This window comes from Streptomyces sp. NPDC096339, from assembly GCF_044762985.1.
Taxonomy (GTDB): domain Bacteria; phylum Actinomycetota; class Actinomycetes; order Streptomycetales; family Streptomycetaceae; genus Streptomyces.
The window spans coordinates 140,794-196,818 of the sequence record NZ_JBIWFI010000012.1; the positions used below are offsets into that span (position 1 = coordinate 140,794).

Genomic DNA, 56,025 nt, shown 5'->3' on the forward strand with positions numbered 1-56,025 from the left:
CCGACGCGGCCGATCTCGCGGTGCTGCACGCGCTCGCCGGGGCGCTGGCGGACGGCAAGGAGGAGCTGGAGTGCGTGGAGTGGTCCGCGCTCTGCGCCGAAGAGGCCGGGCTGCTCGGCGCCGACCCGTTGGGCGACTTGCGCGACGGGATGCGGGAGTCCCTCGCCGCGCTCGACGCGGATGCGGTCGACCGGTGCTGGGCGGAGGCGCGGCGCGCCTTCGGTCAGGGCCGGATCAGCGGCGCCGCCGTCGAGGAGGCGGTGGCGGCGACGTGGCAGTGGCGCGAGGGGGCGTTCCCCCGGCTGGTGCAGCTCTGCGGTCCCTCGGGCAGCGGGAAGAGCACCTTCGGCCGCGGCCTGCCGGGCGTGGACACGTACATCTCACTCGACGACCTGCGGGCCGCCCGGGGCTCCCGCGCGGACCAGCGGGCCAACGCGGAGGTGCTGGGCGAGGGCCTGGACCGGCTGGACGCCGCGCTGGCCCGCGGCGGCACGGTGGTGTGGGACGCCACCTCGCTCACCGAACAGCAGCGGGGCCTGGCCGGCTCCGTCGCGCGCCGCCGGGACGCCCTCGTCACCCATGCCGTGCTGCTGGTCGACGAGGAGGAGCTGGCGCGCCGCAACACCGTGCGCCCGCACCCGGTGCCGGCCCAGGTGCTGGGCTCGCAGCTGCACCGGTTCAGCCCGCCGTATCCCGGTCAGGCACACCGTACGTGGTACATCGGCGCGGACGGGCGCGCCGCGGACGGCGCGGGCGGCCTGTCCGAATGGCGCCGAGAGGGCGGGGACTTCTGATGCGTACCAGCGAACAGCTCTACCACCAGGTCCGCTGGGACCCCCGGTTCGACCCGGCGCGGTTCGTCCTCGGGCTCCTGCAGCGCGGCGCCGCGCCCAAGCGGGTCCCGCTGCCCTCCTTCGTGCCCGGCGGCGACATCCCCTGGCACCGGGTGCTGTTCGTCGAGGCCGACGGCGAGCTGGTGTGGGACCGGGCCTCCGGCGTCGACCGGATCGACCTGACCGAGGCGGGCCGGGTCCGCGCCCCGCGCCTGCTGCGCGCACCGTTCTTCACCGCGCGCACCCCGCACGCCTGGGATCCGGCCGGCGGCGCCTGGCGCCCGGCCGAGGCCCCCACGACCGCGGACAACGCCCCGTCCGACGTGCGGCTGCTCACCTGGAACACCCTCTGGGACCGCTACGACGCCCCGCGCATCGCCACCGCCCGGCGCAGGCCCCTGCTGCTGGCCGAGCTGGCGGCCGCCGATGCGGACCTCATCGCGCTCCAGGAGGTCGAGCCCGAACTGCTCGGCATGCTGCTGGCGGCGGAGTGGGTGCGCGCCGAGTACACCGTCACCACGGATCCCCGGGGCCGGGACGTGGCCGAGTACGGGCTCCTGCTGCTGAGCCGGCTGCCGGTACGGGAGGCGGGGCTGCACGGGCTCGGCCCGCACAAGGCGGTCACGGCCGTGACGGTGGACACGGCGGCCGGCCCGCTGGTCGTCGCCGCGACCCACCTGACCAGCGATCACACCGAGCGGGGGGACGTCCGGCGGGAGGCCGAACTGGCCCGGCTCGCCGAGGGCCTCGGCGGCATCGAGGCCGGAGTGGCGCTGCTCGGCGACTTCAACGACGGCCGCTCCGGCGCCGAGGGGCCCGCGGCGGCGCTCGGCATGCGGGACGCGTGGAACGACGTACACGGGGCGGCCGACGCCACACCGACCTTCGACCCGACGGCCAATCCGCTGGCCGCCGTCGGCTCCCTGACGGGCCGGGCCTCCCGGCTGGACCGCATCCTGCTGCGCGCGGCCGGGGCTCGCGTCACGCGGGCGGCACTGCGCGGCGATTCACCCGACACCGAGGGCCTGTTCCCCTCCGACCACTACGCGGTGGAGGTGACGCTCGGCTTCGGCGCCGCGCCCGCCGGGCCGGCCGTACCGGCGACGGCGCGCACGGCGGTGGCCTGGCTGCCAACGGACCTCCCGGACGCGGTGGCCGATCTGCGCCGCGAGCACGACCCGCAGGCCGACCGCTGGCCCGCACACGTGAACCTGCTGTTCGGCTTCGTCCCGGAGTCCTCCTTCGCCGGGGCCCTGCCCCTGCTGGCCGAAGTCGCCAGGGGCACCGCCCCCTTCGACACCGAGCTGAAGGGCGTGTACGAGTTCGGACACCGCGAGGACAGCACCCTCTGGCTCGACCCGGCCGCGGCCGGTGACGCCCCCTGGCAGGAGCTGCGCCGGGCCCTCGCGGAACGCTTCCCCTCGTGCCGGGGCCGCGCGGAAGGCTACACCCCGCACCTGACGCTCGGCCGCAGCCGCGATCCTCACCGCGCGGCCGCGGAGTTCGCCGCCCGGCTCGGCCCCGCCCGGTCCGCGCGGGTCGGGGAGCTGGCCGTGCTCTCGCGGCGCGGGGACGGCCCGATGCGGGTGCGGGCCACCGTCGCACTGGGCACCGGCGAAGTCCACTGGATCCCGGAGCGCGCGCCCGAACCCGCCCCGGCGACCCCCGCCGACCCGGTGACCGAGCGGCTGCGCGCCGCCCTGCTCGAGGCGGAGCTGTACGTGGCCGGTTCCCGCCGGATGGGCTGCGGGCTGCCCGCGGCGGACCTGGACCTGGTGGCGGCCCTGCCCGACACGGCCGGCCTGCGCGGCCGGGTGGCCGCGGCGCTGCCGGAGGCCCGGCGGCTGCGGGAGGTGACCGGAGCACGGGTGCCGGGGCTGCGGTTCCGCGTCGGCGCCCTCGACGTGGACCTGGTGGCCGTCGCCACCGGGGCCGAGGACCCGGCGCGGGCGGTGTCACGACGCTCCCAACTGGGCGAAGCGGCGGCCCTGGCCCTGAGCGCGGTGAGCGACGCCGACGCGGTACGACAGCACGTGGGCGCGGAACACGAGGCGTTCGCCGCCCTCGCCCGGCGGGTGAAGGCCTGGGCACGGGCCCGGGGCCTGGACTCGGCCCCGTTCGGCGGGCTGCCGGGGCTGGCCTGGTCGGTGCTGGCGGCCCGTACCGTCCGCGAGGCCACGGACCGCTCCCCCTCCGGTCTGCTCCTGGACTTCTTCGGCACCTGGGCCGCCTGGGACTGGCGCACCCCGGTCTCCCTGTCCCCCTCCACCCCCGTGTCGCCCCCGGCCCCGCTCACGGTCCTCACCCCCTCGCATCCCGTACGCAGCTGCACGGCCCAGGTCGGCCGGGACATGCGGGAGTTGCTGGTCCGGGAGCTGTACGAGGCGTGGGAGCTGCTGTCCGCCGACCCCGCGGCCTCCCTCGCCGCCGCGCCCCCGCTGCACCGCAGGCACGCGGCCTGGGCGGTGGTGACCGTACGTCCGGGCGGGGCCCTGCTCGACGAAACCCTGGGCCGGATGCGGGGCAGGCTGCGGGCCCTCCTCGCGGCTCTGGAGGAGGCCGGCGTACGCGAGGCGCACGCCTGGCCCCGCCCCTTCGAATCGACCCCCGCCCTTGTCCGCTACGCGATCGGGCTGGGACCGACGCCGCCGGACGCGGACGTGCTCGCCGCCGTATCCGCGGCGTGGTCCCGAGGCCTGCCCGGGGTCGAGGTCACCCACACCCCAGGCGGCGAGGTCCCGGACCTCCCCTGACCCCACCGGGACACCCCCGCGCCGGCGGGGTCGGGTGTGCGGTGGGGCGCCCCCGCAGGGCGTCGAACACAACAGGGCTGCACATGTCCGCTGCCTCGTCACGTTCGACGCCCGAGGAGGTGCCCCGGCGCGCGCCCGGCCCCGACGGCCGTTAGGCGCGGCCCGGGGCGGGATGCCGCTGCGCGGAGCAGTCCCCTACCCGCCCTTCCACCGTTCCCCGGGCTCCGCCCGAACCCTCCCCCAGCTACCGCTGGGAGGTACCCCCGCCCTCAAACGCCGGACGGGCTGAAAGCCCCAGGGGCTCCGCCCCCAGACCCCCGCGCCTCAAACGCCGGCGAGGCTGAAAGACCCGGGGCGCCGCCCCGAACCAAACGGGGGCTCCCCCGGCTGGGCCTTTGCCACTGTCGCCGCAGGGCGAGTTCAGCCCCGCCGGCGTTTGAGGCGCGGGGGCTCGGGGGGCGGAGCCCCCGCAGCGGCGCCGCCGCCCGGCCGACCGCCGGAGGCCACGGTCAGAGTTCGATGACGATCTTGCCCGCCGTGTGTCCGCCCTGGCTCAGTTCGAAGGCCGCCGCCAGCTCCCCCAACGGAAACTTCCGCGCGATCGGCACCCTCAACTGCCCGCCGTCCGCGAGCCGCCCCAGCTCCGCCAGGTCGGTGCCGACCGGCCGGACCCACATCCACTCGCCCCCGGCGCCCGTCACGGTGGGATCCGCGATGGAGGCGTGCCGGCCGTCGTAGTGCAGGACCTCACGGGTCACCCCGAGGACGCCGCCGACGAAGTCGGCGACGACCGTCGGCCCGTCGGGAACGAGGGCCCGCACCCGCCCGACCAGCCCGTCCCCGTATTCGACGGGCTCCGCGCCCAGATCCCGGACCCGGTCGTGGTTGTGTGCGGAGGCCGTACCGATGACCCGCGCACCCAGCGAGCGCGCGATCTGCACGGCGAAGGAGCCGACCCCGCCGGCCGCGCCGTGGATGAGCACGGTGTCGGCCGCACCCGTCCCGAGCCGCGTGAGCACCTGGTAGGCGGTGAGGCCCGCGAGCGGCACGGCCGCGGCCTCGGCCCAGTCCAGCGCGGCCGGCTTGCGCGCCAGGGTCCGTACCGGCACGGACACGAACTCGGCGAAGGTCCCGCCGTGCACGTAGTCCTTCCGGGCGTAGGCGAACACCTCGTCGCCCTCGGCGTACTCGGGCGCGTCGATGCCGACCCGTTCCACGGTCCCGGACACGTCCCAGCCGGGGACCACGGGGAAGACGACGTCCATGAGGCCGTCGAGCCCGCCCGCCATGATCTTCCAGTCGACGGGGTTGACGCCGGCGCACTTCACCCGGACGAGGACCTCCCCCGGCCCGACCTTCGGCATCGGCAGCCGGGTCTCGGTGAGCACCTCCGTCCCGCCGTACGTCTCGTACGCCATCGCCCGCATGGTGTCCTGGGACATGTATCCGGTACCGACCTCTCCGTACAGTGGGATGGGCCCCGCCCCGGGCCCATCCCACCACGTACGCCGCCCGGCCCCTCGCAGGCTCACTCGTACTCGGTGCCGCCCTTGCGCGTCAGGTAGGCCGGGCTGACCGCCTTGGCGATGGCCCGGCCGCCCACGACCGGGCTGTACCGCTCCGTCGCGGGCCGGATGACGACACCCTCGCGCAGGTGCAGGGCCTTGCCGGACACGGTCTCGCGGCCGCTCGCCCACTCCAGGACGGTGTCGAGGACGTAGGGGCCCTCGTACAGCCTCGGTACCAGGGGGAGTTCGCCGCCCGCGAAGAGCTCCGCCGGGTCCAGCCAGCGGACCTGACCGTCGATCTCGGCCGATACGTCGAACACGGCGAGACCGGGCGGCGCGTCGGCGGTGCGCACGTCGGTTCCGTACGCGAGGTCCTGGACGCCCGCCCCGTACACCTCGCCGAAGATCCCGATCCGGGTCGCGCCGAGCCGGGCGGCGAGTTCCGCGGCGACGGCGGGTACGTCGTGGCCGCGTACGGCCCGCCAGTAGAGGTTGCGCTCCTCCTCCTTGAGGGCCAGCCCCTTCGAACCGAATCCCTTCGAGGTGACCAGGCTCCGTCCGCCCTCCACCACGTACGTGAACAGGCAGGCGGTGCCGTGCAGTTTCTCGGTGAGGACGACCGGCTCACCCTCCTCGAAGATCTGCGGGTAGCGCTGGAGGTTCTCGATGTCCACCCACGGCAGCAGGTCGGGGGCGGCCTCGACTTCCCCGCTCATGGTGGTGGGTATCGGCGGGGCCCATTTGGTGATGCCCAGCAGCTCCGCGAAGTCCGTGCCGTCCTCGGCCGCCTTCACCAGGTCGACGCCGTCGAGGGCGCTCGGCCGGCAGACGAGGCCCTGCGAGAGCTCGCCGCGCAGCCGGACGGCCTTGACCCGGTCGGCGGAGCCGCCGGCGAGCCGGCCGGTCAGACCCAGCTCCTCGATCAGCCCGGCGGGCAGCACGGCCTGCTCGGGGATGTAGACGGCGAACTCGCCCGTGCGGTAGGCGCCCTTGGCGATCACGGCGCGGTAGAGGCCCACTTGGGCGAGTTCCAGCGCGTCGGCGTTCGGGTGCTCGTGGACGGTCAGCTCTTCGGCGGTGACTCTCAAAGTCGACATGGGCAGCTCCTCGTACGGTGTTTCGTGCTCGGCCCCCACTCTCGGCGCCCGGATTTCCGCTGGTCCAGCGGAAATCCGGGTGTTAGCCTGCCGCGCCGCCCCACACGGCTGCATGTACCACGCATGTGCGTTCCACGGCATTCAGGAGGCCCCCATGTCACGTCGTCCGGTCACCGTCGTCACGGGTGGGAGCAGGGGCATCGGCGCGGCGGCCTGCCTGCGGCTGGCCGCCGACGGGCACGACCTCGCGCTGGGGTACGTCCGTGACGCGTCGGCCGCCGAGGCCGTCGCCGAGCGCGTACGGTCCACGGGGGCGCGCTGTGTGACCGTACGGGTCGACACCGCCGAGGAGGCCGGTGTCGAGCGGCTCTTCGACATCGCCCGGGCCGAACTGGGCACGGTGACCGGCCTCGTCAACAACGCCGGGGTGACGGGCCCGCTGGGCCGGCTCGCGGACGCGCGGACCGAGGACCTGCGGCGGGTGGTGGAGGTGAACCTCCTCGGGTACCTGCTGTGCTGCCGCCGGGCCGCCCGGGACATGGCGGAGTCGGGCGGCGGGGCCATCGTGAACGTCTCCTCGGCGGCAGCCACCCTCGGCAGCCCCGGGGACTACGTCCACTACGCGGCGACGAAGGCCGCCACCGACGCGCTGACGGTGGGGCTCTCCAAGGAGCTCGGCCCGGACGGGATCCGGGTCAACGCGGTGGCCCCCGGCATCATCGAGACCGACATGCACGCGGCGATGGGGGACCCGGACCGCCCGGCCCGCGCAGCCGCGGGCATCCCGCTGGGCCGGCCCGGGCAGCCGGAGGAGGTCGCCGGCGCGATCGCGTGGCTGCTGGGCCCGGACGCCTCGTACACGACGGGGACGGTCCTGCGGGTCTCCGGCGGCCGCTGACCGCGTCCGCGGCGGTGCGGGCACGGCGACGGTCGCGCGGGGGATCCGGACCGTCCCCGGACCCCCCGGACGGCCGCGTCGGCGGCCCACACCCCGAGGTCCGGCAGTCGGGAGTGGCGGTGCGGGCCTTCTGCTGAGACCATCCCACGGTGATCTCGAACCTCCCCGCCGGCTGGACGATGGAGCGCGTGCGGACCCTCTCCGGAGACCCTGAGGCCACTCTGCTCTCCCTCGACCGGTGGGTGGCCGTCGAGGACCTGGAGCAGGGTGACTACACCGTGCTCCGGCCCCGGTCGATCCTCGTGTTCCACGAGTTGTGCCTCGTGGAACACGACGGCGAATGGTTCATGGGTCAGCTGGACGATGACGGCTCGGTGATCTGCTGGTCCTCGTACGGATCCGACCTCGCCGAAGCCATCCGGGGCCTCTGACCCGGGTCACCGGTCGAGGGCCGCCTGTGTCGCCGGGCCGTAGATGCCCTGGGGGTCGCCCTTGATGTCCCGGTCGCGCTGGAGTTGGCTGACACCGCGCTTGGTCTGGCCGTCGTAGACGCCCGTGACGGAGACGTACGTGAACCCCTGCCCGAACAGCAGCTCCTGCAGGGCGCGCACCTGCGGCCCCTTGTCCCCCATGCGCAGCGTGGCGGTGGGGACGCCCGCCTCCGCTGCCGGCGCACTCGGGGACGGCGTCGGCTTCGGGGCCTGGCTGGTGGGCGGGGCGGAGGACTTCGACGCCGACGGGGAGGGGCTCGGGCTCCCGGACGACCCGGTCGGCCCGGGCGACTCGGTCGGCTCCGCTCCGGACCCCGGCATGCGGCCCGGTAGGCCGGGCACGGTCAGTCCGGTCGGCGCCTTGGCCCGGGGCGGTACCGGGTCGTCGGGACCGGTCAGGATGAGCACCAGGCCACCGGCCGCGCCGAGCCCGAGCAGGGTGAGGACGGCGATCATGAGCGGGTCCGCGCCGCTGCGCTCCCGGCGGCGCCCGGCGGGCGGGACCGCTGCCGGGGCCCGTCCGGAATCGGTTGCCCGGTCCGGAGCGGAAACCGGCGCCGCGGACGGAACCGGTCCCTGATCCGGGCTCTCGTCCGGTCCCCGGGTCGGGCGGCGGGCCGGGTCCGGGGCCGGGGCCGGGTGGACCACGGGCCCCGTGTGCGGCCACGTCGGCGTCGTCGGGCCGGACGGCCACACCGGGGACGTCACGTGCGGGTACGGGTACACGAACCGGCGCTCGTCGGGGAAGGCGCCGTTCTCATCGGTGTCGTGGGACATGGTTGCTCCCGGCGAGGACGGGGGCCAGCGCGGCGGTGCGGTGCCGGCCCCCATCCGGCCGGTCAGGCCCTGCGCCGCCGGGCGGTCAGGGCCGGGACGGCGGCGCCGGCGGGCGCGTCCGATCCGGGCGTGCCGAGGGAGGCTGGGGCGAGCGATGAGCGGACGGACGCGGGTCTGGACATCTGCGGGTCTCCGAAGTGCGGCTCAACCGGTGCGTCGGCGGTGCGACTGCGGTGGTTCTGTCGTGGTTTCGCGGTGGTGATGCGGTGCTTCCGTGGTGGTTCTTGATCGGCGCACTCTTTCCCTCCGGGACGGGCCCGGTCAAGCCGGGTGTCCGGTACGCCCCGAGGCATCCGCTCTGTCGGGTCGGCGTCGGATCGCCGTGGTCCACACCGTGACGGCGGCGAGCAGCATCAGGGCCGCTCCGCCGAGCGGGGCGGCGGGGACGGAGAGGCCGTCGACCGCGAGGCCGCCGAACAGGGCGCCGGCCGCTATCGCCAGATTGAACATGGCCACCATCAGCGAGGACGCGGCCTCCGCGGCCTTCGGAGCCGCCTTGATCATCCACTTCTGCACGCTCACCGAGACCCCTCCGTACACGAGCCCCCAGGCGACCAGCAGGGTGGTTCCGGCGACCGCCCCCGGCAGGACCGCGATGAGCGCGAGGATCAGGGCGAGGAAGGAACTGATCAGGAGCAGGTTCCGGTACGCGTCGCGCGCCCCGGCGAGGAAGTTGCCGGCGACACCGGCGAGGCCGTAGCCGAGCAGGAGCGTGCTGACCCGGCCGGCGCTGATGCCGGAGACGTCCTGGAGGATCGGCCGTACGAACGTGTAGGCGGCGAACTGCCCGGTCACCACGAGGAAGGTCACGATCACACCCGCGCGGACCGCCCGGTTCCGGCGCAGTAGCGCGGGCAGTTCACGGAAGGCGATGTGCTGGGTCGGCGGCAGCGGGGGCAGGAAGAGGAGCAGGGCGGTGAGCGTGACCAGACCGAGGCCGCCGACCGCCGCGAAGGCGGTGCGCCAGCTGCCGAGTTCACCGAGCAGGGTGCCGGCGGGAACGCCGAGCACGGAGGCCGTGGGGACGCCGCTGAACACGAGCGCGGTCGCCCGGCCGACGTGCCGCTCGGGAACGAGGCGGCCCGCGAGCCCGCCGGCTATCGCCCAGAACCCGCCGACGCTGACGCCGACGAGCAGGCGGGCGGTGAGCAGGACGGTGAAGTTCGGGGCGAGGACGGCGGCGAGGTTGGCGGCGGTCATCAGGGCGATGAGCACGCAGAGCACGTGCCGCCGGTCGAGCCGGCCGGCGCCGACGGTGACGAGCGGGGCGCAGAGCCCCGCGATCAGCCCGGGCACGGTGACCATCAGGCCGGCGGTGCCGTCGGATACCCCGAGGTCGGCGGCGATGGGGGTGAGCAGGCCGACGGGCAGCAGCTCGGAGGTGATCAGGCAGAAGATCCCGAGGGCGACGGCGCCCACGGCCGCCCACCCCTTCCAGGGAGCAGGGGCCGGAGCGGGGGCAGGAGCGGGGGCAGGGGCAGGGGCGGTGACGGGCACGGATCCGGCGACCGGCGAGGAGCCGGGCGGGGTTTCCGGTTCGGGCGAGGGCGTGGGGTCACCGGGCGCGGTAGCTGCAGTCATCGATCGGTACTCCGTACGAGACGTTCTGCGGACAGGACTCGACGGCACCAGGTGCCGGGGGTCGCGCCTCCCCCGTCACCCGCACTGCCGTTCCAAGCGCCCGGTCGCCCCTCTCGTTCGCGCTTTCCGCGCGTCCCGCGTCACTCGGACGCGTGAGGTGGAGGACCGGGTCCGCCGCAGGGTACGGCACAGTGGTCGGATGCAGTTACGCCGGGCCGTCCCCTTGTCCCTCGTCGCGCTCCTCGCGAGCTCCGGCTGTGTCTCCGTGGGCCCGGAGGCTTCGGTTCCGGCACCCGCGCGCGGTTCCGTACCGCCCGTGAACGCGCCTGACGTGCCGCTCTCCCTCCCGCTGGGGAAGCTGCCGGCCTCCCCCGCCCCGGACCCCGCCCCGGACCCGGAGCCCTCTCCCGCCCGTTCGGAGAAGGCGCCGGTCAAGCCCCGGAGGGCGCGTACGCCGGGCCCCGCGACGGCCCGCCCGCGCCGCAAACCCGTGCCGCCCCCGCACCCGCCGCGCATGGACGAGCTGTGCGCCGCCGCGGAGGGCTCAGTACCGGCCTCCATCGTGGACCTGTGCCTGCGGCAGTACGGACGCTGACCGGAGGATGTGAGGCTTGACCCTCCCCCTGTGTCAGGGCCTGCACTGGAGAGCGTCATGTTCAGCATCGGAGATTTCGCCAAGCACGGCCGGGTTTCGGTCCGCATGTTGCGTCATTACGACGCCCTCGGACTGCTCCGCCCGGCCCGTGTCGACCCCTTCACCGGCTACCGCTTCTACGAGGCGGGCCAGCTCGCCCGCCTCAACCGTGTCATCGCGCTCAAGGAACTCGGCTTCAGCCTCGACCAGGTGGGCTCGATCCTCGACGAGCGGGTCGACGCGCAGGAGCTGCGCGGCATGCTGCGGCTGCGGCAGGCGGAGCTGGAGACCGCCATGGCCGCCGCGGCGGCCCGGCTGGTCCAGGTCGAGGCGAGGCTCCGGACCATCGAGAGTGAGGGATCCATGCCCGCCGACGACATCGTCGTGAAGAGCCTTCCGCCCGTCCGGCTCGCCGAGCTGACGGGGATCGCGAGGAGTTACGAGCCGCAGGACATCAGCCCGGTCATCGGGCCGCTGTACGAGGAGCTGTGCCGGTCCATGGAACGGGCGGGGGTGGCTCCGACCGGGCCCGGCATCGCCTACTACGAGGACGCGCCCGACGGGGCGATCCGCGTGCACGCCGCGCTGCCGGTGGCGGCGTCGGTGGGCGCCGGGCAACTGGGCGGTGAGGTGCGGATCGTCACGCTGCCGGGGGTCGAGCGGGCCGCGACGGTGGTGCACCGGGGTTCGATGGACGGGGTGCTGCCCACGGCCCAGGCGCTGGCCCGGTGGATCGACGCGCACGGCCACCGGTCCGCGGGGTACGCGCGGGAGCTGACGCTGGCCTGCCCGGAGGACCGTGAGCAGTGGGTCACCGAGTTGCAGGAGCCGCTCGCCTGAGGCGACGCGGGCGCGCGGCGCGGCGGACGGTGCGCAGTCGGCACATGGTGACGTGGCCGCGCCGCCGCCACTCGGCGCGCGGCAGCCCGGCGCGGTGGCCGCCGCCGGAGATGAGGGCGTTGACCGGGGTCAGCGGGTCGGCTCCCAGCCCCTTGGCGACGAGGACCCCGACCACGAGCGGCGCCAGGGCCAGGGCCAGGGCCGTCCCGGCGGTGGTGACGTGCTGCCGGGTCGGCCGGAGTGCGGTGGTCGTCGTACCGCGGGGGGTCTCGGAGGTCATGGCCCCATTCGACCAGCGGCGGCGCGGCGGGGAATCGGGGCGGATACTCAGGCCGTTGGGCACGACGTACTCAGATGGGAGGGGGCGGCGGATGTCGGAGGGGCAGGGCTTCGAGCCCGCGACGGGCGACGGGCCGGATCCGGAGCCTGCCGAGCCGGGGCGGGCCGCCGAGGTGCGCACGGCCTACGAGGGCCTGCTCCAGATCCGCCGCCTGGTGGGCGGCCCGGCGGGCGCCTCGGTGCCCGCGCCGTGGGAGGTACGGCAGGCCCCGCGCGCGGTGGCCCTGACCCTGGAGGCCGCGGGCATGCCTCCCTCGGCGCTGGACGCGGTGGGCCGGCGCACGCGCACCGGCTACCGGGTGGCCGCCGCGGCGGAGTCCGGGCGCGCGCAGGTGACCTGGCTCGGCGCACCGGGATCCGGCGCGGCCGAGGAGGAACAGGAGCGCCTGGCGGCCTGCGCGGCGGTGCTGGAACGGGCGGGGTGGGTGTGCCTGTTGTACCGGGGCCCGCGCCACCGCCGGTTCCTGGAGGTGGAACCGCCCCGCTGAGGGCCCGGCCGGAAAACCCGCTGGCCGCGGCGCTCCCGTACGGGCAGACTCGCCGGATGGGCATGCTCGAGGCGATGGCGGACCGGCTCGGCCGGGGCGAGACCGTGGAATTCCGGCCGACCGGCGACTCGATGACGCCGCTCGTCCGCAGCCGGCAGAAGGTCCGGGTCGCGCCCGCCGACCCGGCGCTCGTCGAGGTCGGCGACATCGTCCTGGTCCGCGTCTCGGGCACGGTGTACCTGCACCTGGTGTCGGCCGTGGACGGCCCCCGCCGTCGGGTGCGGATCAGCAACAACCGGGGCCGCGTCAACGGCTGGGCCGGCCATGACCGGGTGTTCGGCATCTGCCTGTCCGTGGACGGCGTGCCGCGCCCGGGGGCCGGCGCGAAGGTCCGGGGGGTCGCGGCCCCGGCCGGGGTACGGCCCGTCGTGCTGGCCACCGAGCGGCTGGAGCTCGTACCCCTGCGCCCTTCGCACGCCGAGGAGATGGCCGGCGTGCTGGCCGATCCCGCTCTGCATTCCTTCATCGGCGGTGCGCCGCTCGCTGCCGATGAGCTGCGTGCGCGGTATGAGCGGCTTGCCGCCGGGTCTCCCGATCCCGGGGTGGTCTGGTGCAACTGGGTGCTGCGGCTGCGCGCCGGGTGCCGGCTCGTCGGTACCGTTCAGGCCACCGTCGAACCGGCGCGGGGCCTCGCCGAACTGGCCTGGGTCGTCGGTACGCCCTGGCAGGGCCGCGGGCTGGCGGCGGAGGCGGCCCGGGCGCTCGCCGACTGGCTGCGGGGGCTGCCCGTCGACCTCCTCGTCGCGCACGTGCACCCGGACCACGCCGCCTCCGCCGCGGTGGCCGCCGCCTGCGGGCTCCGGCCCACCCCGCACCGGCAGGACGGCGAGGTCCGCTGGGAGTCCGGAGGCGGCCCCGGCGGCCCTGCCGGTCGAGCGTGAGCAGGAGTACGTCCGCTTCCTCGCCGCGTGAGCGGGCGAACTCCCGGGTGCTGTCGGTGATGGTGGAGCCGCATTTCCGCAGGACCCGGATCGAGGCCGCGCTGTCGGCGACGGCCCCGTCCGCCACCACCGTGCGCAGGGTGACGGCGGGGTCGTCGCGGCCTGGTCACGGTGCGCCGAAGGTCAGTGTCAGCCGGGGCGTGCCCTCACCCCCCTGGGCCTCCGAGGACCACAGCCACAGGGCGTCCGTGCCGGTGCTGCTCAGCGCCAGGTCGTAGCCGCCGCCGAGCGCCGCGGAGACGCTCGCCGTGGTCAGCGCGGCGGTGTGCACCGCCGAGCCGTCCGGGATCCCCGCGAAGCCGCCCAGCGCCGGAGCGCCCAGGCCGGGGCGGTTGTTGTAGGTCGTCCCGGCCTCGGTCCAGGCCCCGGTGACGGGGAGCACGGAGATGGTGTCCGTCGTACCGGCGCCGCTCATGGTGCTGGTCTTGACGCTCAGGACGGCCGACTTGAGCACGGTGCCGGCGGGCGCGGCGGGCAGGTTGAAGCGCAGGTAGCTCGCGTAGAAGGAGCTTCCGCGCACGGCGAGGGAGCTGGAGGTCCCGTAGTTGGCGTCGGGGGCGCCGGCGTTGGCGTAGGTGTCCTCGGCGGCGGTCACCTGGAGCACCTGGTCGGCCGGGGCGGTGGCGAGGGCGTGGTGGTTCTGTACCTGCGCCGCGCTCAGGGCGGTCGGGTAGACGGCGGTCTCGTCGAGCTGCCCCGCCCAGTACTCGCTGGTCGGGCGGTCGGGCCAGCCGCCGAGGCTGTCGCCGCCCGCGTGCCAGTAGCCGGCGAAGTTCTCGTTCGTGGTGACGGCCAGGGTGCCCTTCTGTACGCCGTCCACGTAGAGGGTCATGCCGCCGGGGCCCTGGGTGGCGACGACGTGGTGCCAGGCGTTGTCGTTGTAGGTGCCGGGGGTGGTGATGGTGCGGGTGGCTCCCGTGTAGACGCCGAATACGAGCCGACCGTCGTTGGTCATGTAGATGTGCTTGTCGTACTGATTGCTGCCGCGGGCCTGGTTGCTGCCGAAGCCGAAGAGCTTGCCGCCCCGGGTGGTGTTCGTCTTGAACCAGGTCTCGGTGGTGTAGGTGTTCCCCACGGTCTGCCGTTCGTCCCCGTACACCTGGGTGTCGGTGCCGTTGAAGCCGATCGCCGTGCTCGCGCCGGAGACCGCGCCCGGGGTCTGCCGCAGGGCGGGGGCGTTCAGGTGCACGCCGCTCTTGTTGCCCGAGACGGAGGAGTCGGCGACGAAGGGCAGGACGGACTCGTCGTAGCGCCAGTACTGCCGGGCTCCGTCGGCCCGGACCTGGTTCGGGTAGGCATCGGTCTTCGTCGGCACGGTGACGCTCGCCGTGGGCGACAGGGCGCTGGTGTTGCCGGCCGCGTCGGTGGCCGTCACCCGGTAGGTGTACGACTGGCCGGGCGTGACGGTCGTGTCGGTCCACGAGGCCTGCGGACGCCTGAAGAACAGCGAGTCGGCGGTGACGGTCGCGATCGGCGTGGCCGCGCCGCCCCGGTAGACCTTGTAGGTCAGTGCGCTGTCGTCGAGGTCGAGGCTGGTGCGCCAGCGCACCTGTACCTCGCCGGGCTTGAAGCTGACAGCGCTCGCGACGGGCACGCTGGGCGCCCCGGTGTCCCCGGTGGAGGCGAAGCGGGTCAGGCTCTGCTGCGCCGCGCCGTTGACGGTGGTGAACTCCCCGCCGACCCACAGGTACTGGACGCCGCCCTTGGAGCCGACGGTCATCACGCGCGGGCCAATGCCCTCGCCGATGCCGTCGTTGGTGTCGGGGGCCCAGCCCAGTTTGCCTGTGCCGGTGGTGGGCTGGGCGAGCAGGTGGTGGCGCTGGCCGTCGGGGAACTCGCCGACGCTGGAGCAGTCGTGGGCGTGCGAGGCGCTGTAGAGCACGTTCTGGTACGGCAGTACGGCCTGGGTCGCGCCCAGACAGGTGTCGCGCCAGCGCTGGTTGAAGTCGGCGAGGCCCAGCGCGATGCGGCCGTCGAAGACACCGCCGCCCGTTCCCTCGTTGGCGGTGTAGAAGCCGGTCGCGTCGGTCGCGATGTCCTTGACCACCGAGTTGGTCTCGATGAAGCCGTCATAGGACTTGGTGAGTGCGCCGCTCGTCGCGTCGACGACGGCCAGCGCGTGGGTGTTCGTACCGTTGACCGTGAAGAAGTCCCCGCCGAGGAGGACGCTCTTGCCGTCCGGGGTGACCTCGATCGCACGCCCGGGCTCGTCGGCGTCGGCGGTGAAGGGCTTGAGGGCGCCGTCGGCCGCGCCGACGGCGGCGAAGCGCTGACGGGACTGGCCGGCGACGCCGAGGAAGTCGCCGCCCGCGTAGACGGTGTCGCCGGTGACGGCGAGGGCCCGGACGGTGGCCGCGAAGGCGGGGCGGAAGTCCGTCTTCACCGTGCAGCTCGCCACGTCGACCGCGGCGAGGCTGGAGACGGCGGTGCCGTTGACGGCGCCGAAGTAGCCGCCCGCGTAGAGGGTCTTCTTGTCCGGGGAGAGGGCCAGCGCGCGGACGGTGGCGGTACCGGAGGGAACGGTGAAGGAGAGGGTGCAAGAGGTCGGTGCGCCGGTGGCGGCGTCGAGCACGGCGAAGTTCACGGCCGGCTGTTCGCTTCCGGCGCCGCCCGCGGGCGGGCGCACGGCGGAGAAGGTGCCGCCCACGAAGACCTGCCCGGCCGCCTCGGCGAGGGCCCAGACCACGCCGTTGGGCTGCCAGGTGGGCAGCGGGTCGGCGGTGAAGGCGACGGGCGGGGTGACCGCCGCGGCCTGCGGGACGAGGCCGAGGCCGAGCCCGGCGCCGGTTCCCGCCAGGGACAGGGCGACGGCGGCCGCGAACCCTCTGGATCTACGCATGAACCCCCCAGTTGCGTGTGCGGTGTGACCGTACGGGCGCACCCTAGGGTGATTCGCTGTTCTGTTCACGCCAAATGAAGGAATCTCACTCCGCCCCCGCCGCCGGGAGGAACTTGCCCGCCTTCAGTTGGAGCTGACCCTCGAAGTACTCCGCCGCGTCGGGCCGCATCCGGGCGAGGGCGACCATGCCCGTGATGATGACGTCGCACACCTCGTCGTGGACGTCCTCCCAGCTGTGCGAGTGTCCCTTGCGGGGGTTGGTGCCCTTGGCGCCGATCACCGCCTGGGCGGCCTCCCCGAACTCCTCGCCGATCTTGAGCACTTGGAGGACGTGGCTCTCCTCGGGCCTTATCCCCTTGCCGGCGTCCGAGGCGTTGAAGCGGTCGGCGAGGGCGCTGATGGTGTCCCATGGGGTCGTCACGGCCAGACCCTACAGGCGCCGCCGGTTCAGCGCGGCTTCGCCCGGACGTGCATCCGCTCCCCCTGCCTGCCGAAGAGGCTGAGGATCTCCACGGGCCGCCCGTCCGCGCTGGTGAACCAGTGGGGCAGCCGGGTGTCGAACTCGGCCACCTCGCCCGGGCCGAGGACGAGGTCGTGCTCGGCGAGGACGAGGCGCAGCCGGCCGTTCAGCACGTACAGCCATTCGTAGCCCTCGTGCGTACGGTGGTCCGGCTCGGAGCCCCGGTCGGTGATGATCATCTTGTACGCCTGGAGTGGGCCCGGGGTCCGGGTCAGGGGGACGAACGTACCGCCGCTCGGCAGCGGATGGGGCGTCAGCCGGACTCGGGGATCACCCACCTCCGGGGCACCGACCAGGTCGTCCAGCGGCACGCCGTACGCCCCGGCGAGCGGCAGCAGCAGTTCCAGGCTGGGCCGGCGCCCACCGGACTCCAGCCGCGAGAGGGTGCTCTTCGAAATGCCGGTCGCCTCGGAGAGCGCGGCCAGGGTGAGGCCCCGGGCGGCGCGCAGCCGCCGGAGCCGGGGGGCGACCTGGTCCAGGACTGCCTGGTACGGCCCCGGCTCGCCCTGCGGGTCGTCCGGTGCGGTGTCGGCTGAGGTGTTCATGTGGGCATTCCATCCCTCCGTCCCGGAAACGGCAACAAGAGTTGCCGCAGCACCCCGGCGGGCGCACGCTCCGGCCCATGAATCCTCACAGTGACGCGACCCCGGTCGGCGCAGGACGGCACGACGACGAGCACCCAGGGGCAGCGGGGCGCATCCGGCGCCCGGCCCCGGCGCCCTGGGCGCTCGCGGGCCTGTCGCTGTCCATGCTGCTGTCCTCCCTCGGCACCAGCATCGCCAATGTCGGGCTGCCCACGCTGGCGCGGGCGTTCGACGCCTCGTTCCAGCAGGTCCAGTGGGTCGTCCTCGGCTACCTGCTCGCCATCACCACTTTGATCGTCGGCGCCGGGCGGCTCGGTGACCTCTTCGGCCGCAGAAGACTGCTGCTCGGCGGTCTGCTCCTGTTCACGGCGGCCTCCGCCCTGTGCGCAGCCGCGCCGTCGCTGTGGTGGCTGATCGCCGCCCGGGCGGCGCAGGGCCTCGGAGCGGCCGTCATGATGGCCCTGACCATGGCCTTCGTCGGCGAGACGGTTCCGAAGGAGCGGACCGGCAGGGCGATGGGGCTGCTCGGGACGATGTCCGCGATCGGTACCGCTCTCGGTCCGTCCCTGGGCGGCGCGCTCATCGCGGGACTCGGCTGGCGGTCCATGTTCCTCGTCAACGTGCCGCTGGGCGTCCTCACCCTCGTGCTCGCGCACCGCTTCCTGCCCGCCGACCGGCAGCGTGAGCCCGGGGCCGGGCGGCGCCGCTTCGACGGCGTCGGCACCCTGCTGCTCGCCCTGACCCTCGCGGCCTACGCACTCGCCATGACCATCGAACGCGGCGGGTTCGGTGCGCTCGGCCTGGCCCTGCTGCTCGCCGCCGCGGTCGGTGCCTGTCTCTTCGTACGCGCCGAGACCCGGTCGGCGTCGCCGCTGGTCCGCCTCGCGACCTTGCGCGATCCGGTGCTCGGCGCGGGCCTCGCGATGAGCGCGCTCGTCTCCACGGTGATGATGGCGACGCTCGTCGTCGGCCCGTTCTACCTCGCTCGTACGCTGGGCCTCGACGAGGCGCCCGTCGGGCTGGCGCTGTCGGTGGGACCGCTGGTCGCCGCCCTGACCGGGGTGCCGGCCGGGCGGGGCGCGGACCGGTTCGGCACCCGGCGTGCGACCATCGCCGGGCTCGCCGCGATGGCCGCCGGCTGCGCGCTGCTCGTCCTGCTTCCCGCGACGCTCGGCGTCTGGGGCTACGTGCTCCCCATCGCGGTCGTGACCAGCGGCTACGCGCTCTTCCAGACGGCCAACAACACGGCCGTCATGGCGGATGTGAGCCCGGACCGGCGGGGCGTCGTCTCGGGACTGCTCAATCTGTCGCGCAATCTCGGACTCGTCACGGGCGCGTCCGTCATGGGCGCCGTGTTCGCCTTCGCGTCGGCGGCCCCCGACGTGGCGGCCGCGTCCGCCGGCGCCACGGCCACCGGGATGCGGACCACGTTCGCGGTCGCGGCGGTCGCGATCTGCCTCGCGCTCGCCCTGGCGTGGAGGCTCGCGCCAGCCCGTCCCACCTCCTAGTCCTCTGGCCGGAAAGGGTTGCCGGTCAGGGCACTAGTCGGCCGCGTGCACCCGGTGGACGCGCAGGGCGAGCTGGAGTTCCAGGGCACGCTCGGGGCGCTGCCAGTCCGGGCCGAGCAATCGGCCTATCCGGTCCAGGCGTTGGACCACCGTGTTGATGTGCACGTGGAGGGTTTCTCGGGCCCTGGACTGGTTCATGCCGGCCTCGAAGTACACGGTCAGGGTGCGGACGAGCTCGGTGCCCCGCTGTGCGTCGTACTCCAGCAGGGGTCCCAGCGTGCGGTGGACGTAGCCGCCCAGGTCCGTCGGGTCGCCGAGCAGCACGCCGAGGAAGCCCAGGTCGCGCAGGGCCGCCCCGGTGCCGGAGCGGCCCAGGGCCCGCAGGGCGGTGCGGCAGCGGCGGGCCTCGGCATGGGCACAGGCGAACGCCGCGTGGCCGGTGGCCGGGCCCGCGGCGCCGACCGTGACGGGGGCGGCGAGTGCCTGGCCCAGCTCGTTCGCGAGGTCGGCCGCGCAGGCACCGGGGGTTTCGGAGGGGCATATGAGGACCACGTCCCCGCGGTGTACCCCGGACAGGCCCTTGCGAGCCTGCGCGATGCGGGCGGCGGCGGCCGGCAGCCGCGACGCGGTTCCCGGATGCGGTGGCCCGGGGCGTACGGGCCCAGGACGTACGGACGCGGAGTGCCCCGGCTCGGAGTGCACCCGCTCGGGGCGCGCCGGCTCGGGGTGCAGGACGAACACCGCGTGCGGCTGGTGCAGGTCCACGCCGAGGCGCCGTGCGCGGCTGGCCAGCCCGGCCGGGTCCGCGGCCCCGCCGAGGAGGTCGCCGAGGAGTTCGCCGCGCACCCGGTCCTCGGCCTCGGCCACCGAGCGGCGCAGGAGCAGCAGCAGGGCCGTGACCACGGCCGCCCGTTCGAAGAGGCGGCGGTCGGCGTCGTCGAGGTCGGCGCGGCCGCTCAGGGCGATGCCGCCGAGGAGTTCGGGGCCGGCGAGGACCGCGCACACCCAGGTTCCCGCGACGTTCACGGCCCGTCCGTCGGCCCGGGAGGCGGCGACGGCCCGGGCCGGCGGGGGCTGCGGGTCGGTGCCCGCACGGGCGAGTTCGATGCCGTCGGCGTCGTGGATGAGCGTGCCGCCCCGCAGCAGGGCGCCGATGGCGGTCGCGACGTCGGTGATGTCCCCGCCGCGCAGCACCAGGTCGGTCAGCCGGTCGTGGGCGTCCTCGGCGCGGCGGATGGCTTCGCTGTGCGCCTCGATGGTCCGCGACGCCGCGTTCAGGTCGACCAGCGCGGTCCGCGTCTCGTCCAGGAGCCGGGCGCCGTCGATGGCGATCGCGGCGTGGTCGGCGAGGGAGGACAGCAGCGCCACCTCGTCCGGGGTGAACGCGCGGGTGGTGCGGTCCGCCGCGTAGAGGACGCCGATCACCCGCGCGCCCAGCCGCAGCGGTACGCCGAGGATGGCCCGCAACCCTTCCTCGGCGACGGCGTGATCGATGGTCTCGGTGTGCCGGAACCGGGAGTCGTCGCGGTAGTCGCCCGTGGTGTAGGGACGGGCCGTCTCCGCGACGAGCCCGCCCAGGCCCTCGCCCATGCCGAGGCGCACCTGCTGGAACGCGGCCGAGACGGAGCCGTCGGTCACGCGCATGTAGGTGTCGCCCGCCTCGTCGTCGTTGAGGGACAGGTACGTCACGTCGGTGCCGAGGAGCAGTTTGGCCCGGTGGACGATGGCCTTGAGTACGGCGTCCGGGTCCCGGAGCCCGGCGAGGTCTCCGGCGGTGTCGAAGAGGGCGGCGAGCTCCGCTTCCCGTCGGCGGAGCCGGCCGAGCGTACGGCGGATGCGCAGTGCGACCCGGGTGGCGTCCGCCATCGCCGCCGCCTCCGCCTCGGAGAGGTCCGGGTCCGCTGCGTGCGGCGGTGTGAAGCTCTCCGCCGGGGCGCCCTCGACCAGCAGGTCCAGCAGCTTCAGCGCGTGGCGCAGCGCGGTGTTCGGGTGCTTCCCGGGGATGGGCATGGGGCGCTCTCCGTCAGCTCCGCGACGCGCGCAGCGAGTACAGGACGGGCAGGTGGGTGTCCCCGAAGGGGAGCCGGTACAGGCCGTCCTGACCCTGGCTCAGGATGCCCCGGGGGTCGAACTCGGCGGCGGTGTGCTCGCCCAGGTGCTTCACGGTGAGCCCGGCGTCGGCGATCGCGCTGACGATGTCGCCGAGGGAGTGCGGGTACTGCACGGTGTCGTGCCCGGGCACGGGCATCCCCGGCTCGGCGTACGTCCCGGTGACCGTCTCGCGCTGCGGCTCGCCCCCGCCGTAGGGCCAGTCGGCGACGAGCGGTTCGACGGTGGCGATCGTCTGGAAGGCGGGGTGCAGGTCCACCATGACCAGGCTTCCCCCGGGTTTCAGCGCCATGGCGGCGCCCCGGGCCCAGGCCTTGACGTCGGCGATCCAGCACAGGACCCCGTAGGTGGCGACGACGACGTCGAAGCCGTCCGCGAGGTGTTCGGGCAGTCGCTGGGTGTCCGCCTCCACGAAGGTGGCGGCCAGGCCGGTCCGTTCGGCGAGCGCGCGGGCCCGTTCGACGGCCGCCGGGGAGAAGTCGACGCCGGTGGCCCGGGCGCCGAGCCGGACCCAGTTCAGCGTGTCCATCCCGAAGTGGCACTGGAGGTGGAGCAGGTCCTTGCCCACCACCTCCCCCGCCAGTTCGCGTTCGAGCGCGTACAGCGTCTGGCGCCCGGCGACGAAGGATTCGACGTCGTAGAACCTGTCGGTGGAGGTCGAGCCGTGGATGCGGGCGCGGGTGTCCCACAGCGCGCGGTTCAACGCGAGTCCTTCTTGCCGGCCGGGCACGTCCTCGGGCGCGTCTTCGGGCACCTCTTCCGGCGCGTCCTCGGGCGTGTCTTCGGGCATCTCTTCGGGCGCGTCTTCGGGCATGCGCCGAGCATGCCACGGCCCCGCGCCGCCCGGGGCCCGGCCCCGGTTCCCGCCCGTTCGCCGCGCCGATCAGGGGCCCATCCCCGGCGACGGGAACCGGCCGCCGCCGCCCGATCACTCAGGGTCACCCGCACGAAACCGCCCCGCGCCGCGCCACGCCCCTCTACCGTGCCCTCAGACGATGGGCGCGGCACACCGGAGGGGATCGGGCGGATGAACGACGAGGAAGACATGCGACTGGCGGGGATGACCCCGGAGATCTCGCTGCGCGCCCTCACGATGCTGCGCGGCCTGGTGGGCCTGGAGCCGCCCGAGCAGGTGCCCGAGGACGCCATGGAGGTCGCCGACGCGATCCTGGCCCGGCACGGAACCGACGGGCTCCGCGTGCTGGCGATGACCCTCGCCTCCTGGGTCACGGCGCAGATCGAGAACGTCGCCGAGCTCAGCGGTCGCAGTCACGAGGCGGTACTGGACGCGATGGAGCTGGCCTGCCTCGAGGCCAACGCCGACGACTGACCGGACGGGGCGCGGCCCGGCGCGGCCGGGCGCGGACACCGCCGAAGATGCCGCGCGCGATCCGCTTGGCATCGGGCGGGTGTCGGCGACACTGGGGAGAGCAGGAGCGTCGTCGTGGGGGGTCGTGATCGGAGGCCGTCGTGAGCACACCTTCCCCCATCCGGATCGCTGCCGTGCTGTCCGCGGAGCACCGCGGCCGGCTGATGTCCCAGGCCCGTGAGGTCAATTTCGAAGAGGGTGCGCGGATCTTCGAGGAGGGCGCACGCGCGGAGTCCTTCTGGATCGTGCGCTCCGGCACCGTGACCCTGCAGATCCCCATGCCCGGCGTCCGGCGGCCCGCTTCGGTGGAGAGCCTGGGCCCCGGTGAGCTGGTGGGCTGGTCCTGGCTCTTCCCGCCCTACGTGTGGCAGCTGAGCGCGGAGGCGATGACCCCGGTGCGCGCGTACGAGTTCGACGGGGTGACCGTACGGATGCTCATGGACTCCGATCCCGCCTTCGGGTCGGCCATCGGGCACTGGGTCGGCCGGGTCCTCGCGCTCCGGCTCCAGCAGACCCGTACCCGTCTCCTCGACCTGTACGCCCCGCGCATGGCGGCCGGCTAGGCCGTCCGCTATCCCCGTAGGCCTGCCGGCCCGACCGCGGGTCGGCGCAGCGACACCGCGGCGGAAGCGGTGGCGGAGAGCACCGCCAGGGCCGCGCAGGCGGCGAAGCTCACGCCCATCACCTCCCAGGGGATCACTATGGGGCTACGGACTCCCAGGAGCCCCAGGGCAGCCCGGATCCCGCCCAGGTTCAGGGCTGCGACGAGGGCTCCGGTGACCGCGCCGACGAGGACGACGAGCAGGGCCTCCCACGCCACCAGGCGCAGCACCTGCCACCGGGTGGCGCCGGCCAGCCGCAGTACGGCGAGGTCGCGGGCCCGGTCGGAGGTGGCCATGACGAGGGTGTTGGCGAGGGCGATGCCGGTGTAGAGCAGGGCGATGCCGAGGACGAGCAGGAAGCCCAGTCTGGTCGTGCGCGTGGTCTTCGGGTAAACGGCCGCCACCCACTGGTCCTTGGTGAGGAGCTTGCCCCCGGCCTGCCCGACCGCCCGGGCCAGGCCGGAGCCGACGGCTGTGGCGTCCGCACCAGGGGTGAGCCGTACGTCGATCCGGTCGACGGGCGCGCCGGTGGCGTTGGCCGCGGTGACGTAGGCGCCGTTGTTGCCGGTGCCGATGGCCATCACGCCCGCGATCCGCAGGGTCTTGCGGCTGCCGTCGCCGAGCCAGAGGTCCACGGTGGATCCGACGGTGTGCCGTTCCCATTCCCCGGTGACGATGACGGACCCGTCGTCGAGGTCGGCGACGCTGCCCGCGATGAGGGGCAGTTCGGCGGTCCGGGCGAGGGCCGCCGGGTCGACGGCGCGGGCGTCGGAGCGGATCAGTGCCACGCCCTCCTCCAGGACGTAGACGGCGGTTGCGGCAGTGGCGGAGATCTCGGCTCCGGGGACGGCCCGGAGCCGTTCCACGGCGGCCCTGTCGAAGCCCCCGGCGCCGGCCGTGATCACGAAGTCGGCGGTGGTGCGCTGCCGGACCTCGGTGGCCTTGGCCTCGTTCAGGGTGGCGGTGGCCCCCATGAGGGATCCGGCCAGCGCCACCGTGACGAGCACGGGGGCGGCGATGGCGGCGGTACGCCGTGTTCCGGCCGCCGCGTTCTCCCGCACCAGCATCCCGCCGGCGCCCGGGAGTCGGGCCGGGAGCCAGGCGACGAGCCGGACGAGCGGCCTGACCAGTACCGGGGCGAGCAGCGCGAAGGCGACGATCAGCAGCATCGGGCGGCTCGTGTAGGTCTTGCGGTGGAGCAGGTCGGACGGGTCGTCGAGCAACGCGATGGCGAGGGTGACGAGGCCGGTAAGGAGGAGTCCGGCGCCGAGGACCCAGCGTCCCGGGGTCATGGTGCGGGTCTCCACTGCGGCCTCGCGCAGCGCCTCGGCGGGGCCCACCCGGCCGGCCCGCCGGGAGGCGGCGGCGACCCCGGCGAGGGCGACGAGCAGTCCGGTCCAGAAGGCCAGGTGGTAGGGCCAGGTGGCATCGCCGATGGCGAACCGGCGCGGTGCGAGGTCGGCGTCCACGGACCACCGGGCGACCAGGGGTGCCCCGTACGAGCCGAGGAGGCAGCCGACGGCGGAGGCCAGTACGCCCAGGAGCAGCGCCTCGGTGAGCACCATGCGGCGGATCTGCCCGGGGGTGGCTCCGGCGGTGCGCAGCAGGGCGAACTCCTTGCGGCGCTGGGCGACGGCGAAGGCGAAGGTGGAGGCGACGACGAAGACCGACACGAAGCCGGTGACCCCACCGGCGGTGCCCAGCATGGCGTTCACGGCGAGCAGGGCCTCGCTGTCGCGCTCCGGGTCGGGGTCGGCGTGGCGGATGTCCCGGCCGGTCAGTACCCGTACGTCCGGGTCCTGGCCGACGGCGGCCCGTACGGCTGCCGGGTCGGCGGCCACGACGAGTTGGTCGATGGCGGGCGAGAGGCGGGCGGCCCGGGCGTCGGTCCAGAAGACGGCGTCCTCGAAGCCGGGGCGGTGCGGGGCGCCGGGGTGGGAGACGGTGCCGACGACGGTGGCGGGGCCGCGGTCGGTGGTCAGCCGGTCCCCGGGCCGGGCCCAGCCGGTGGTGACGACCTCGCCGTCGGACTCGGGGGCCCGGCCGGTGTCGAGGGTGTACGGGGCGAAGGCGGCGACCGACCAGGGATGGCCGACGAGCCGCCCGGGCCCGCCTTCGGCGCGGACGGGGAAGGAGCGGTCCTCGGTGACGGGGCCGAGGCCGGCGAGCCGCCGGGCGAGTTCGGGGGCGACGGACTTGGGGTGGGCCAGTTCGCGGGTGCGCTCTCCGATCGGAGTCGCGACGCGGAGGGTGTCGTTGCCCTTGACGACGACGGTGGCCCGGGCCAGGCGTTCGGGCTGCTGCTCCGGGGCGTCGAGGGTGGCGGCGAGCGCGAGTCCCATGGTGGCGATCAGGCCGACACCGAGGGCCAGGGCGACGAAGCTTCCGACGAAGGTGACCCAGCGGGTGCGCAGGGTGCGCAGGGCGACGCTCAGCACGGCACGGTCTCCAGCTTCGTCATCCGGGCGGCGATCTCCTCGGCACGGGCGCCGTGGAGTTCCCCGGCGAGGCGGCCGTCGACGAGGAAGACGACGCGGTCGGCGTAGGAGGCGGCGAGGGGGTCGTGGGTGACCATGACGACCGTCTGGCCCTCGGTGTCGACCATGGTGCGCAGCAGGGTGAGCACCTCCCGTCCGGTCTGCGAGTCCAGTGCTCCGGTGGGCTCGTCGCCGAAGAGGACGTCGGGTCGGGTGATCAGGGCGCGGGCGAGGGCGACGCGCTGCTGTTGTCCGCCGGACATCTCGGAGGGCCGGTGCCGGGCCCGGTCGCCGAGACCGACCCGGGCGAGTACCTCGCGGACCTCGGCCTTGGCGGGGCGACGGCCAGCCAGGCGCAGCGGGAGGGAGACGTTCTGTTCGGCGGTCAGGGAGGGCAGCAGGTTGAAGGCCTGGAAGACGAAGCCGATCCGGTCCCGGCGCAGCAGGGTCAGCCTGGTCTCGCCGAGCCGCGTGAGCTCGGTCCCGCCGACGGTCACGGTGCCGGAGGTGGGCCGGTCGAGGCCGGCCGCGCACTGCAGCAGGGTGGACTTGCCGGAGCCGGAGGGGCCCATGACGGCGGTGAAGCTGCCCCGGGGGAAGTCGAGGGTGACCTGGTCGAGTGCGGTGACGGCGTGGTCGCCGGCCCCGTAGAGACGGCTGACGTCCCTGAGTTGGATCGCGTCGTTTTCCATGCCCCAAGCCAACCGTCCGGGGCGGTCCGGCACAGCGGGGCCAGAGGGTGTCCCGGGGGTATGGCCGGCCATACCCCCGGAGGTTTCCGGAGCGTCTCCCCGTCGGTGTTCGGCCGATTAGGCGGCGCGCTCCCGCACAGGTCAGGGCATCGACCGACGCTGCTGTCTGCACTCATTCGTACACGATCGGTGACGAAAAACAGGGGTGCGAACGGGCGTTCACGTCCCGGGTGGGCAAGACTGCGTCCGCTATCCGAAACAACGACCCAAGGGAGTGTTCGAAATGCGGTCCATCGCAAGGAGTCTCGGGCTCGGATCCGCCGCCATGGCGCTGACCGCGCTGACCGCGCTGGCCTGGCCCGGGGCCGCCGGCGCCACCCCTGCCACCCCTGCCGTCACGGCCGCTCAGGCCGGCGCGGCCGCCCCCGCCGGCACCGCGAGCCTGTACGCGCCGTCCGCGCTCGTGCTCGGTGTGACCGCCGGGGACGACGCCCGCAGGGGTACGGTGCTGCGCGCGGTGACCCTCGTCTGCGCGCCGGCGCCCGGCGGTACGCACCCGGACCCGGTCGCGGCGTGCGGTGAATTACGCCGGAGCGGCGCCCGGTTGGACGCGCTGACCGCCCCGGCCGCCGACACGGCGTGTACCAGGGAGTGGAACCCGATGACGGTGACGGCCGACGGGGTGCTGGACGGCCGCCGGCTGAACTACGCGCACGTCTTCGCCAACGCGTGCGGCCTGCGGAGCACCGAGAGCGTCCTGTTCGACTTCTGACCGTGCGCGGGACGGACCGGCCGGGCGGCGCCGTGCGACCGCCGTCCGGTCGGCCGCTGCGCGGTCAGCCCAGTTCGAGGCTGGTCACCCCGAACAGCTCGGCGAGGGCCAGTTCCGGGGTCGGGCCGGTGTACATGCGGGCGGTCTCGAAGGTGGGCTCCAGGCCCAGCGCCTCGAACAGCCCGGCGGCGTGCGGGTTGGCGTCGGGGACGTCCACGGCGACCGCCGCGCCGGGCGCGGATCGCGCGAGGCCCCGCACCAGCGCCGCCGCCACCTCCGGGTCGGCGGCGTAGAGCGGGCCGATCCGGTGGGCGCCGCTGCTCGGTCGGATCACGCCGAGGCCTTCGATGCGGCCGTCGCGGACCGCCGCGAGCGCCGTCCGGCCGGGCAGGGCGGTCCAGGCGGACAGGAAGGCGTCGCGGGGCTCGGGGAAGAACCGTCGGTCGTAGGCGGCGAGCCGGCCGAAGGGCAGCGAGGCCGCGTCCACGATCTCGACCCGGCCGCCGGCTTCGCCTTCGGCCCGGGGCACGCCCTCGTAGCGCATGTTGTTCCAGGCGTGACGGAACCCGGACTTGCGGTAGTTGTCCTGCTGTTCGACGACCCCGTCCAGGCCGATGAGCCGCCCGTCGAGCCTTCGCATCGCCGCGTCCCACATGCGGATGCCGTAGCCCTGGCCTCGATGGGAGGGGCGGGCGATGTAGAAGCCGATGAAGCCGAAGCCGGCTCCGTAGCGGACGGCGGAGACGCAGGCCACCGGCTCGCCTTCGAGCCGGCCGACGAGGAAACCCTCCGGGTCGGCGACGGCGAACGCGAACCGGTCCGAGTCCCCCGGGTTCCAGCCCTCCTCGTCGGCCCAGCCACGGATCATTTCCATGTCGGCGGCGCTCGCGCCGGTGATCTCGAATGTCGTCATGCCCTGTGTTGTACCAGACCGTCAGCGGCCGGAATCGGGCTGATCATCCGTCAGGAGGGCGGTGAGCAGGGCAGGATCGACCTCCCGGTGCAGATCGCTGACCTGCCCGTCGCCGACCTCCACCACCCGCCATGCCCCGTCCGTGCGCAGCGCGAGGTCCGTGGTCACGAAGGGGCAGTCCAGCGCCCGTACGGCGGCCCGTACCGGTTCGAGGTCGCGCGCCGGGATCTCGGCGACCTCCGGGACCGGGCTGTCGGGGTGGGCGGTGAACAGCCGGGGCTCCCCGTCCCGCCACCAGACCCGGACCTCCGTGGCCGAGCCCTCGGGCGCGACGAAGGACTCGAAGGCCCTCAGCACCACCCCGCCCACGAGGAACTCGTCCTGGAGCTCGACGAAGCGGCTCACCACCCGGTGCAGGGCCACCGGGTCTGCGAGGTCGGGGATGTGACAGGCCTCGTGCCATTCGTGCTTGCGGGACTTCACGTAGTCCTTGACCACGGCCGCGCCGGGCGGCAGTCCGGCGGCGAGCGCGGCGAGCCGCTTCCCGTCCGGGATCTCCCCCGGGGCGACGGGCAGCCAGACGCTCGCCGGAGTGAGGGCGGCGAACGTCTCGTACCAGCCGGGGAGTTCGTGGGCCCGGCGGTAGGACTCGGGGCCGACGCGCAGTTCGGCCCCGCGCCGCCGCAGTGCCCCGTCCAGCTCGGCGTACCGGGCGGCGGGAACCATCCAGCCCCGGTAGCGGACACCGCCCGCCGAGGTGGGGACGCGCGCCACGGCCCGCTCGGAGTCCCCGGCGAGCAGCGCGTCGTGGTCGACGAGGGCGACCGCCGCGCCCTGGGTGCGCAGCGCCCTGGCCTCCGCCGCGAAGTGCGGGTCGGTACGGCGCCCGTTCAGCGGGTCGGCGCAGTACAGGACGGTCGCGGCGGGCGTGGTGGTCATGATCACGACCACCAGCCTAGTGAGCGCTCCCGGGCGCGGTCGCGGATTTTCAGCCCGCGCAGATCACGTCGTCGAGCCGGATCGGCTGGGAGTCCAACCGTACGTACGCGGTGAAGGTGTCCGTGGTCTCGGAGCCCCAGTGCGTGGTGACGGTGGCCCAGCCGATCCCAGCCGCCTGGGCGACGGTGACCGGGCCGATGCCGATGTCCTCGGGTTCGTTCTCGGCGCACAGGAGCACGTCGGCGTCCGTGTCCTCCTTCTGCTTGTCCTTGAGGACTTGCGAGACCTGGTTCTCGCGGCCGTCGTCGGAGGGGCCGTGGTCACCGTAGAACTCGCTGAGGAAGCGGGTGATCTCGGCGGCGGTGTGCCCACCCCGGGCCGCGGCGGGGACGGCGCCGTCCCCGTCCCGGGGGGCGGCGTGGCCGGGCGTCGGGGCCAGCAGGGCGAGCAGGGTCAGCGGCAGGACGCCGAGGCTGTACGGCATGAGCTTCATATCCGATATGTAACCCTCGGCCCCCGGCGGCGCGCCCCGGTGCGTCGCGTGTCCTACTCCCGTGGCGGGATCGATTCACCGCAGAAACGACTCTTCGGGGGCCGTTCCCCACCCCGGATTTCCGCGGGCTCCGGCCCGGATGCCCCGCCGGCGGGAACGATCGGAGAGGAAGCACGAGAGCGGGGCCACCGCGTACTCCGGATGGTGGATCCGGTGGCGGGCGGACGGGTGAAGGCCGGCGGGGCCAAATGCGTTCGCGGATGCGGGCGGTCTGTCCGTAGGGTCGGCGCATGGGAAAGCCGCTCGTCGCAGTGTTCAGTGGGGCAGGAATGTCCACCGATTCCGGGATTCCGGACTACCGGGGGCCGCAGGGTCTGTGGCGCCGGGAGCCCGACGCGGAGAAGCTCGTGACGTACGAGTACTACATGACCGATCCGGAGATCCGGCGCCGCTCCTGGCTGATGCGGGCCGAACTCGGCTCGGTCGGGGCGCGGCCCAACGCGGCGCACCTCGCCATCGCCGCACTGGAACGCGGCGGCACTCCGGTCCGGGTCCTCACCCAGAACGTGGACGGGCTGCACCAGCTCGCCGGGATGCCGCCGCGCAAGGTGTTCGAGCTGCACGGCACCGCCCGCGCGGTGGTGTGCACGGCCTGCCACGCCCGGTCCGGGATGGACGAGGCGCTGGCGCGGGTCGCCGCCGGGGAGCCGGATCCCGCCTGCCTGGCGTGCGGCGGGATCCTCAAGGCCGCGACGGTGATGTTCGGGGAGCGGCTCGACCCGGTGGTGCTGGGGCAGGCGATGGCCGTGGCCAAGGGCTGCCAGGTGTTCATCGCCGCCGGATCCACCCTCCAGGTGCAGCCGGCGGCCTCGCTCGCCGGGATGGCCGCGGAGGCGGGTGCCCGCCTGATCATCGTGAACGCGGAGGAGACCCCGTACGACTCCCTCGCCGACGAGGTCATCCGCGAGCCGATCGGCACCGCCCTCCCGGCCCTGCTCGCCCGGATCGCGGCCTGATAGAGGGTGTCCCGCACCCCGCCGCCGGGGGCGGCGGGGACGGGTGTGCGCCGGGGCGTCCCCGCAGGGCGTCGAACGCAACCACCCCGAGCTCTGCACCCCCTGGAAACGTTCGACGCCCGAGGAGACGCCCCGGCGCGCCCGGCCCCGACGGCCACGGCCCCGGGCTCCGGCGCAGCCGGCCTCGGCACGCCCGGCCCTCCCCCGCCGGGTTCAGGCGGCGTCCGCCGCCCTCCGCATCTCCGCCACGTCCAGCTTCTTCATCTTCATCATGGCGGCGGTGGCCCGGGCGGCCCGCTCCGGGTCGGGGTCGGTGACCAGGTCGATGGCGCCCGGCGGGATGACCTGCCAGGACAGCCCGAACCTGTCCTTGACCCAGCCGCAGGCCGACTCCTCGCCGCCGTCCTTCGTGAGCGCGTCGTAGTAGTAGTCCGACTCGGCCTCGTCGGCGCAGTGGATCTGGAAGGAGATCGCCTCCGAGAAGTGGAACTGAGGTCCGCCGTTGAGACCGACGAACTTCTGCCCGTTGATCTCGAACTCGACGACCATCACCGATCCTGCCGGCCCGGGACCCGCCTCGTTGTAGCGGCCGATCCGGCCCCGCTTGCCGTCCTTGAACACGGACAGGTAATAGTCCGCGGCCGCTTCGGCGTTGCCGTCGAACCACAGGCACGTGGTGAACCCGTTGCCGCTCATGACTGCCTCCAGGCGAGTGGGTGAGTGCGTGCGTGCGCACGTCCTCACATACAGACCGGCCCCGGGCCCGAAATTCATCGGTGGGCCCGGGGCCGGTCTGTGTCCGGTCTGGAATTGGCTCGTACGGCCTACTTCTCGCCGGCCTCGTTCATCGCGAGCATCCGGTCGACGACCCGCTCGGCGGCGTGGCCCTCGTCCAGGTCGCAGAACTCCTCGCGGAACGCGGCCCGCGCCGCCGCGTACTGCGCACCGACCGCGTCCACGTTGCGCACGGCCTCGATCAGGCTCGCCGAGTCCGCGAGCAGCGGGCCGGGCGCCTTGGCCTCCAGGTCGAAGTTGAAGCCGCGCAGCGTGCCCTTGTAGTGGGCCAGGTCGTACGTGAAGAGCAGGATCGGCCGGTCGGTGAGCGCGAAGTCGAAGATCGCGGAGGAGTAGTCCGAGATCAGCACGTCGGCCACGAGCAGCAGGTCGGCCGCGTCGGCCCAGCGGGACACGTCGACGACGAACCCGTCACGGACTCCGTCGCGGACCTGCTCGGTCACGTGGTGGTGGCCGCGGATCAGCAGGACGTGGTCCTCGCCCAGCTCGCGGCGGGCCGCCTCCAGGTCGATCCGCAGGTCCAGCTTGTAGCCGCCGGAGAAGCCCTCGCAGTTCTCGCGCCAGGTCGGCATGTAGAGGACGACCTTCTTGCCCTCGGGCAGGCCGAGCCGGCGCCGGACCTCGGCGATGCGCTCCGCGTCGGGCCGTACCAGCGCGTCGGTGCGCGGGCTGCCGGCCTCGATGACCTCGCCGTCGTAGCCGAGGGCCCGCTTGAGGAGCGGCGTGGCGTAGGAGCTCGGGGAGGCGAGCAGCGACCACTGGGCGCTGTCGTGTTCGAGGCCCTCCAGGATCTCCGGGCTCGTGTAGTAGTCGTGCACGAAGTCGTGCCCGATCTGCTTGATCGGCGTGCCGTGCCAGGTCTGGACGACGATCTGTCCGGGGCGGCGCCGGAAGCGGCGCGGGACGTTGTCGTTGGTCACGTAGTAGCGGGCCCGGGCCAGGACGTCCCAGGACTCCACGCTGTCGTACTGCACGGCGCGGGCGGTCGCGGGGACCTCGGCGCGGCCGTCACGGACCAGCCAGATGTGCTCCAGCTTCTCGCCTCGGCGCAGCAGTTCCTCGTGGATGGCGCGGGGCGAGTCGCCCGCGCCGGTCCCCTGGAAGGTGTCGTAGACGACGATGTCCTTGACCGGCAGGGCACGCTGCGCCGGGTAGGTCTCGTAGCGGGCGACGCGCTGGGCGTGGTTGGAGCGGTCGTGCGGGCTGAGCAGCGGGTCGGCCACCAGCACCGCGCGGTCGTGGAAGCGGGTCTCGACCCGCATCCGGCGGCCCTGCACCGTGACCGGGTGCGGACCCGAGAACAGCATGCCGGTGCTCATCTGCACGGGCGCGCCGCGGTCGACGCCGAGCAGGCCGGCGGTGGTTCCGCCCTCGGCGACCGGGCGCATGGTGGGCCACCAGCGGCCCTCGGGGAGGGTGGTGCGGCCGGCGTACGCCTCGGGGAGCATCGGCTCGAACTCGGCGGTGAAGCGCTCGCCGTCACGGGTGACGGGGTAGCTGAACTCCACACCGTGCGCGTTGTGCAGGACGAGCTCGTAGGGCTCGTCGGTCGGCGCGACGAAGCGGCCCCGCAGGGTGAGCGTGCCCTCCGCGGCGGTGACCTCGTCGATCAGCGGCGGCGAGGGCTGCACGGAGAGCGTGAGGTGTCCGGTGTTGCCGCGCTTCGCGAAGACGGCGCGGCCCTTGTCGGTTCCGGGCAGCGGCACGGCCAGGCCGTTGAAGCCGCCGCGCTCGTCGTGGGCCAGGCGGTGCTCGGTGCCGTCGGCGCCGAGCACGGACAGGCTCCAGGGCTCCGGGGTCCACTCGCCGGGCTCGCACTCGGTGTCCGGTACGGCGGCCAGCTCGGCCAGCTCGACCCGGGCGGTGAAGGGGACCCTGCCGCCGTCGGCGGAGTCGCCGGCCGCCGTCTCCACCGGGAAGGTGGCGGTGGTGCCGGTGGTGACGTGCACGGCCTGGAGGGCGACGGGGACGCCGACCGCGGCGGAGAGCTCGCCGATGATCTCCAGGGCGTCCTCGCCGGCCGGGCGCACGTCCAGGGCGCGGGCTCCGACGACCTCCACCTGGATGGTGAGGGATCCGGAGACGGTGGGGACGATGCGGACGTCCGGGGCCACCCAGTGCGGGGGCGGGTTCTGGCCGGTGTCGTGCTCGCCGCCGCGCAGGCGGGCGCGGTGCAGGCCGCCGGCGCCGGTGACGGCGACGGAAGTCGTCCACGTGCCGTCGCGCCACGTGCCGCCCGACTGGAAGATCGAGGGGTCGATGGCGGCGGTGAAGCCGGCCCAGCCGGCGTGCCGCAGGGCGAGGTGCGGGGACATCACGCTGGCCATCGGGGAGGCGACCGTGCGGGTGCCGACGACGGAGCGACGGCGCTTGCCGCCCTCGCGGAAGATCAGCATCTTGCGGGAGCCGAGGCGGCTCTCCGCGCCGAGGTGGCCGGGGAGGGCGTAGCCGCGCAGCTGCAGCTTGCCGTCGGACCAGGACGCCTGCTCGAGACGGCTGACGACGCGGCGCTCGCGCGGGCCGAGGGTGAGGATCTTGGCGGGGACCGGGGGGCGGCCGTGCAGGAAGGGGTAGTCCGCCTGCGGGCGGGCGAGTCCCTTGACCGGCACGCTGTAGTGGTAGTCGCGCTGGTGGTTCTGGAGGGCGATGAAGTCCTCGACGCGGCCCTCGCCGGCGAGGTAGGCCTTCAGCCGGTCCGCGACGGTCAGGGAGGACCAGGGGGCGGTGCCGATCTCGCGGACGAGGCCGCCGACCTCCTTGACGAACGCGGCGCGGAAGTCCGGGCCGCCTTCTCCGACGTACTTGTAGATGAGCGGGAGCTCCTCGCTCAGCACGTTGTAGTCGTAGTCGCGCAGGTAGCGGACGTACTTGGCGCCCTGCTTGGCCTTGAGGGACTCACGGACGAGGCGGACGGACTTCACGCGGTCGATGAGGGAGATCGGGTCGGTGGAGCGCTGGGTGATGGAGCGCTCGCCGGTCTCGCGGACGCGCCAGTGGTAGACGCAGTCGCTGAGGATGTCGACGCTGGCGGCGAAGTAGTGCGCGGGGATGCTGACCGGGGCGTCCTCGTAGAGGATGCCCTCCGGGTACTGGAAGCCGTGCCGGTCCCAGAAGGAGCGACGGTACACCTTGTTCCACGCGGTGCGGTCGGTGACCAGCGCCGGGAACTTGGAGATGTGGGTCTTCAGCTGCGTCCTGGCGAAGGCTGCCCGGTGACCCCAGGACTGCTGCATGCCCACGGAGCGGAAGCGCTTCACGTTGCCACCGGCGAAGTCGGAGCCGGTCTCGTCGAGCGCGGCGATCATGCGCTCGTAGGCGTAGTCCGGCATCGTGTCGTCGCTGTCGACGAAGGCCAGGTACTCCGCGTCCTTGTGGGCGTGGCGGGCACCGACGTTGCGCGCGGCGCCGAGGCCCGCGTTCTCCTGCATCACGACACGGAAGCGCTTGTCCTTGGCGGCGAACGCCTTGGCTATGACTGCGCTGGTGTCCGTGGACCCGTCGTCCACGAGAATGACCTCGAAGTCCTCGAAGGTCTGAGCGGCGATGGATTCCAGGCACTCGTCGAGATAGAGCTCGACGTTGTAAACGGGGACGACGATGCTCAGGCGCGGGGGCATGGGTGGCGGGTTCTCCAGCGTTTTATGCTTTATCGATGATCAGCTGCTCACAGCATCCTACTCTGTAACAGAATTATAAACTCCACCCATATAGGGCAAACGAAGCCGATCGCCGGGCGGACGGCAAGAATTAAACCGTCCGCCACCTCGACGACGCGGTCTTGCGTCAGATCTCCAGGTCCGACTCGATCTTCTTCAGCTGGTGACGGGCCATCGCGAGGTTGGCCCGACCCTTGTCGAGCACCAGGTAGAGGAAGAAGCCCGCCGCGGACCCCCGGGCGCGCATCAGCCGGATCAGGTGGTACTGGGTGCCGAGGGTGATGAGGATGTCCTCGATCTCGTCCTTGATCCCGAGCATCTCCATCGTGCGGACCTTGGCGCGCACCACGTCCGTGTTTCCGGCCGCGGCGACCGTGAGGTCGAGGTCCTTGCCGCCGCCGATGGTGCCGAGGGCCATGCCGCTGCCGTAGTCGACGAGTGCGGCGCCGACGGCGCCCTCGATGAGGGTGGTGGCTTCCTTGAGCGCTGTCTCCACGTTGGCCATGAGTCGTTCCTCTTTCTCGTTCGCTGAGTGATGTCGCTGGTGGTGTCTGTCTCGGTGTCTCTGTCAGGTGCGGTGGTACGGAACGGAGCAGTACGGGACGGCGCCGTACGGGACGGCGCCGTACCGGCGGCGGTGCGGGTTCACGCGGGCGCGGAGCCCGGACCCCGGCGGCGCCCGAGGGCGGGTTCGACGAGTTCGGCTATCCGGACGCTGGAGCGGCGGGCCTCCAGGTGGAGCCGCCCGACGTTGACCCGCGGTTCCGCGGTCAGGGTCAGGACGGCGGCGTCGCCCGCGGCGTAGGTCGCCACGTACCCCTCCTCGCCCCGTACCAGCAGCTCGCGGAATCCGCCCTGGCCCGTGCAGTCGCTGAGCCGCTGGGCCACCCCGAGGGCGGCCGCGGTCAGCGCCGCGACGGACTCGGCCTCGGTGGCGGTGCTGTCCTGGGCGAGGACCAGGCCGTCGGTGCTCGCGGCGAAGGCGCCGGTGAGCTGGGGCACTCGGGACCGCAGCCTGCGGAGCTCGGCGAGTATCTCGGCCTCCGCCTCGGGGGGCACCGTACTCATGTCGGACTTCCTCCTTTCGGCCGCCCTCGAATCGGGCTGCCTCCGCTCGGAGCGGTCGGTGCGCAGGACCGGTCGCAGCGGGAGCCTCACAGACTTGCCTCCAGTGCGTCGCGTAACCGGCGGAGCAGCGCCACGTCCGGGGATTGGTCCTGGGTCATCCAGTCGGGCAGGGGTGCCGCGGGCGGCTGCGGGGCCGGCGCGTGCGGCGTCTCGACCAGTCCGGCCGCCGCGAGGCGTCGTACGTCGAGCAGTGTGTGGAAGGCCGGCCGGCCCAGCACCCAGGCGAGGTCGGCCGGGGTGCGCACCCCGTCGGCGTGGTGCAGCAGGATCCGCTGCCGGGAGGTGACCGTCTGGCCGGGTGCGGCGGGCCGGGGCACCACCGGGGCGGTGTCGAGCTGCGGGTAGGGCCAGACCGCGTCGAGCAGTTCCCTGCGCCGGCAGGTCTCGCGCTCGACGGCGGCGGCCGGGACGGAGCGGACCGAGCCGATCCAGTGGGTGGCTCCGCGACGGAACCGGGAGGGGCCGCTGCCCGGGGAGAGCGCGAAGAACGCGGCGTCGAACATGGCGGCGAGATGGCATATCTCCAGTTCCCCGCCCGCGAGTCCGCCGCTGTCCACGAGGAAGCGGGCGACCTGGCGGCGGGCTCCTGCCCGGTCGACGGCCTCTCGCCAGCGCTCGGGGGCGAGGCCGCCGCCGGTGGTGAGCAGTACGTCGAGGCCGGGGGTGGCGGGGCTCTCCGCGTGCACGATGCGGCCGTCCTCCAGGAAGAGGGTGCCGCGGTCGCGGAGCAGTGCTCCGGTGGCCCGCTCGGCGGCGAGCCGGGTGAGGAGGGGGGAGACCGCGGTGGCCGAGGTGGCGGTCATCTGAGCACCAGCCCCTCTGCCAGGGCCCGGAGTCTGTGGCGCGCGAGGGCGAGGTTGCCGTCGGTGCGGTCGAGCCAGAGATGCAGGAAGACACTGCTGTCGAAGCTCGTCTCGACGAAGCGCAGTACGTGGTAGCCGGTGCGGGTGGTGACGATCAGGTCCTCCACGGGCGGGCCGGCCGCCTCGCCGCCTAAGGTCGCGGTGACCGCCGGGGCGAAGGACTCGTACTCGGCGGCCGCCCGGGCCAGCTCGGCGGTCTCGGCGGCGGTGGTCTCGTGGTCGCCCACGGGGGATTCCCCCGCGGTGCCAAGGGCCAGTCCGCTGCTCCAGTCGACCAGCGCGGCCCCCCGCGCACCAGGCAGGGCCATGGCTTCGAGCAGGCATTCGTCGATCCCGGGCACGCGGGCTCCCCTCCCGGCCGGACGTGCTGAGTGCACGGTCTGCGGCGCGACAGGAGGGAACTTACTCAACTTCCACACTGCGGAAGGGGGTTCTGGCATTTTCCGCTGGAACATGCGTCAAAGCGCAACCGACCTTGGCCGGATCGCTTCGACTTTTGATCAAGATGCGAGCGGTAGATCGTCCGCGAGTCGAAAAGCGCCGCCCTCGCGCCGGACGTAGCCCTCGTGGCCGAGCGTGCGCAGCAGGTGGTAAACGGTGGGCAATGGAATCCCCGTGATCCGGGCGAGCCTCTTCGCCGTGGCCCCGCCCTCGGCGTGCATCGCCTCCACGAGACGCAGCGCGCGCTGCACGGAACCGATCAGCGTGGGCGTGCCGTCCTTGCGATCGCGCTCGGAACCCATCCGGTCGTGTTCAGCGCCCATGAGTTGTCCCCCTGCTCCGCTACGAGTCCCTGGCGAACCCATCAAAGTCGCTCACCGGCCCCAAACCCGGCTGACTCGCTTGAACCCGAGCATGAGATCACCGCCCCCCGACCCGGGCGCGGCGCCGGAACGGCTGCCCTCTATCCTTCCCCGACCGCGGATCCCGGGGACCGCGGCAGGGAGGGGAGCATGGAGAGCAACACCACGACGGCCGCGCCGTCGACGCGGGCGTGCCCGGAATGCGGGAGCCCGGTGCCGCTGGACGCGAAGTACGTCGAGTGGTGCGCGGCCTGCGGCTGGAACGTGGACCCGGCCGCCCCCGATGCGGAGCCGGGGCGCGTCGCGGCCTTCCGGCGGCGGCTCGCCCGGGAGTACGGGGATCAGTTGTCGGCCGAGATGGAAGGGGGCGCCGACGGCAGCGCGCCGCGGGCGCGGGACTCCTCGACCGTGCCGGCCTCCGGGGTGGCCCTGCTGGTGCACGGGGTGACCGCGCTGCTGGTGGTGGCCGGTGTGTTGCTGGTGGTCGTGGGGTGGGACACCCTGGTCCAGCCGGCCATCGGGGCGCTGCTGCTGGGGATCGCGGTGGTGTTGCGTCCCCGGGCCGGACGGCTGCCGAAGGACGGGCAGGTGCTGTACCGGGCGGACGCGCCACGGCTGTTCGAGCTGATCGACGAGGTCGGCGCCGTGGTCGGGACGGCCGGGGTACACGCGGTGGTGGTGGGGCCCGAGGCCAACGCCTCGGTGACCGTGTACGGCGTACGGCGGCAGCGCGTCCTGTACCTGGGGCTCGGCCTGTGGGAGATCCTCGCGCCGCAGGAGCGGGTCGCGCTGCTGGGGCACGAGCTGGGCCACTTCGCCCACGGCGACGTCCGGCACTCCCGGGTCACCGGCGGCGCGCTGCACTCGCTGTCGGTCTGGTACTACCTGCTGGCGCCGATACCCTCCACCCGGTTGCCGGACCTGTTCGTGAACGCGGTGACCTTCGTACCTCGGTGGACGGTCTACGGGCTGCTCCGACTGCTCGACGGGCTGACCCTGCGGGCCTCGCTGCGGGCCGAGTACCTGGCCGACGCGAGCGCCGCGCGGGCCGGGTCCACGGAAGCCGCCGTCGCCCTGATGGACCGGCTCCTGGTGGCGGGTTCGGTCGACCAGCAGCTGCGCCGCGAGGCGGTGGCCGCGCAGATGCGCGGCGGGCGCGGCGGGCGCGAGGCCCGCGATCAGGCGGAGCGGGGGTTGTGGGAGCGGCTGGCGGCACAGTTCGCCGCCGTGCCGGAGCACGAGTACGAGCGGCTGCGGCGGGTCGCCGTCCTGCGCGGGCACAGCGTGGACTCCACCCACCCGCCGACCCACCTGCGGCGGCGCCACGCCGCCGCGGTCGGACCGTATCCGGCGCAGGTCGCCTACGCGGGTGCGCGGGAGGCGGCGGTGGCTGCCGAACTCGCCCCGTCCCGGGCCGTGCTGGCGCGCAGGGTCATCCTCGACTTCGTCCGCTGACCCGGCCTCGGGAGCCCCGGGCCGGGGTTCCGGGGCCGGGGCTCCGGGGCCAGGGCTCCGGGGCCAGGGCTCCGGGGCCAGGGCTCCCGAGGCCGGGGTTCCGGATCGGTAGCTCCGGGTCCGGCCCGGCTCCGGTCAGGGCGCGGGGTGCTCCGGAAGGAGCCGCCGCACCATCAGGTCGAGGAGTCCGTCCACCGGGTGCCCCTCCAGCGTGGCGGGGGCGGTGAGGTCGTCGACGATCAGGCCCAGCATGGCGAGGTAGAGCAGGACGACGCCCTGCCGGTCCCCCGGCAGCCCCGCTTCCAGGTGCCAGGCCACGTTCGCGTCGAGCTCCTCGCGCTGGAACTCGGCCAGTTCGGCCTGGAGCTCGGGGCGCCGGGTGCCCTCCAGCCGCAGCTCCAGCATCGCGATGTGCACGCTGCGCTCGCGCCGCATCCGCTCCAGCAGCCGGCTGAGCAGCACCTTGGTGTCCAGCGGGCCGGACAGGTCCTCCGGGGCGGGCATGAGCCGCTCGCGGGTGCGGTGGAGTATCTGCACGAGCAGCTGCGCCCGGTTGGCGAAGTAGTTCGAGGCGGTGCCCGTGGGCACTGACGCCTCCGCGTCCACCGCGCGCAGCGTCAGCCCGCGCGAACCCTCGCGCGCCAGGACTTCGATGGCGGCGTCGAGCAGGGCCGCGCGGCGCTGCGGGTTCTGGCGCATGGACGTTCCTCGGTTCGGGGTGGCCGCGGCACGGGGCGGCAAAACGGTGAGCACTGCACGTGCAGTGCTTCGCTCACGGTAACGGATGGGCCCGGTCCGCTCCTCTCACGGCCCCCTGCGCGCCGACTCCAGCAGGTACGGCACGTCGATCACCGCGACCCCGGGGGTGAACAGCAGCCGCGCCTTCAGGCGCAGGGCGTTCTGGTTGTGCAGGGGATGTTCCCACCAGTTCCCCACGACGTACTCGGGGATGACCACGGACAGGATGTCCGTGGCGGAGTCCTGCGCCAGTTCCTCCACATGGGCCTGGATCGGGCCCACCACCTCGCGGTACGGGGAGTGCAGGATCTTCAGGGGAACCCCCGGGTCGTGCGCGGTCCAGGCCTCGCGCAGCCGGTTCGCGTCCTGCTCGTCGGCGGCGACCGTCACGGCGGTGAGGGTGTCGGGGCGCAGGCCCTGCGCGTAGCCGAGGGCCTTCAGCGTGGGGGCGTGCACGTTGGCGACCAGGACCAGGACGTGGTGGCGGGCGGGCTTGCGCGGCTTCGCGTCCGGGGCGACGGCGACCTGCCGTGCGACCTGGTCGTAGTGGCGCCGTACCCCCAGCATCCCGAAGAAGAGCACCGGCATGGCGATGACGACCAGCCAGGCGCCGTGCGTGAACTTGGTGATGAGGACGATGACCAGGACCAGGGCGGTCAGGACGGCGCCCACGGCGTTGATGGCGCGCCGCCGGTGGATGTGGACGCGCTCCTCGCGCCGGGTTTCGGGCGAGGCGAGCTCCTTGTCCCAGTGCCGGACCATGCCGGCCTGGGAGAGGGTGAAGGAGACGAAGACGCCGATGATGTAGAGCTGGATGAGGCGGGTCAGGTTGGCGTCGAAGGCGACGATGAGCCCGATCGCGACGAGCGCGAGCAGCACGATGCCGTTGGAGTAGACGAGCCGGTCGCCGCGGTTGTAGAGCTGCCGGGGCGCGTACCGGTCCTTGGCCAGGATCGAGGCGAGCATCGGGAAGCCGTTGAAGGCCGTGTTCGCGGCGAGGATCAGCACGCCGGCGGTGACGGCCTGGAGCAGGTAGAAGAGGAAGTGCCAGTCGCCGAAGGTGGCGCGTCCGATCTGGGCGAGGGCGGTGGACATCGGGGTGCCGGGCGGCAGGCCCAGCTCGGTGGGGTCCTCGGCGACGTGCACCTGGTACGTCATGGCGAGGGCGGTGATGCCCACGAACATCGTCACGGAGAGGAAGCCCATCGCGGCGAGGGTGGTCGCCGCGTTCTTGGCCTTGGGCTTCTGGAAGGCGGGTACGCCGTTGCTGATGGCCTCGACGCCGGTCAGGGCGGTGCAGCCGGAGGCGAAGGCGCGCATCGCGAGGAACACGAGGGCGATGCCGGTGTAGGTGCCGGTCGCGATGATCGGCAGGTCGGCGGACTCGGCGCGGATGGTCTCGCCGGTCGCCAGCCGTACGGCGGCGAAGGCGAACATGAGGTAGATGACGAGGACGAACCCGTAGGTGGGGATGGCGAAGATCCGCCCCGATTCGCGGACGCCGCGCAGGTTCATCACGGTGAGCAGCACCACGAAGCCGACCGACAGGGCCACTTCGTGATCGCTCAGCGCGGGGATGGCGGACGTGATGGCGGAGACCCCGGAGACGACGGAGACGGCGACGGTCATCACGTAGTCGACGAGCAGGGCGCTGGCCGCGGTCAGCGCGGCGGTCGGGCCTAGGTTCTCCTTGCTCACGACGTACGCGCCGCCGCCGCTGGGATAGGCGTGGCAGGTCTGCCGGTAGGAGGCGACGACCACCACGAGCAGGAAGACGATGGCGGCGGCCGCGTACCAGGCGAGGTGGAGCAGGGCGACCCCGCCGAGGGCGAGGATCAGCAGGATCTCCTCCGTGGCGTACGCCACTGAGGAGAGCGGGTCACTGCAGAAGATCGGCAGGGCGAGCCGTTTCGGCAACAGGGTCTCGCCCAGGCGCGCCGTGTCGAGGGGTTCACCGACCAGCACGCGCTTCGCATTGATACGCCTCATTCAGGCATGATCGTTCATGTTTAACATGATTCATCCCTTTTGGAGAGGGTGTCACCGGCGAGCTCCTCCGCCCGGTGGGCAAGCCACAGGTCGTGGCGAGCGCTCGGGGACTGGAGCAGGGAGCGCTCCAGCAGCGCCTCCACACGGGTCAGCCGCTTGCGGGCACCCGGTACGGAGATGCCCAGCGCGGCCGCCGCCGGGCCGAGTTGGGCATCGTGGTCCAGCCAGACGCGGACCGTGGCCCGGGCCCCCGGCGGGGCGTCGGGTCCGGTCAGTGGGCGCAGGTGGGCGCGGGCCCAGTCGGTCAGCCGGGGGTCTCGCAGCACTTCGTCGAGGCCGGCGGCCGCCCCGTGCGCGTCGGCTCCCGCGCCGCTCCCGCCCGGGGTGAGCCGCAGGGCGAGCGAGAGCGCGGACTGGTCGGCGAGGCGCGCGAGGTCCAGCCCGAGGAGCGCCTCGACGAGCCCCAGCCGGGCCGCCAGGGTGTTGCGGTGGATCTTCAGCAGGCGGGTGGCGTGCGAGGTGAAGTTGAGCCAGGCGTGCGCGGTCGCGCGCAGCTCCTGCGCTCCCGGGTCCTGGGCCCGCTTCGGTTCGTGACCGTGCAGCGGGGCGAGCAGGGCCGCCGCCCAGCCCGCCCCGGCCCCGTGCGCGGCGAGCGCCAGTTCGGGGCCCGGCCCGAACCGGGCGTGCCGCTCTCCCCGCCCTCGGGCGACGGCCAGGGCGTGGAAGGCCTGGGTGTAGGCGGCCGGGGCCTCCCGCAGGGCCGCCTCGGCGCTGACCCCGACCACGGCGTCCCCGGCCACCCCCACCAGGGCGCCGGCCAGGGGGTCGTCGTCCGCCGGGGCCGCGGCCGGACCGGCCGGGACGAGCACGATGAGATGGCGTACGTACACGGGGCAGCGCACGGTCCAGGCCCGGCCCCCCGTCAGCTCCGCGCAGAGCCGGGCCACTTCACCGCGCTGCCCGGTCCTGCATTCCACGACGTACATCCGCATCGGATCGGGCAGGGAGGGCCCGAGCGCCTCGGCGATCTGCCGGGCGGTGGAGAGCCGGCCGTTCATCAGCAGGTGCAGCACCGCCTCACGGGCCCGCGATTCGGCGAGCGCGGCCCGCTCCTCGCGCCGCGCGCCCTCCTCGGCGCGCAGGACGAGGGCCAGCGGAACGGCGGCGTCCGCGAGCAGCGTGGCCGCCTCCGGGTGGTGCCGCAAGGGCAGTACGGCGGCCAGCGCGCGCCGGTCGTCCAGCGCGAACAGCAGCGTCGCCGAGTCCTCGCCCTCCAGCGCGGCCGAACGCAGGCCGCGGGCGCCCATCTCGGCGGCGCCGCGCAGGGCGGATTCCGGCACCTGCGCCGATCCGGGGGCACGGCCGGTTCCCAGGACACGGCCGGTGCCGGGGGCATGGCCGGATCCGGAACCGTGCGCCCGGTCGGCGTCCACCACTCCGGCCCATCCTCCGAGCCGGGTGGTGAGCCATGCGAGCAGACCGGCCGACCCCCCGGTGTGGGCGAGCCGGTGGAGCCTCAGGATGTCGTCGGAGCGGGACACCGGCGCATTCAACCACCCGGCGCCCACTGTGCGCTGTGATACCCGTCTCGGCCCTTCACTGGGCACCCCGAACCCTGTGCGCGCGTGCGATTCCGCCTAGGTTTGCCCATGAGCGGTCGGACCCCGACGCGAAGCGGAATCATCGCCACGGGGGAACGTCGGGGTCCTTCCTCGCTCGCGCCCGGGGCGGCGACGGCACCTCACATCTTCGCGGCCGCGCTGCGGATGGCCTCCCTGATGCGGACGTAGGTGCCACAGCGGCAGATGTTGGCGATGGCGTCGATGTCCGCGTCGGTGGGTTCGGCGGTCCGCTTGAGCAGTGCGACGGCCGCCATGATCTGGCCGGGCTGGCAGAAACCGCACTGGGCGACGTCCTGTTCGAGCCAGGCCTCCTGCACCGGGTGCAGCACGTCCCCGTCGGCCAGCCCCTCGATGGTGGTCACCGACCTGCCCGCGCAGGCGGAGACGGGCACCACGCAGGGGCGGACGTCGACGCCGTCGAGATGACTGGTGCAGGCCTTGCAGACGTCCACTCCGCAGCCGTACTTGGGCCCGTGGACGCCCAGCATGTCGCGGAGCACCCACAGCAGGGGCAGATCGTCGGGGGCGTCCACGGTGACGCTCTGCCCGTTGACGGTGAAGGTGTGCGAGGGCACGGCGTACTCCTGCGGTCAGCGCGGGTAGGGGGTGAAGTCGACGTCGAAGTCGAGGGGGAAGCTGCGAGGCTTGGAACCGGTGGCCCGGGCCCAGGCGTTGGCGATGGCGCCGACGGCCGCGGGCACACCGAGCTCGCCCGCGCCGCCCGGCTCCTCGCCGGTGGCCGGGAGCACGAAGACCCGTACGTCGAGCGGGGTGTCGCGCTGCCGCGCCCAGTGGAACTGGCTGTAACTGCCCTCCATCGGCAGCCCCTTGTCCAGGTGGATGCCGGCGCGCAGCGTGGTGGAGATGGCGTCGGTGAGGCCGCCGATCATCTGGGCCTCCAGACCGCGCGGGTTGACGGGCAGGCCCACGTCCACGGCGACGACGGCCTTGGTGACGCGGACGTGCTCCGGGTCGCGGGTGTCGATCTCCACGAGGCAGGCGGTGCGGGACTTGTACTCCTCGTGGAAGGCGATGCCCTGCGCGCGGCCCGCTCCCATCGGCCGCCCCCACTCCCCTTCGGAGGCCACCTTGTCGAGCACGGCGCGCTGGGCGTCGGTCTTCAGGAACGTACGACGGAACCGGTAGGGGTCCCGGCCGGTCTTCGCGGCGAGTTCGTCGACGACGATCTCCTCCGCGCCGCGCGTGTTGGCCGAGTACACCGAACGCCAGGAGCCGGTGGGGACACCCGTCGGCACCTCGGTGAGGGCCTGGGTGGTGACCCCGAAGTTGTAGGGGGACTTCACCGTGGTGAGGAACAGGGTCTGGGCGAGGGTGGCGTTGCCGATGCCGAGCGGCAGGTGCGCCGCGGTCGCGGTGATGATCTCGCCGAGTCCGTGCCGGAAGTCGGTCTCGGCGGCGGCGACGCGGTGCTCGAAGGTGAGCACCTCGCCGAGGAGGTGGGTGGCGCGGATCTTGTGGTGGGTGGCGGGGCGCATCCGGCCGTGCCGGGTGTCGTCGACGCGGGTCCACATCAGCTTGACGGGTCGGCGGCAGGCCTTGGAGACCCGGGCGGCCTCCAGTGCGGCGTCGAAGAAGAGGCGCCGGCCGAAGGACCCTCCGGCCTGCACCACGTGCACCTGCACCTTGCCCAGCGGCAGCCCGAGTTCGGCGGCGATGGTCTCGCGGGCCACGATCGGGGACTTGAGCCCGGACCAGATCTCCGCGCGGTCCTCGCGCACGTCCGCGATCGCGGAGTTGGTCTCCATCGGGGCGTGGCTGACGAAGGCGAAGTCGAACTCGGCGTCCACGTAAGGGGTCAGCAGCGGCGGCACGAGCAGCGGAGGGGTGGCCGCGCGCAGCTTCGTACGGACCTCGGCGTCGGAGAGCTGGTCGGCGGGGCCCGGTCCCCAGGTGACCTGAAGGGCGGCCTTGGCGGTGAGGGCCTGCCCGAAGGTCTCGGCGACGACGGCGACCCCGGTCGGGACGGTGACCACGTCGAGGACGCCGGGCATGGCCTGGACGGCGGCGAGGTTGGCGACGGAGCGGACGGCGGCGCCGAGGGTGGGCGGGCGGCGCACCACGCAGGGCTTGGCCCCGGGCACGTCGAGGTCGAGGGTGTACTTCTGGGCGCCGGTGACCATGGCGCGGGCGTCGACGCGGTCGGTGGGCCTGCCGACCAGGGTGTGCTTGGCCGTCTTCTTCGGGGTGGCGCCGAGGACCACGAGGGCGGGGTCGGCGGCGGCCGCGGCGAGACCGCCGTAGTCGGCGGTGCGGCCGTCGGGGGCGCGGACGGCGCCGTTCGCGGTGGTCAGGGTGGCGGCGGGCAGGCTCCAGCGCACGGCGGCGGCCGCGACGAGCCGGGCCCGGGCGGTGGCGGCGCACTGGCGGACCGGGCCGTAGAGGGAGCGGATGGAGTTGGAGGAGCCGGTGAGCTGGTTGAAGACCAGCTCGGGCCGGGCGTCGTCCAGCTCCACCCGTACGTCGGCCAGCGGTGCGTCGAGTTCCTCCGCGACGAGCATGGCCACGGCGGTGGTGAGGCCCTGGCCGACCTCCTCGCGCGGCAGCCGGAAGCGGATGGTCCCGTCGGCCTCGACGGCGAGCGCCAGCAGGGCGGACGTGGGTGCCCCGGCCAGGATGAACAGGTCGCCGAGGTCGATGAGGTCGGCGATGGCGGGCAGGCTCGGCACCACGGCGTGGGCGGGCTGCGGGGCGACGGCGTCGACGCCCGCGCGCGTCACGAGGGCGAGGGTCGGCGCGGCGACCAGGTAGGTGAGGAAGGAGCGACGGCTCTGCCCGGTCATTTCGTTGTCCCCACCCCGCGCGGGTCCGCCCGTGCGGACCGGCCCCTGATCATTACCGGCACGTAGAGTAGCGATCAGTGGGTGCGGGGGGAAGCCAGGGGTCACCGCGGCGTGGATCCCCCGTTCGGGGGACGCCTGGCGCGGCGGCTTGATCGGGGCCCGTGACGGGTGAATGCGGTACGGACCCTCGTACATCTCGGCCGTACGAGCGAGCGGGCTCGTCCGGTAGGCCGTTTTCCGGACGCGGGCGGACGATGGAAGGGAGGAAAAGGAGGTGCCCGGCCATGGCCACATTCATGGATGTCCACACGGGCATGAAGGGCATTACGAGCGAGCAGCTGATGGCCGCCCACAAGGCGGACCTGGCGATCGAGAAGGAGGAAGGCGTCCACTTCAAGCAGGCGTGGGCGGACCCGGAGTCCGGCACGGTCTACTGCCTCTCCGAGGGCCCCTCTGCCGACGCGGTCCGGCGGATCCACGAGCGCACGGGGCACCCGGCGGACTCGATCCTTCCGGTTCCGGTGATGGTGTCCTGACGGCGCCCTGACTGGATTCGTTCGCACACGGACGCCTTCCGGTGGGACGGCCGACAGGCCCGAGGCATATGCCAGAAGCAAGACCGTCGCGGATGTTGCCAAACGCCTTACACGCAGTCGCTGCCTGTGCAACAGTCGTTACCGGTCCTTCCTTCAGACTTGGCCGTGCCGCGCCTGTATCGGAGTTCTCATGCCGTCCCACCTGTTCGCGGACCGTCCCGCGCAGCCGCCCGAGCCTGGGTCGGTGGACGCACTGATCTCACAGACCCGGCGGCTGCGGGGAGAAGTGGACGCGGTGCGCCGCGACACGGTCGTCGACGACGACGACGCCCAGGGTCGCTGGCAGCGCGCCCTGTGCGATCTCGCCGTGCACCACCTCGACGACCTCGGCGAGCACCTCGGCCAGCTCAAGGAGGGGCTGCCGCCGGCGCCCGAGGCCATCGAACTCCCGCAGGCGGCGCCCGAGGCCGGCCCCGAGGCCCAGACCCGGGTCGGCAGCGCCGAATGGAACCTGCTGACCGACGAGGTCAGCTGGTCCGACGAGCTCTTCCAGATCTTCGGCCGTTCCCCCGAGGCGGGCCCGCTGCCCCTCGACGAACTGGGCTCCACCCTGTTCTCCGAGGACCAGCCGCTGCTCACCGCGTGGGTGACAGCCTGCCTCGTCGACGGCAAGCCGATCGACGGCGAGTTCCGCATCGTCCGGGCCGACGGCCGCGTCCGGACCTTGCACATGAGGGGCGAGCCGGTGCTCGACTCCGACGGCTGCACGGCCTCCATGTGGGCCGTACTGCGGGACGTGAGTGAACTGCGCCGGAGCCAGCGGGCGGTGCGCGAGTCACGGGACTCGCTGCAGCGCCGGCGGGAGATCGCGCAGACCGAGCACCGGCTGGCGGTCGAGCTGCAGGAAGCCGTGCTCCCCCCGTGGCGCGGCTCCCTGCGGTTCCCGCACGGCAACGCGGGCACGCTGGACGTGGCCGCGCACTACCTGCCCTCCGCGACCAGCGCGCTGATCGGCGGCGACTGGTACGACGCGCTCGAACTCTCCGACGGAAGCTCGATGCTGACCGTCGGCGACCTGACCGGACACGGGGTGACCGCCACCTCCGGGATGGCGATGATGCTGGGCGCCCTGCGGGGCATGGCCATGGCGGGGATCCAGCCGGGCCCCTTGATGGGCTGGCTCAACCAGCTCCTGGAGACCTCCGTCCAACCCGCGCTCGGCTCGGCCGTGTGCTGCCGCTACGACGCCACGCGCCAGGTCCTGTCCTGGGCGCAGGCCGGCCACCCGGCCCCCCTGCTGATCCGCCGCGGATCGGGCCGGTCCCTGCTGCCCCCGGAGGGCGTCCTGCTGGGCGCGACCTCGGGAGCGGTGTACGGCCAGGCCGAGGAGCAGCTCGAAGTGGGCGACGTACTCGTCCTGCACACGGACGGACTGACCCCGCGCAGCATCGAGTTCAGCCGGGCGGACGGGACCGAGCGGCTGCTGGCCCTCGCGCCCCGGTTCTCGGCGGCGCGGTCGGCGCAGGAGTGCGTGCGGATGGTGATCGAGGAGTTCGGCGAGAGCGAGCGCGAGGACGACGCGTGCGTGCTGGTCGCGCGCGTCGGCGGATAGCACCTCGGTACCGGATCCAGGGCCGCGCCGTCAGGCGCGGCCTTTCTCGTCTCCGTCGGGTGTACGGGGCCGGTGTCCGGCCACGCCCTCGCCTACGCCCCCGTCACGCGCGGCCCGCGCATCGGCGCGGGGCTGTCGGGGAGGGCCAGTTCGATCTCCTCGCGGAGGTCCTCGATCCGCGAGTACCCGGAGTACTGGCCGGTGAGCCGGTACATCTCGCGCAGCCGGTCCCACGTCCGGTGCGAGGAGGTCTCGTTCATCGACACCAGGGCCAGGCGGGCGTAGCGGTCGGCCTGTTCGGGATCGTCGGCGATGAAGCAGGCCGAGGCCATCGAGATGTAGTCGAAGATCTGCGAGCGCTGGTAGCCGTCCCCGCGCAGCCGCAGGGCCTCCTTCGCGTGGCGTGCCGCGATCGGCGCCGCCGTGGCGTCGTGGTCGGCGAGGGTCCGGTAGGCGAGGGCCTGCATGCCGTGCAGGTCCGCCTCGTCGAAGTGCTGCATCCAGCTCGGCGGCGGTACGTCGCCCTTGTCGGACACGAACAGCTCCTCCGCCTCCCCCAGGGTGCGGCGCATGGCCTGGCCCTTGCCCATGGCGGCCTGTGCCCAGGCCTCGATGGTGTGCAGCATGGCGCGGGTGCGCGGCAGGGTCCGCTCACCGGAGCCGGACTGGGCGAGCTTCATCAGGTCCAGGGCCTCGTTCGGTTTGCCGAGGTGGACCATCTGGCGGGCGGCGCGGGACAGCGCCTCGCCGGCGCGCGGCCGATCGCCGCCCTCGCGGGCCGCGTGCGCGGCGATGACGAAGTACTTCTGCGCCGTGGGTTCGAGGCCCACGTCGTGGGACATCCAGCCCGCGAGCACCGCCAGGTTGGCCGCCACCCCCCACAGCCTGCGCTGGAGGTGGTCGGGGTGGTGGTAGGCCAGCATCCCGCCGACCTCGTTCAGCTGGCCGACGACGGCCTTGCGCTGGAGTCCCCCGCCTCTGGAGGCGTCCCAGGCCCGGAACACCTCGACCGAGCGTTCCAGTGCCTCGATCTCCTGCGAACCGATCGGGGCGGCCTCGTAGCGGTCGAAGCCCGCCGGGTCGGCCTGGAAGGCGTCCCCGAAGTGCTGCGCCTCCTTGGCGAGGGCCGGGTCGGTGTGGAGCCAGTCGTACATGGCATTGCTGAGGGCGGAGCCGGCGGTGAGCGCGGCACCCGCGCCCATCAGACCGCGACGGTTGAGCATGAGGTCCATTCCCGTGAATTCGGTGAGGACCGCGGCTGTGCGTTCGGGCGCCCATGGCATTCCGTCGGGGTTCTGCCGATCCCCGTCCGGTTGCCTTCGTGTGGTGCGCCGCTGCCGTACGAACCCGAGGTCCTCGTTGGTCACGACACGACCGAGCCGCTCGGTGAACAGTGCTGCCAGTACCGTGGGCACCGGTTCGCGCGGGGTCTCCCCCATGTCGATCCAGCGCCGCACCCGCGAGGTGTCGGTGGCCAGCTGGGGGTGGCCCATGGCCGCCGCCTGCCGATTGACCATCCTCGCCAGTTCGCCCTTCGACCAGCCGGCCAGGCCGAACAGGTCGTTCAAGCGGGTGTTTGGACCCTTGCTCACGTCAAGCCCCCAGGTTCTCGGCTGAGTTGACAGTAACCCCCTGCCAGGCCCCCACGGCATATTCGCCAGGCTTCGCCAGGGCACGCCCGATGGTTCGCCACCTGCCGCCGGGTGTCAGGTAGGAATGCGCCTCCCCGACCCGGTTCACCGGCGGAACTCCCCAGGGTGAAGTACGGGATCCGGCGGGGTGGCGTACGAACCCAGTCGGCGCACGAAGGGATCCGTAAAGCCATGTACGCAGCAACGTCCTCCGTGTCCGCACCTGTCCGGCCCTACCGCACGCTCCCGGCGGGCGGCGGCCCCTACCTCGACCCCGGCCGGCCCGCGTCGGCGGCGCAGGGCGCCACACGTGCGCGGCGGATGCCGGGAGCCGGGTCGCAGCCGCTCAGCGGAAGAATCGACCTCTCGGGGCCGCAGGGGGCGCAACTGCGCGCCGCGCTCGCCTCGGTGCAGCGGATCTGTCCGGAGTTCGCGCCGGTGCAGGTGCTGCGGCGCAGTGGCCGCTCGGTCCTGCTGGTGGGAACGACCGGACGGATGACCGCCGTCGCGAAGGTTTTACTGGACCACTCGCCGGAGTGGCGCGAGCGCTACCGGCACGAAATAGCGGCGTACCGGACGTTCGTCCGGCATCGCCCTCCGGTCCGCGTACCGCGGTTGATCGCGGCCGACCCGGAGAACTGCACGCTGGTGGTCGAGCGGATGGCCGGCCGGGTCGCGGCGCTCCAGCGGCACCCGGTGGAGCCGCCGCCGCGGGTGGACCTGCGGGCCGCCCTGGGGGCGGTGTGCCGGGTCAACCAGTGGCGTCCGCCGGCCGAGTTGTTCGGGACCCCGGTGAACTACGGGCGGCGGATCGCCCGCGACTACGAGCTGGGGCTGCTGACCGACCGGGACCTCGGTGACCTGCAGAAACTGCTGCACGGCGTGAAACTGTCCGGTGCGGGGCTGCAGTTCAACCACGGTGACGCGCTCCTGTCGAACCTGCTGCTGTCCCCGGCCGGGCCCGTGCTGCTCGACTGGGAGCACGCGGGCTGGTACCTGCCCGGCTACGACCTGGCCACTCTGTGGACGGTGCTGGGCGACGCGCCGGCCGCCCGGGCGCAGATCAGCCGGCTCGCCCAGGCGGCCGGTCCGGTGGCGCGGGACGCCTTCCTGGTCAACCTGATGCTCGTGCTGACCAGGGAGATCCGGATGTGCGAGACGGCGGTGCAGCGCTCGATGCTGGCCACCGCCCCGACCCAGCCGCTCCCGGCGGGCTCCCTGTCCTCGGGGGAGGAGCAGCGGCTGCTGCTGCGCCGCCTGCACGACGACGCGGGCATGGCCCGCAGAGCGGTCCGGGCCGCGGTCGGCACCCGGTAGGTCCTTCCCCCGCCCCCGAAGACGCGAAGTCCCGTGGCTCCCACCGCCGCGGGACTTCGCTCGTGCGGTGTGTGGGGTGGCGCGGGCGGGGCGGGGCGCGGGCGGGCACCGGGCGGGCGGCGGGCGGGCGGCGGGCGGGCGGGTACGCCCAGAGGCTGATGCCTCTCCCCCGTACGGGGGGAGCGGACCACTCTCGTGGGGGATCCGGGCGGACCGGGGCGGCTGCGATCTTCGGAGGAGAGCGGGCAACGGGTGCCCGCAGCCGCTCTGGAGGTCCCGATGACCACGCATGCCGACGACGCGCTCTCCGCCGGGCGCCCGCGCCGTGGGGGTGTGCGCGCCGCGTGGAAGGCCGCGCACGCTCCGGTCCCGGGGGTCCCGGGATACGCGCGGATCGCCGCGGCCGCGATCCCCTTCACCGTCCTCCCGTCGTGCGTCTGGCGCCTCGGGCTGCTCTTCGTCGACCATTCCTCGGCGGACAGCGGGACGCTGCCGGAATGGCTCCCGCTCGACGTGTACGTCGTGATCCTGTCGGTCTTCTCCGAGCTGGTGGCCTTCACCGCGCTGGGGCTGGTCGCCGCGTGGGGCGAGGTGGTCCCGCGCCGGATCCCGTTCCTGGGCGGCCGCCGGATACCGGTGGCCGTCGCGGTCGTCCCCGCCGCGCTCGGCGCGCTGGCGCTGACGGCCCTGTGGACGGTGCTCGCGGCGGTGACGCAGGTGGCCGGGACCACCATCCAGGGCGATCCGATACCCGCCGACTTCCCGAGCGAGGTGGGTGGCTGGAGCGCCGTGTGGTTCTACGTCTGCTACGCCCCTCTGATGCTGTGGGGGCCGCTGCTGGGCGTAGTGACGGTGGCGTACTGGAGGAGGCGCCGCCACATGCCTTGACATCACATGATCCCCCGAACACCTTTTCTGACTCAGCATCAGACATGCTGGAGCCACCCTCGCCTCGCCATTCCGCTGGAGCCTGCCCATGTCCGCAAGCGCTTCACGCACGCCGTCCGAAGCCCTCCCCTCGAGACGTACGGTCATCGCCGGCACGGGAGCCGGGGTCCTCGCCGCCACCGTGCTGCCCGCCGCAACCGCGCGGGCCGCGGACGGTCCCCCACTCGGCGAGTACGACGTGGTCGTGGTCGGTTCCGGGGCCTCCGGGATGACGGCCGCGCTCACCGCCGCCAAGCGGGGGCTGAGCGTGCTGGTCGTCGAGAAGGCCCCCACCTTCGGTGGATCGGCCGCCCGCTCCGGGGCCGGCATCTGGCTGCCGAACAACTCGGTGATCCTCGGCGCCGGGGTACCGGACACGCCGCAGAAGGCTGCGGCGTACCTCGCGGCGGTCGTGGGGAGCGAGGTGCCGGCGGACCGCCAGGCGGCCTTCCTCTCCAACGGGCCGCGGATGCTGGACTTCGTGATGGCCAACAGCCCTCTGAAGTTCCGGTTCATGGAGGGCTACAGCGACTACTACCCCAACCTGCCGGGCGGCCTCCCGAACGGCCGCTCCATCGAGCCGGACTACATCGACGGCAATGTCCTGGGCGCCGAACTGGCCCACTTGAACCCGGCGTACATGCCGGTGCCGGCCGGGATGGTGGTGTTCAGCCAGGACTACAAGTGGCTGAACCTCGCGGCGGTGAACGCGAAGGGGCTCGCCGTGTCGACGGAGTGCCTGGCACGCGGCACGAAGGCGGCGCTGTGCGGGGAGAAGCCGCTGACGATGGGCCAGGCCCTCGCGGCCGGTCTGCGGGCCGGGCTCATGCGGGCCGGGGTGCCGGTGTGGCTGAACAGCCCGCTGGTCGACCTGGTCCAGGAGGGCGGCGCGGTGACCGGGGTGGTCGTCGAGAAGGCGGGCGTGCGGGGCACCGTGCGGGCCCGGCGCGGCGTGATCATCGGCTCGGGCGGTTTCGAGCACAACGCGGAGATGCGGGCCCAGTACCAGCAGCAGCCGATCGGCACCCAGTGGTCGGTGGGCGCGAAGGAGAACACCGGCGACGGGATCCGGGCGGGGCAGCGGGCCGGGGCCGCGCTGGCCCTGATGGAGGACGCATGGTGGGGGCCGTCGATCCCGCTGCCCGGGGAGCCCTACTTCTGCCTCGCCGAACGGACCCTGCCGGGCGGGCTGATCGTGAACGCGAACGGGGCGCGGTTCGTCAACGAGGCGGCCCCGTACAGCGATGTGGTGCACGTGATGTACGAGAAGGACCGGGGCGCGGTCGGCTCGCACATCCCGGCGTGGCTGATCGTGGATCAGAACTACCGCAACAAGTACCTGTTCAAGGACATCCTGCCGACCATCGTCTTCCCGGACTCGTGGTACGCGGCGGGGGCGGCGAAGAAGGCGTGGAGCTGGGACGCGCTGGCCGGCCAGATCGGTGTTCCGGCGGCGGCGCTGCGGGCGACGCTCAACCGGTTCAACGCGCAGGCGTGGAGCGGCACCGACTCCGACTTCCACCGGGGCGACACGGCGTACGACCACTACTACACGGACCCGGGGGTGACGCCGAACTCGTGTCTGGCGCCGATATGGGCCCCGCCGTTCTACGCCTTCAAGATCGTGCCGGGTGACCTCGGCACGAAGGGCGGGATCGTCACGGACGCCCGCGCGCGGGCGCTGCGGGCGGACGGCTCGGTGATCCGGGGCCTGTATGCGGCGGGCAACGCCAGCGCGGCGGTGATGGGCCACAGCTACGCGGGGGCCGGATCGACGATCGGCCCCGCGATGACGTTCGGCTACGTGGCGGCGAACGACATCGCGGACGCGTGACGTGGTGAGGGGCTAGCCCTGCTGGAAGAGCTCGGCGGGGAGCGGCTTCAGGAGCGCGTAGAGGTCATCGGTGATCGGGCGGTCCCAGCTGGCGATGGTGACCAGCACGTTGTCACTGCGGTCGAACTGGACGCAGGAGATGCGGGACTCCGACAGCTTGATCTTCCGGACGATGAGGAGGTTGTCGCCCTGCATGACGGGGCAGTCCTCGATGCCGGTGACCTCGACGTCCTCGTCGTTCTCGAGTGCGTCGAGGAGCTGGGCCACCTCGAAGGGCACCTCTCCCTCGGCGAGGTCCCTGGCGGGGGAACCCTCGGGCAGGTTGCCGATGATCATTGCGGGGCCGCGTCCGCCGAACAGGTCGTAGCGGAGGAAGACACCCTGGCAGCTGCCGTCGGGCGCGGGCAGCAGCCCGGCCCCGAGATTGCCCGGCCAGTCCCCCGGGTCCATGGCCAGGACGTCGAAGTCCGGGCCGGCGGGTGTGGCGGCGCGGTGGCGGCGGAGGAAGGACATGCCGCCATGGTACGTGGCCGCGCGGGTTTTCCCGCCCGGGGGCCCTCATCCCGGCCGGTCCGCGACGGGTGACGCGCGTCGCACGTCCTCGTTTCAGGCGGCACGCAATCCGATCACAGTCTTTGTGAACCTGTTCAACACCATGGGGATCGGTTTGCCGCCACCGCTCGTGATCCCCGCCGCCATCGCGGCAGCCGTCGGTTCCGTCGCGCCGGGTAGGACCCGCGAGAGTGGCCGGGAAGGTCGAGGCGGCCGCCGCCGCGCCGACGGCCGGGGGCACGTCGACCGCCGCTGCGCGCCACTATGCGGTTCGACCGGTCCGGCGTGTACGCCGAGCACTGACTCGGATGCCCTGGAGGCCTACGGCACGTAGGCCGCCAGGGCGGCGGGCAGGCCGGTGAGGTCGGTGCCGAGCTTGCGGCAGGCGGTGGACAGATCCCAGTCCGGGTGGGGGCCGGGCTCCGCACTCACTCCTGGGCCGGTGACCGGGGCTGGCTCCGCGCCTCGGCCCGCGTCCGTCTCCGGCGCGGGGGTCGGCGCCTCGGCATGGTGGCGCGGGTGCGCCGTCGTCTCCGGGACCCGTTCGCTCCCCACTGCGCTCCGCGCCGCCCGGAGCTCCTCCTCGGTCAGTCCGGCCTCCCAGGACGACCCGCACGGGAGGGCGCCGCCCAGCCCCAGCAGGGTGTTGGTCACCTCCGCCGCCAGCGCGTCCGCTCCGCATTCCCGCGCCGTCACCACGGCCCGCGTCAGCACGTCCTCGTCGCGCAGCTCCGTACCGAGCGCGGCCAGCGCCCGGGCCAGCTCGTACCCCGCCGGCGAGACCGCGAGTACGGCCACCGCCTCGCGCAGCAGCTCCGCCCGGTCGCCGGGGGCCGCGACCTCGGCCGCCACCCGCAGGGCCTGGCCGATGCCCGAGGGGGCACCGAAGGCGCGGGCCCGCCGCAGGGCGTCGCCGGCCAGGGCGCGGGCCCGTTCCGGGTCCTCGCCCACCACGGACCGGGCCAGGTGCAGCTGCCACGGGCACCACGCCGGGTTCTGGATGCCGCGCGGGGTCAGCCGCCGGTCGACCTCCTCCAGTTCGGCCGCGGCCGCCTTCCGGTCGCCCCGTGCCAGCAGCAGTTCGGCGTACACGGTCTGGGAGTCCGGGAAGACCACGGCCGCCGGGAAGGGCCGGCCGAACTCGTGCTCCCGCGCCAGTTCCCAGGCCTCCTCGGTCCGGCCCCGGGCGAGCAGCGTCGTGATCAGGATGGCGATGGTGTACCAGTGCACGGGCGTTCCGCGGCCCACGCGCTCGGCGAGCTGCAGCCCGGCCCGGGCCAGTTCCTCGGCCTCCGCGAGCCGCCCGCGCCGGAAGCGGATGTAGGCGCGCAGGCTGTACCCGAAGGAGAGGTGCGCCCCGCGCCAACCCTGCCGCTCGAACTCGGCGGTGCCCGCCTCGAACAGCTCGTCCGCGCGCCCTGGCCGGTCGGCGTACATGTGGGCCATGGCCACGAGCACGGGGACCTCGAAGCCGCGGTCCTCGTACGCCCAGCTGAAGCCCCGTTCCAGGACCCGCCCGGCGTGGTGCAGGACCACGTCCACCGGTTCACCGCGCAGGCAGGCGTCCCAGGCGCGCAGCCCGATGACGTACCGCTCGGTGAGGTCGCGGCCGGTCAGCCGGTCGGCGAGCCGG

General features: G+C 73.5%; 48 protein-coding genes and 1 pseudogene (2 of these 49 cut by a window edge). 19 read left to right on the plus strand and 30 right to left on the minus strand.

Annotated elements, in window-relative coordinates:
- Positions 1-794: the 3' portion of an RNA ligase family protein gene (locus ACIQ5Y_RS18280; protein WP_403881031.1), read on the plus strand. It extends 946 nt beyond the left edge of the window; only the last 794 of its 1,740 coding nucleotides appear in the window; the start codon falls outside the window, past its left edge; it ends in the stop codon at positions 792-794.
- Positions 794-3,586 (plus strand): poly(A) polymerase, encoded by a 2,793-nt coding sequence (locus tag ACIQ5Y_RS18285; protein WP_403880882.1) that lies wholly within the window; start codon positions 794-796, stop codon positions 3,584-3,586. The genes ACIQ5Y_RS18280 and ACIQ5Y_RS18285 overlap by 1 nt, the downstream gene beginning before the upstream one ends.
- 509 nt (positions 3,587-4,095) lie before the next feature.
- On the opposite strand, the gene ACIQ5Y_RS18290 is transcribed toward ACIQ5Y_RS18285, so the two are convergent.
- The gene (locus ACIQ5Y_RS18290; protein ID WP_403881034.1) at positions 4,096-5,013 is read right to left on the minus strand and encodes an NADP-dependent oxidoreductase; all 918 of its coding nucleotides are present in this window, start codon (positions 5,011-5,013) and stop codon (positions 4,096-4,098) included.
- A gap of 101 nt (positions 5,014-5,114) precedes the next feature.
- Positions 5,115-6,191: an RNA ligase (ATP) gene (locus ACIQ5Y_RS18295; RefSeq protein ID WP_403880884.1), complete on the minus strand. Its 1,077-nt coding sequence runs from the start codon at positions 6,189-6,191 to the stop codon at positions 5,115-5,117.
- 154 nt (positions 6,192-6,345) lie between these two features.
- Between ACIQ5Y_RS18295 and ACIQ5Y_RS18300 the strand changes: the two genes are divergently transcribed.
- Together ACIQ5Y_RS18300 and ACIQ5Y_RS18305 are read left to right on the plus strand one after the other, a co-directional pair.
- Complete coding sequence (locus ACIQ5Y_RS18300) at positions 6,346-7,089, plus strand: SDR family NAD(P)-dependent oxidoreductase (protein WP_403880886.1); 744 nt, start codon at positions 6,346-6,348, stop codon at positions 7,087-7,089.
- Positions 7,090-7,238: 149 nt separating this feature from the next.
- The gene (locus ACIQ5Y_RS18305; RefSeq protein WP_403880888.1) at positions 7,239-7,520 is read left to right on the plus strand and encodes a hypothetical protein; all 282 of its coding nucleotides are present in this window, start codon (positions 7,239-7,241) and stop codon (positions 7,518-7,520) included.
- Positions 7,521-7,526: 6 nt separating this feature from the next.
- Here ACIQ5Y_RS18305 and ACIQ5Y_RS18310 read toward each other — a convergent pair whose 3' ends face one another.
- Both ACIQ5Y_RS18310 and ACIQ5Y_RS18315 read right to left on the minus strand, forming a co-directional pair.
- A complete protein-coding gene (locus ACIQ5Y_RS18310; protein ID WP_403880889.1) occupies positions 7,527-8,357 on the minus strand; it encodes a peptidoglycan-binding protein in 831 nt (276 codons plus the stop codon).
- Between the two features lie 321 nt (positions 8,358-8,678).
- A complete protein-coding gene (locus ACIQ5Y_RS18315; protein ID WP_403880891.1) occupies positions 8,679-9,836 on the minus strand; it encodes an MFS transporter in 1,158 nt (385 codons plus the stop codon).
- Positions 9,837-10,314: 478 nt separating this feature from the next.
- On the opposite strand from ACIQ5Y_RS18315, the gene ACIQ5Y_RS18320 reads away from it, so the two are divergent.
- On the plus strand, positions 10,315-10,593 hold the full coding sequence (locus ACIQ5Y_RS18320) for a hypothetical protein (protein ID WP_403880893.1): 279 nt from the start codon (positions 10,315-10,317) through the stop codon (positions 10,591-10,593).
- Between the two features lie 57 nt (positions 10,594-10,650).
- Entirely contained in the window at positions 10,651-11,472 is an 822-nt protein-coding gene (locus ACIQ5Y_RS18325) for a MerR family transcriptional regulator (protein WP_403880895.1), read from the plus strand.
- On the opposite strand, the gene ACIQ5Y_RS18330 is transcribed toward ACIQ5Y_RS18325, so the two are convergent.
- Entirely contained in the window at positions 11,444-11,752 is a 309-nt protein-coding gene (locus ACIQ5Y_RS18330) for a hypothetical protein (RefSeq protein ID WP_403880896.1), read from the minus strand. The two genes, ACIQ5Y_RS18325 and ACIQ5Y_RS18330, sit on opposite strands and share 29 nt — an antisense overlap.
- A gap of 91 nt (positions 11,753-11,843) precedes the next feature.
- Between ACIQ5Y_RS18330 and ACIQ5Y_RS18335 the strand changes: the two genes are divergently transcribed.
- On the plus strand, positions 11,844-12,299 hold the full coding sequence (locus ACIQ5Y_RS18335) for a hypothetical protein (RefSeq protein WP_403880898.1): 456 nt from the start codon (positions 11,844-11,846) through the stop codon (positions 12,297-12,299).
- Between the two features lie 428 nt (positions 12,300-12,727).
- The gene (locus ACIQ5Y_RS18340; protein WP_403881037.1) at positions 12,728-13,240 is read left to right on the plus strand and encodes a GNAT family N-acetyltransferase; all 513 of its coding nucleotides are present in this window, start codon (positions 12,728-12,730) and stop codon (positions 13,238-13,240) included.
- A gap of 166 nt (positions 13,241-13,406) precedes the next feature.
- On the opposite strand, the gene ACIQ5Y_RS18345 is transcribed toward ACIQ5Y_RS18340, so the two are convergent.
- From ACIQ5Y_RS18345 to ACIQ5Y_RS18355, 3 genes are all read right to left on the minus strand, one after another.
- On the minus strand, positions 13,407-16,139 hold the full coding sequence (locus tag ACIQ5Y_RS18345; RefSeq protein WP_403880900.1) for a LamG-like jellyroll fold domain-containing protein: 2,733 nt from the start codon (positions 16,137-16,139) through the stop codon (positions 13,407-13,409).
- An 85-nt stretch (positions 16,140-16,224) separates the two neighbouring features.
- Positions 16,225-16,560 (minus strand): MazG-like family protein, encoded by a 336-nt coding sequence (locus tag ACIQ5Y_RS18350; RefSeq protein WP_403880902.1) that lies wholly within the window; start codon positions 16,558-16,560, stop codon positions 16,225-16,227.
- A gap of 26 nt (positions 16,561-16,586) precedes the next feature.
- On the minus strand, positions 16,587-17,204 hold the full coding sequence (locus tag ACIQ5Y_RS18355; protein ID WP_403880905.1) for a helix-turn-helix domain-containing protein: 618 nt from the start codon (positions 17,202-17,204) through the stop codon (positions 16,587-16,589).
- 77 nt (positions 17,205-17,281) lie between these two features.
- Here ACIQ5Y_RS18355 and ACIQ5Y_RS18360 point away from each other — a divergent pair, with 77 nt between their 5' ends.
- Positions 17,282-18,751, plus strand: coding sequence for an MFS transporter (locus ACIQ5Y_RS18360; protein WP_403880908.1), 1,470 nt, complete (start codon positions 17,282-17,284; stop codon positions 18,749-18,751).
- 33 nt (positions 18,752-18,784) lie between these two features.
- Here the strand turns inward: ACIQ5Y_RS18360 and ACIQ5Y_RS18365 are convergent, their stop codons facing one another.
- Both ACIQ5Y_RS18365 and ACIQ5Y_RS18370 read right to left on the minus strand, forming a co-directional pair.
- Positions 18,785-20,761 carry a helix-turn-helix domain-containing protein gene (locus tag ACIQ5Y_RS18365; protein WP_403880911.1) on the minus strand — a complete coding sequence of 659 codons (1,977 nt, stop codon included), beginning with the start codon at positions 20,759-20,761 and terminating at the stop codon, positions 18,785-18,787.
- A 13-nt stretch (positions 20,762-20,774) separates the two neighbouring features.
- Positions 20,775-21,674 (minus strand): class I SAM-dependent methyltransferase, encoded by a 900-nt coding sequence (locus tag ACIQ5Y_RS18370; RefSeq protein WP_403880914.1) that lies wholly within the window; start codon positions 21,672-21,674, stop codon positions 20,775-20,777.
- Positions 21,675-21,887: 213 nt separating this feature from the next.
- Here ACIQ5Y_RS18370 and ACIQ5Y_RS18375 point away from each other — a divergent pair, with 213 nt between their 5' ends.
- Complete coding sequence (locus ACIQ5Y_RS18375; protein WP_403880917.1) at positions 21,888-22,190, plus strand: hypothetical protein; 303 nt, start codon at positions 21,888-21,890, stop codon at positions 22,188-22,190.
- A gap of 140 nt (positions 22,191-22,330) precedes the next feature.
- Positions 22,331-22,792 carry a Crp/Fnr family transcriptional regulator gene (locus tag ACIQ5Y_RS18380; protein ID WP_376655822.1) on the plus strand — a complete coding sequence of 154 codons (462 nt, stop codon included), beginning with the start codon at positions 22,331-22,333 and terminating at the stop codon, positions 22,790-22,792.
- 8 nt (positions 22,793-22,800) lie between these two features.
- Here ACIQ5Y_RS18380 and ACIQ5Y_RS18385 read toward each other — a convergent pair whose 3' ends face one another.
- Complete coding sequence (locus tag ACIQ5Y_RS18385; RefSeq protein ID WP_403880920.1) at positions 22,801-25,269, minus strand: ABC transporter permease; 2,469 nt, start codon at positions 25,267-25,269, stop codon at positions 22,801-22,803.
- Positions 25,263-26,000 carry an ABC transporter ATP-binding protein gene (locus ACIQ5Y_RS18390; RefSeq protein ID WP_403880923.1) on the minus strand — a complete coding sequence of 246 codons (738 nt, stop codon included), beginning with the start codon at positions 25,998-26,000 and terminating at the stop codon, positions 25,263-25,265. The genes ACIQ5Y_RS18385 and ACIQ5Y_RS18390 overlap by 7 nt, the downstream gene beginning before the upstream one ends.
- Before the next feature lie 283 nt (positions 26,001-26,283).
- Here ACIQ5Y_RS18390 and ACIQ5Y_RS18395 point away from each other — a divergent pair, with 283 nt between their 5' ends.
- Positions 26,284-26,772: a subtilase-type protease inhibitor gene (locus ACIQ5Y_RS18395; RefSeq protein ID WP_403880925.1), complete on the plus strand. Its 489-nt coding sequence runs from the start codon at positions 26,284-26,286 to the stop codon at positions 26,770-26,772.
- Between the two features lie 64 nt (positions 26,773-26,836).
- Here ACIQ5Y_RS18395 and ACIQ5Y_RS18400 read toward each other — a convergent pair whose 3' ends face one another.
- The 3 genes from ACIQ5Y_RS18400 to ACIQ5Y_RS18410 are packed head-to-tail and all read right to left on the minus strand — an operon-like array spanning position 26,837 to position 29,117.
- On the minus strand, positions 26,837-27,685 hold the full coding sequence (locus ACIQ5Y_RS18400; RefSeq protein WP_403880928.1) for a GNAT family N-acetyltransferase: 849 nt from the start codon (positions 27,683-27,685) through the stop codon (positions 26,837-26,839).
- A gap of 21 nt (positions 27,686-27,706) precedes the next feature.
- Positions 27,707-28,624, minus strand: coding sequence for an ATP-grasp domain-containing protein (locus ACIQ5Y_RS18405; RefSeq protein ID WP_403880931.1), 918 nt, complete (start codon positions 28,622-28,624; stop codon positions 27,707-27,709).
- 49 nt (positions 28,625-28,673) lie between these two features.
- Positions 28,674-29,117: a hypothetical protein gene (locus ACIQ5Y_RS18410; RefSeq protein ID WP_403880934.1), complete on the minus strand. Its 444-nt coding sequence runs from the start codon at positions 29,115-29,117 to the stop codon at positions 28,674-28,676.
- A gap of 290 nt (positions 29,118-29,407) precedes the next feature.
- Between ACIQ5Y_RS18410 and ACIQ5Y_RS18415 the strand changes: the two genes are divergently transcribed.
- Positions 29,408-30,133, plus strand: a complete 726-nt coding sequence (locus ACIQ5Y_RS18415) for an SIR2 family NAD-dependent protein deacylase (RefSeq protein ID WP_403880937.1) — start codon at positions 29,408-29,410, stop codon at positions 30,131-30,133.
- A 213-nt stretch (positions 30,134-30,346) separates the two neighbouring features.
- Here the strand turns inward: ACIQ5Y_RS18415 and ACIQ5Y_RS18420 are convergent, their stop codons facing one another.
- From ACIQ5Y_RS18420 to ACIQ5Y_RS18450, 7 genes and pseudogenes are all read right to left on the minus strand, one after another.
- Entirely contained in the window at positions 30,347-30,829 is a 483-nt protein-coding gene (locus ACIQ5Y_RS18420; protein WP_403880940.1) for a VOC family protein, read from the minus strand.
- Between the two features lie 128 nt (positions 30,830-30,957).
- Positions 30,958-34,545, minus strand: coding sequence for a CDP-glycerol glycerophosphotransferase family protein (locus tag ACIQ5Y_RS18425; protein ID WP_403880943.1), 3,588 nt, complete (start codon positions 34,543-34,545; stop codon positions 30,958-30,960).
- Between the two features lie 166 nt (positions 34,546-34,711).
- Positions 34,712-35,089, minus strand: coding sequence for a hypothetical protein (locus ACIQ5Y_RS18430; protein ID WP_384756796.1), 378 nt, complete (start codon positions 35,087-35,089; stop codon positions 34,712-34,714).
- Between the two features lie 140 nt (positions 35,090-35,229).
- Complete coding sequence (locus tag ACIQ5Y_RS18435; RefSeq protein WP_403880946.1) at positions 35,230-35,652, minus strand: roadblock/LC7 domain-containing protein; 423 nt, start codon at positions 35,650-35,652, stop codon at positions 35,230-35,232.
- Positions 35,653-35,738: 86 nt separating this feature from the next.
- Positions 35,739-36,515, minus strand: a complete 777-nt coding sequence (locus ACIQ5Y_RS18440) for a transcriptional regulator (RefSeq protein ID WP_403880949.1) — start codon at positions 36,513-36,515, stop codon at positions 35,739-35,741.
- Entirely contained in the window at positions 36,512-36,916 is a 405-nt protein-coding gene (locus tag ACIQ5Y_RS18445) for a hypothetical protein (RefSeq protein WP_403880952.1), read from the minus strand. The genes ACIQ5Y_RS18440 and ACIQ5Y_RS18445 overlap by 4 nt, the downstream gene beginning before the upstream one ends.
- 186 nt (positions 36,917-37,102) lie before the next feature.
- Positions 37,103-37,318 (minus strand): annotated as a pseudogene (locus tag ACIQ5Y_RS18450) (helix-turn-helix domain-containing protein); the annotation flags it as partial.
- A gap of 210 nt (positions 37,319-37,528) precedes the next feature.
- Between ACIQ5Y_RS18450 and ACIQ5Y_RS18455 the strand changes: the two are divergent.
- Positions 37,529-38,833, plus strand: coding sequence for a M48 family metalloprotease (locus ACIQ5Y_RS18455; RefSeq protein WP_403880954.1), 1,305 nt, complete (start codon positions 37,529-37,531; stop codon positions 38,831-38,833).
- Between the two features lie 135 nt (positions 38,834-38,968).
- Here the strand turns inward: ACIQ5Y_RS18455 and ACIQ5Y_RS18460 are convergent, their stop codons facing one another.
- The 5 genes from ACIQ5Y_RS18460 to ACIQ5Y_RS18480 all read right to left on the minus strand — a co-directional run bounded on the left by ACIQ5Y_RS18460 (position 38,969) and on the right by ACIQ5Y_RS18480 (position 45,983).
- Entirely contained in the window at positions 38,969-39,532 is a 564-nt protein-coding gene (locus ACIQ5Y_RS18460; RefSeq protein WP_403880957.1) for a TetR/AcrR family transcriptional regulator, read from the minus strand.
- Positions 39,533-39,637: 105 nt separating this feature from the next.
- Positions 39,638-41,560: an APC family permease gene (locus ACIQ5Y_RS18465; RefSeq protein WP_403880960.1), complete on the minus strand. Its 1,923-nt coding sequence runs from the start codon at positions 41,558-41,560 to the stop codon at positions 39,638-39,640.
- Between the two features lie 20 nt (positions 41,561-41,580).
- Entirely contained in the window at positions 41,581-43,101 is a 1,521-nt protein-coding gene (locus ACIQ5Y_RS18470) for a helix-turn-helix domain-containing protein (RefSeq protein ID WP_403880962.1), read from the minus strand.
- 200 nt (positions 43,102-43,301) lie between these two features.
- Entirely contained in the window at positions 43,302-43,757 is a 456-nt protein-coding gene (locus ACIQ5Y_RS18475; protein WP_403880965.1) for a (2Fe-2S)-binding protein, read from the minus strand.
- Between the two features lie 15 nt (positions 43,758-43,772).
- Complete coding sequence (locus ACIQ5Y_RS18480) at positions 43,773-45,983, minus strand: molybdopterin cofactor-binding domain-containing protein (protein WP_403880968.1); 2,211 nt, start codon at positions 45,981-45,983, stop codon at positions 43,773-43,775.
- Positions 45,984-46,267: 284 nt separating this feature from the next.
- Here ACIQ5Y_RS18480 and ACIQ5Y_RS18485 point away from each other — a divergent pair, with 284 nt between their 5' ends.
- A complete protein-coding gene (locus tag ACIQ5Y_RS18485; protein ID WP_403880970.1) occupies positions 46,268-46,519 on the plus strand; it encodes an SCO4226 family nickel-binding protein in 252 nt (83 codons plus the stop codon).
- Between the two features lie 190 nt (positions 46,520-46,709).
- Positions 46,710-48,131 (plus strand): PP2C family protein-serine/threonine phosphatase, encoded by a 1,422-nt coding sequence (locus ACIQ5Y_RS18490; protein ID WP_403880973.1) that lies wholly within the window; start codon positions 46,710-46,712, stop codon positions 48,129-48,131.
- A gap of 92 nt (positions 48,132-48,223) precedes the next feature.
- On the opposite strand, the gene ACIQ5Y_RS18495 is transcribed toward ACIQ5Y_RS18490, so the two are convergent.
- Positions 48,224-49,723, minus strand: a complete 1,500-nt coding sequence (locus ACIQ5Y_RS18495) for a hypothetical protein (RefSeq protein ID WP_403880976.1) — start codon at positions 49,721-49,723, stop codon at positions 48,224-48,226.
- Between the two features lie 231 nt (positions 49,724-49,954).
- On the opposite strand from ACIQ5Y_RS18495, the gene ACIQ5Y_RS18500 reads away from it, so the two are divergent.
- From ACIQ5Y_RS18500 to kstD, 3 genes are all read left to right on the plus strand, one after another.
- Positions 49,955-51,079, plus strand: coding sequence for an aminoglycoside phosphotransferase family protein (locus tag ACIQ5Y_RS18500; protein WP_403880979.1), 1,125 nt, complete (start codon positions 49,955-49,957; stop codon positions 51,077-51,079).
- Positions 51,080-51,358: 279 nt separating this feature from the next.
- Positions 51,359-51,967, plus strand: a complete 609-nt coding sequence (locus tag ACIQ5Y_RS18505) for a hypothetical protein (RefSeq protein WP_403880981.1) — start codon at positions 51,359-51,361, stop codon at positions 51,965-51,967.
- 88 nt (positions 51,968-52,055) lie between these two features.
- Positions 52,056-53,840, plus strand: a complete 1,785-nt coding sequence (gene kstD, locus ACIQ5Y_RS18510) for a 3-oxosteroid 1-dehydrogenase (RefSeq protein WP_403880984.1) — start codon at positions 52,056-52,058, stop codon at positions 53,838-53,840.
- Positions 53,841-53,852: 12 nt separating this feature from the next.
- On the opposite strand, the gene ACIQ5Y_RS18515 is transcribed toward kstD, so the two are convergent.
- Both ACIQ5Y_RS18515 and ACIQ5Y_RS18520 read right to left on the minus strand, forming a co-directional pair.
- Positions 53,853-54,353, minus strand: coding sequence for a hypothetical protein (locus ACIQ5Y_RS18515; RefSeq protein WP_384583673.1), 501 nt, complete (start codon positions 54,351-54,353; stop codon positions 53,853-53,855).
- A gap of 360 nt (positions 54,354-54,713) precedes the next feature.
- Positions 54,714-56,025, minus strand: the end of a protein-coding gene (locus ACIQ5Y_RS18520; protein ID WP_403880988.1) for an ATP-binding protein. 1,652 nt of this gene lie beyond the right edge of the window; only the last 1,312 of its 2,964 coding nucleotides appear in the window; the start codon falls outside the window, past its right edge — the gene reads right to left on this strand; its stop codon occupies positions 54,714-54,716.

Coding starts and splice junctions, on each gene's coding strand:
- ACIQ5Y_RS18290 (WP_403881034.1), bottom strand. CDS start 5,013: ATGCGGGCGATGGCGTACGAGACGTACGGCGGGACGGAGGTGCTCACC.
- ACIQ5Y_RS18395 (WP_403880925.1), top strand. CDS start 26,284: ATGCGGTCCATCGCAAGGAGTCTCGGGCTCGGATCCGCCGCCATGGCG.
- ACIQ5Y_RS18500 (WP_403880979.1), top strand. CDS start 49,955: ATGTACGCAGCAACGTCCTCCGTGTCCGCACCTGTCCGGCCCTACCGC.
- ACIQ5Y_RS18370 (WP_403880914.1), bottom strand. CDS start 21,674: ATGCCCGAAGACGCGCCCGAAGAGATGCCCGAAGACACGCCCGAGGAC.
- ACIQ5Y_RS18390 (WP_403880923.1), bottom strand. CDS start 26,000: ATGGAAAACGACGCGATCCAACTCAGGGACGTCAGCCGTCTCTACGGG.
- kstD (WP_403880984.1), top strand. CDS start 52,056: ATGTCCGCAAGCGCTTCACGCACGCCGTCCGAAGCCCTCCCCTCGAGA.
- ACIQ5Y_RS18330 (WP_403880896.1), bottom strand. CDS start 11,752: ATGACCTCCGAGACCCCCCGCGGTACGACGACCACCGCACTCCGGCCG.
- ACIQ5Y_RS18435 (WP_403880946.1), bottom strand. CDS start 35,652: ATGAGTACGGTGCCCCCCGAGGCGGAGGCCGAGATACTCGCCGAGCTC.
- ACIQ5Y_RS18405 (WP_403880931.1), bottom strand. CDS start 28,624: ATGACCACCACGCCCGCCGCGACCGTCCTGTACTGCGCCGACCCGCTG.
- ACIQ5Y_RS18465 (WP_403880960.1), bottom strand. CDS start 41,560: ATGAGGCGTATCAATGCGAAGCGCGTGCTGGTCGGTGAACCCCTCGAC.
- ACIQ5Y_RS18430 (WP_384756796.1), bottom strand. CDS start 35,089: ATGGCCAACGTGGAGACAGCGCTCAAGGAAGCCACCACCCTCATCGAG.
- ACIQ5Y_RS18375 (WP_403880917.1), top strand. CDS start 21,888: ATGAACGACGAGGAAGACATGCGACTGGCGGGGATGACCCCGGAGATC.
- ACIQ5Y_RS18410 (WP_403880934.1), bottom strand. CDS start 29,117: ATGAAGCTCATGCCGTACAGCCTCGGCGTCCTGCCGCTGACCCTGCTC.
- ACIQ5Y_RS18425 (WP_403880943.1), bottom strand. CDS start 34,545: ATGCCCCCGCGCCTGAGCATCGTCGTCCCCGTTTACAACGTCGAGCTC.
- ACIQ5Y_RS18310 (WP_403880889.1), bottom strand. CDS start 8,357: ATGTCCCACGACACCGATGAGAACGGCGCCTTCCCCGACGAGCGCCGG.
- ACIQ5Y_RS18345 (WP_403880900.1), bottom strand. CDS start 16,139: ATGCGTAGATCCAGAGGGTTCGCGGCCGCCGTCGCCCTGTCCCTGGCG.
- ACIQ5Y_RS18365 (WP_403880911.1), bottom strand. CDS start 20,761: ATGCCCATCCCCGGGAAGCACCCGAACACCGCGCTGCGCCACGCGCTG.
- ACIQ5Y_RS18455 (WP_403880954.1), top strand. CDS start 37,529: ATGGAGAGCAACACCACGACGGCCGCGCCGTCGACGCGGGCGTGCCCG.
- ACIQ5Y_RS18285 (WP_403880882.1), top strand. CDS start 794: ATGCGTACCAGCGAACAGCTCTACCACCAGGTCCGCTGGGACCCCCGG.
- ACIQ5Y_RS18505 (WP_403880981.1), top strand. CDS start 51,359: ATGACCACGCATGCCGACGACGCGCTCTCCGCCGGGCGCCCGCGCCGT.
- ACIQ5Y_RS18400 (WP_403880928.1), bottom strand. CDS start 27,685: ATGACGACATTCGAGATCACCGGCGCGAGCGCCGCCGACATGGAAATG.
- ACIQ5Y_RS18485 (WP_403880970.1), top strand. CDS start 46,268: ATGGCCACATTCATGGATGTCCACACGGGCATGAAGGGCATTACGAGC.
- ACIQ5Y_RS18335 (WP_403880898.1), top strand. CDS start 11,844: ATGTCGGAGGGGCAGGGCTTCGAGCCCGCGACGGGCGACGGGCCGGAT.
- ACIQ5Y_RS18360 (WP_403880908.1), top strand. CDS start 17,282: ATGAATCCTCACAGTGACGCGACCCCGGTCGGCGCAGGACGGCACGAC.
- ACIQ5Y_RS18420 (WP_403880940.1), bottom strand. CDS start 30,829: ATGAGCGGCAACGGGTTCACCACGTGCCTGTGGTTCGACGGCAACGCC.
- ACIQ5Y_RS18480 (WP_403880968.1), bottom strand. CDS start 45,983: ATGACCGGGCAGAGCCGTCGCTCCTTCCTCACCTACCTGGTCGCCGCG.
- ACIQ5Y_RS18300 (WP_403880886.1), top strand. CDS start 6,346: ATGTCACGTCGTCCGGTCACCGTCGTCACGGGTGGGAGCAGGGGCATC.
- ACIQ5Y_RS18515 (WP_384583673.1), bottom strand. CDS start 54,353: ATGTCCTTCCTCCGCCGCCACCGCGCCGCCACACCCGCCGGCCCGGAC.
- ACIQ5Y_RS18440 (WP_403880949.1), bottom strand. CDS start 36,515: ATGACCGCCACCTCGGCCACCGCGGTCTCCCCCCTCCTCACCCGGCTC.
- ACIQ5Y_RS18295 (WP_403880884.1), bottom strand. CDS start 6,191: ATGTCGACTTTGAGAGTCACCGCCGAAGAGCTGACCGTCCACGAGCAC.
- ACIQ5Y_RS18415 (WP_403880937.1), top strand. CDS start 29,408: ATGGGAAAGCCGCTCGTCGCAGTGTTCAGTGGGGCAGGAATGTCCACC.
- ACIQ5Y_RS18490 (WP_403880973.1), top strand. CDS start 46,710: ATGCCGTCCCACCTGTTCGCGGACCGTCCCGCGCAGCCGCCCGAGCCT.
- ACIQ5Y_RS18325 (WP_403880895.1), top strand. CDS start 10,651: ATGTTCAGCATCGGAGATTTCGCCAAGCACGGCCGGGTTTCGGTCCGC.
- ACIQ5Y_RS18355 (WP_403880905.1), bottom strand. CDS start 17,204: ATGAACACCTCAGCCGACACCGCACCGGACGACCCGCAGGGCGAGCCG.
- ACIQ5Y_RS18460 (WP_403880957.1), bottom strand. CDS start 39,532: ATGCGCCAGAACCCGCAGCGCCGCGCGGCCCTGCTCGACGCCGCCATC.